At 59.4% G+C, this 55184-nt stretch carries 59 protein-coding genes and 1 pseudogene (1 of these 60 running past the window's edge); 45 read left to right on the top strand and 15 right to left on the bottom strand.

All coding sequences use genetic code 11. From position 1 onward, the window contains the following. From MKS85_RS18210 to MKS85_RS18115, 20 genes and pseudogenes are all read left to right on the top strand, one after another. Window positions 1–704: the 3' portion of an N-acetylmuramidase family protein gene (locus MKS85_RS18210; protein WP_310663078.1), read on the top strand. Its footprint begins 139 nt before the window's first position; the window shows 704 of its 843 coding nt (coding positions 140–843); its start codon lies off the left edge, out of view; it ends in the stop codon at window positions 702–704. Further along, a complete protein-coding gene (locus MKS85_RS18205; RefSeq protein WP_310663077.1) occupies window positions 701–907 on the top strand; it encodes a hypothetical protein in 207 nt (68 codons plus the stop codon). The genes MKS85_RS18210 and MKS85_RS18205 overlap by 4 nt, the downstream gene beginning before the upstream one ends. Next, window positions 904–1347: an Rz-like lysis system protein LysB gene (gene lysB, locus MKS85_RS18200; RefSeq protein WP_027912638.1), complete on the top strand. Its 444-nt coding sequence runs from the start codon at window positions 904–906 to the stop codon at window positions 1345–1347. Before MKS85_RS18205 ends, lysB begins: the two co-directional genes overlap by 4 nt. After that, window positions 1259–1447 (top strand): annotated as a pseudogene (lysC, locus tag MKS85_RS18195) (Rz1-like lysis system protein LysC); the annotation flags it as partial. The gene lysB and the pseudogene lysC, both read left to right, overlap by 89 nt. Continuing rightward, entirely contained in the window at window positions 1444–1920 is a 477-nt protein-coding gene (locus MKS85_RS18190) for a phage tail protein (RefSeq protein ID WP_310663076.1), read from the top strand. The pseudogene lysC and the gene MKS85_RS18190, both read left to right, overlap by 4 nt. Continuing rightward, a complete protein-coding gene (locus MKS85_RS18185) occupies window positions 1917–2381 on the top strand; it encodes a phage virion morphogenesis protein (RefSeq protein WP_310663111.1) in 465 nt (154 codons plus the stop codon). Before MKS85_RS18190 ends, MKS85_RS18185 begins: the two co-directional genes overlap by 4 nt. A 94-nt stretch (window positions 2382–2475) precedes the next feature. Then, window positions 2476–3192 (top strand): DUF4145 domain-containing protein, encoded by a 717-nt coding sequence (locus MKS85_RS18180; protein ID WP_310663075.1) that lies wholly within the window; start codon window positions 2476–2478, stop codon window positions 3190–3192. Between the two features lie 69 nt (window positions 3193–3261). Continuing rightward, complete coding sequence (locus MKS85_RS18175; RefSeq protein WP_310663074.1) at window positions 3262–3834, top strand: phage baseplate assembly protein V; 573 nt, start codon at window positions 3262–3264, stop codon at window positions 3832–3834. Beyond that, window positions 3831–4175, top strand: a complete 345-nt coding sequence (locus MKS85_RS18170) for a GPW/gp25 family protein (protein ID WP_310663073.1) — start codon at window positions 3831–3833, stop codon at window positions 4173–4175. The genes MKS85_RS18175 and MKS85_RS18170 overlap by 4 nt, the downstream gene beginning before the upstream one ends. Further along, window positions 4172–5083, top strand: coding sequence for a baseplate J/gp47 family protein (locus MKS85_RS18165; RefSeq protein ID WP_310663072.1), 912 nt, complete (start codon window positions 4172–4174; stop codon window positions 5081–5083). The genes MKS85_RS18170 and MKS85_RS18165 overlap by 4 nt, the downstream gene beginning before the upstream one ends. Next, complete coding sequence (locus tag MKS85_RS18160; protein WP_198864138.1) at window positions 5083–5700, top strand: phage tail protein I; 618 nt, start codon at window positions 5083–5085, stop codon at window positions 5698–5700. Before MKS85_RS18165 ends, MKS85_RS18160 begins: the two co-directional genes overlap by 1 nt. Then, entirely contained in the window at window positions 5697–7253 is a 1557-nt protein-coding gene (locus MKS85_RS18155) for a phage tail protein (RefSeq protein ID WP_310663071.1), read from the top strand. The genes MKS85_RS18160 and MKS85_RS18155 overlap by 4 nt, the downstream gene beginning before the upstream one ends. A gap of 2 nt (window positions 7254–7255) precedes the next feature. Next, window positions 7256–7708 carry a phage tail assembly chaperone gene (locus MKS85_RS18150; protein ID WP_310663070.1) on the top strand — a complete coding sequence of 151 codons (453 nt, stop codon included), beginning with the start codon at window positions 7256–7258 and terminating at the stop codon, window positions 7706–7708. Between the two features lie 126 nt (window positions 7709–7834). Further along, the gene (locus MKS85_RS18145; RefSeq protein ID WP_310663069.1) at window positions 7835–9004 is read left to right on the top strand and encodes a phage tail sheath protein; all 1170 of its coding nucleotides are present in this window, start codon (window positions 7835–7837) and stop codon (window positions 9002–9004) included. Between the two features lie 57 nt (window positions 9005–9061). Beyond that, the gene (locus tag MKS85_RS18140) at window positions 9062–9577 is read left to right on the top strand and encodes a phage major tail tube protein (RefSeq protein ID WP_310663068.1); all 516 of its coding nucleotides are present in this window, start codon (window positions 9062–9064) and stop codon (window positions 9575–9577) included. Between the two features lie 50 nt (window positions 9578–9627). Beyond that, on the top strand, window positions 9628–9957 hold the full coding sequence (locus MKS85_RS18135) for a phage tail assembly protein (protein ID WP_145132726.1): 330 nt from the start codon (window positions 9628–9630) through the stop codon (window positions 9955–9957). 8 nt (window positions 9958–9965) lie between these two features. After that, window positions 9966–10085 (top strand): GpE family phage tail protein, encoded by a 120-nt coding sequence (locus tag MKS85_RS18130; RefSeq protein WP_003183333.1) that lies wholly within the window; start codon window positions 9966–9968, stop codon window positions 10083–10085. Continuing rightward, the gene (locus MKS85_RS18125) at window positions 10075–13020 is read left to right on the top strand and encodes a phage tail tape measure protein (protein ID WP_310663067.1); all 2946 of its coding nucleotides are present in this window, start codon (window positions 10075–10077) and stop codon (window positions 13018–13020) included. Before MKS85_RS18130 ends, MKS85_RS18125 begins: the two co-directional genes overlap by 11 nt. A gap of 6 nt (window positions 13021–13026) precedes the next feature. After that, a complete protein-coding gene (locus MKS85_RS18120) occupies window positions 13027–13467 on the top strand; it encodes a phage tail protein (protein ID WP_310663066.1) in 441 nt (146 codons plus the stop codon). Beyond that, entirely contained in the window at window positions 13464–14723 is a 1260-nt protein-coding gene (locus tag MKS85_RS18115) for a phage late control D family protein (protein WP_310663065.1), read from the top strand. Before MKS85_RS18120 ends, MKS85_RS18115 begins: the two co-directional genes overlap by 4 nt. Window positions 14724–14771: 48 nt before the next feature. Here MKS85_RS18115 and MKS85_RS18110 read toward each other — a convergent pair whose 3' ends face one another. Both MKS85_RS18110 and MKS85_RS18105 read right to left on the bottom strand, forming a co-directional pair. After that, window positions 14772–17228, bottom strand: a complete 2457-nt coding sequence (locus tag MKS85_RS18110) for a hypothetical protein (RefSeq protein WP_310663064.1) — start codon at window positions 17226–17228, stop codon at window positions 14772–14774. Window positions 17229–17343: 115 nt separating this feature from the next. After that, on the bottom strand, window positions 17344–17760 hold the full coding sequence (locus tag MKS85_RS18105; protein WP_310663063.1) for a helix-turn-helix domain-containing protein: 417 nt from the start codon (window positions 17758–17760) through the stop codon (window positions 17344–17346). 101 nt (window positions 17761–17861) lie between these two features. On the opposite strand from MKS85_RS18105, the gene MKS85_RS18100 reads away from it, so the two are divergent. After that, a complete protein-coding gene (locus MKS85_RS18100; RefSeq protein ID WP_144924355.1) occupies window positions 17862–18110 on the top strand; it encodes a hypothetical protein in 249 nt (82 codons plus the stop codon). Between the two features lie 40 nt (window positions 18111–18150). Beyond that, window positions 18151–18627 carry a YmfL family putative regulatory protein gene (locus MKS85_RS18095; RefSeq protein ID WP_310663062.1) on the top strand — a complete coding sequence of 159 codons (477 nt, stop codon included), beginning with the start codon at window positions 18151–18153 and terminating at the stop codon, window positions 18625–18627. Window positions 18628–18643: 16 nt separating this feature from the next. Here the strand turns inward: MKS85_RS18095 and MKS85_RS18090 are convergent, their stop codons facing one another. Beyond that, a complete protein-coding gene (locus tag MKS85_RS18090; protein ID WP_310663061.1) occupies window positions 18644–18862 on the bottom strand; it encodes a hypothetical protein in 219 nt (72 codons plus the stop codon). Between MKS85_RS18090 and MKS85_RS18085 the strand changes: the two genes are divergently transcribed. From MKS85_RS18085 to MKS85_RS18035, 11 genes are all read left to right on the top strand, one after another. Then, on the top strand, window positions 18861–19052 hold the full coding sequence (locus MKS85_RS18085) for a hypothetical protein (RefSeq protein ID WP_310663060.1): 192 nt from the start codon (window positions 18861–18863) through the stop codon (window positions 19050–19052). The genes MKS85_RS18090 and MKS85_RS18085 overlap by 2 nt on opposite strands. A gap of 11 nt (window positions 19053–19063) precedes the next feature. Next, window positions 19064–19354: an ogr/Delta-like zinc finger family protein gene (locus tag MKS85_RS18080; RefSeq protein ID WP_003183346.1), complete on the top strand. Its 291-nt coding sequence runs from the start codon at window positions 19064–19066 to the stop codon at window positions 19352–19354. Beyond that, a complete protein-coding gene (locus MKS85_RS18075; protein WP_003199719.1) occupies window positions 19351–19722 on the top strand; it encodes a hypothetical protein in 372 nt (123 codons plus the stop codon). Before MKS85_RS18080 ends, MKS85_RS18075 begins: the two co-directional genes overlap by 4 nt. A 75-nt stretch (window positions 19723–19797) precedes the next feature. Further along, complete coding sequence (locus MKS85_RS18070; RefSeq protein WP_310663059.1) at window positions 19798–20031, top strand: hypothetical protein; 234 nt, start codon at window positions 19798–19800, stop codon at window positions 20029–20031. A gap of 12 nt (window positions 20032–20043) precedes the next feature. Continuing rightward, window positions 20044–22767: a toprim domain-containing protein gene (locus MKS85_RS18065; protein ID WP_310663110.1), complete on the top strand. Its 2724-nt coding sequence runs from the start codon at window positions 20044–20046 to the stop codon at window positions 22765–22767. A gap of 25 nt (window positions 22768–22792) precedes the next feature. Further along, the gene (locus tag MKS85_RS18060) at window positions 22793–23140 is read left to right on the top strand and encodes a hypothetical protein (RefSeq protein WP_310663058.1); all 348 of its coding nucleotides are present in this window, start codon (window positions 22793–22795) and stop codon (window positions 23138–23140) included. Continuing rightward, the gene (locus tag MKS85_RS18055; RefSeq protein ID WP_310663057.1) at window positions 23137–23343 is read left to right on the top strand and encodes a hypothetical protein; all 207 of its coding nucleotides are present in this window, start codon (window positions 23137–23139) and stop codon (window positions 23341–23343) included. Before MKS85_RS18060 ends, MKS85_RS18055 begins: the two co-directional genes overlap by 4 nt. A 57-nt stretch (window positions 23344–23400) precedes the next feature. Beyond that, window positions 23401–23766 carry a hypothetical protein gene (locus MKS85_RS18050; protein WP_310663056.1) on the top strand — a complete coding sequence of 122 codons (366 nt, stop codon included), beginning with the start codon at window positions 23401–23403 and terminating at the stop codon, window positions 23764–23766. Continuing rightward, the gene (locus MKS85_RS18045; protein ID WP_310663055.1) at window positions 23759–25750 is read left to right on the top strand and encodes a DNA cytosine methyltransferase; all 1992 of its coding nucleotides are present in this window, start codon (window positions 23759–23761) and stop codon (window positions 25748–25750) included. Before MKS85_RS18050 ends, MKS85_RS18045 begins: the two co-directional genes overlap by 8 nt. Further along, window positions 25747–25998 (top strand): hypothetical protein, encoded by a 252-nt coding sequence (locus tag MKS85_RS18040; RefSeq protein WP_033028075.1) that lies wholly within the window; start codon window positions 25747–25749, stop codon window positions 25996–25998. The genes MKS85_RS18045 and MKS85_RS18040 overlap by 4 nt, the downstream gene beginning before the upstream one ends. A gap of 8 nt (window positions 25999–26006) precedes the next feature. Further along, on the top strand, window positions 26007–26282 hold the full coding sequence (locus tag MKS85_RS18035; RefSeq protein ID WP_310663054.1) for a pyocin activator PrtN family protein: 276 nt from the start codon (window positions 26007–26009) through the stop codon (window positions 26280–26282). On the opposite strand, the gene MKS85_RS18030 is transcribed toward MKS85_RS18035, so the two are convergent. Next, entirely contained in the window at window positions 26257–27408 is a 1152-nt protein-coding gene (locus tag MKS85_RS18030) for a site-specific integrase (protein WP_310663053.1), read from the bottom strand. The genes MKS85_RS18035 and MKS85_RS18030 overlap by 26 nt on opposite strands. A gap of 103 nt (window positions 27409–27511) precedes the next feature. Between MKS85_RS18030 and dusA the strand changes: the two genes are divergently transcribed. Both dusA and tal read left to right on the top strand, forming a co-directional pair. After that, a complete protein-coding gene (gene dusA, locus MKS85_RS18025) occupies window positions 27512–28522 on the top strand; it encodes a tRNA dihydrouridine(20/20a) synthase DusA (protein ID WP_310663109.1) in 1011 nt (336 codons plus the stop codon). A gap of 178 nt (window positions 28523–28700) precedes the next feature. Continuing rightward, window positions 28701–29627, top strand: a complete 927-nt coding sequence (tal, locus tag MKS85_RS18020) for a transaldolase (RefSeq protein WP_047227233.1) — start codon at window positions 28701–28703, stop codon at window positions 29625–29627. Window positions 29628–29817: 190 nt separating this feature from the next. Here the strand turns inward: tal and rssC are convergent, their stop codons facing one another. The 3 genes from rssC to MKS85_RS18005 form a co-directional block, all read right to left on the bottom strand. Next, window positions 29818–30300, bottom strand: a complete 483-nt coding sequence (gene rssC / locus MKS85_RS18015; RefSeq protein ID WP_047227232.1) for an anti-sigma factor antagonist RssC — start codon at window positions 30298–30300, stop codon at window positions 29818–29820. Continuing rightward, entirely contained in the window at window positions 30300–31481 is a 1182-nt protein-coding gene (rssB, locus tag MKS85_RS18010) for a two-component system response regulator RssB (protein ID WP_047227231.1), read from the bottom strand. Before rssB ends, rssC begins: the two co-directional genes overlap by 1 nt. A 345-nt stretch (window positions 31482–31826) precedes the next feature. Next, a complete protein-coding gene (locus MKS85_RS18005; protein WP_310663052.1) occupies window positions 31827–32516 on the bottom strand; it encodes a VacJ family lipoprotein in 690 nt (229 codons plus the stop codon). A 199-nt stretch (window positions 32517–32715) separates the two neighbouring features. Between MKS85_RS18005 and MKS85_RS18000 the strand changes: the two genes are divergently transcribed. Together MKS85_RS18000 and MKS85_RS17995 are read left to right on the top strand one after the other, a co-directional pair. After that, window positions 32716–33336, top strand: a complete 621-nt coding sequence (locus MKS85_RS18000; protein WP_047227229.1) for a hypothetical protein — start codon at window positions 32716–32718, stop codon at window positions 33334–33336. A 109-nt stretch (window positions 33337–33445) separates the two neighbouring features. Next, on the top strand, window positions 33446–33709 hold the full coding sequence (locus MKS85_RS17995) for a DUF4404 family protein (protein ID WP_047227228.1): 264 nt from the start codon (window positions 33446–33448) through the stop codon (window positions 33707–33709). 169 nt (window positions 33710–33878) lie between these two features. On the opposite strand, the gene queF is transcribed toward MKS85_RS17995, so the two are convergent. Together queF and MKS85_RS17985 are read right to left on the bottom strand one after the other, a co-directional pair. Next, window positions 33879–34709, bottom strand: a complete 831-nt coding sequence (gene queF / locus MKS85_RS17990) for an NADPH-dependent 7-cyano-7-deazaguanine reductase QueF (protein WP_139050702.1) — start codon at window positions 34707–34709, stop codon at window positions 33879–33881. Window positions 34710–34770: 61 nt separating this feature from the next. Continuing rightward, window positions 34771–35292: a cupredoxin family protein gene (locus MKS85_RS17985; RefSeq protein WP_310663051.1), complete on the bottom strand. Its 522-nt coding sequence runs from the start codon at window positions 35290–35292 to the stop codon at window positions 34771–34773. A gap of 151 nt (window positions 35293–35443) precedes the next feature. Here MKS85_RS17985 and MKS85_RS17980 point away from each other — a divergent pair, with 151 nt between their 5' ends. Next, window positions 35444–36124 carry a heavy metal response regulator transcription factor gene (locus tag MKS85_RS17980; RefSeq protein WP_047227225.1) on the top strand — a complete coding sequence of 227 codons (681 nt, stop codon included), beginning with the start codon at window positions 35444–35446 and terminating at the stop codon, window positions 36122–36124. After that, entirely contained in the window at window positions 36121–37473 is a 1353-nt protein-coding gene (locus tag MKS85_RS17975) for a heavy metal sensor histidine kinase (RefSeq protein WP_288916202.1), read from the top strand. Before MKS85_RS17980 ends, MKS85_RS17975 begins: the two co-directional genes overlap by 4 nt. A gap of 184 nt (window positions 37474–37657) precedes the next feature. On the opposite strand, the gene MKS85_RS17970 is transcribed toward MKS85_RS17975, so the two are convergent. The 3 genes from MKS85_RS17970 to MKS85_RS17960 form a co-directional block, all read right to left on the bottom strand. Continuing rightward, entirely contained in the window at window positions 37658–38902 is a 1245-nt protein-coding gene (locus tag MKS85_RS17970; RefSeq protein ID WP_047227223.1) for a lipoprotein-releasing ABC transporter permease subunit, read from the bottom strand. Window positions 38903–38965: 63 nt separating this feature from the next. Beyond that, complete coding sequence (gene lolD, locus MKS85_RS17965; protein WP_162843734.1) at window positions 38966–39649, bottom strand: lipoprotein-releasing ABC transporter ATP-binding protein LolD; 684 nt, start codon at window positions 39647–39649, stop codon at window positions 38966–38968. A gap of 7 nt (window positions 39650–39656) precedes the next feature. After that, window positions 39657–40907 (bottom strand): lipoprotein-releasing ABC transporter permease subunit, encoded by a 1251-nt coding sequence (locus MKS85_RS17960; protein ID WP_047227222.1) that lies wholly within the window; start codon window positions 40905–40907, stop codon window positions 39657–39659. Window positions 40908–41001: 94 nt separating this feature from the next. Between MKS85_RS17960 and MKS85_RS17955 the strand changes: the two genes are divergently transcribed. Both MKS85_RS17955 and MKS85_RS17950 read left to right on the top strand, forming a co-directional pair. Then, window positions 41002–41598: a PilZ domain-containing protein gene (locus MKS85_RS17955; RefSeq protein ID WP_076385586.1), complete on the top strand. Its 597-nt coding sequence runs from the start codon at window positions 41002–41004 to the stop codon at window positions 41596–41598. Continuing rightward, complete coding sequence (locus MKS85_RS17950) at window positions 41595–42317, top strand: glycerophosphodiester phosphodiesterase family protein (RefSeq protein ID WP_047227220.1); 723 nt, start codon at window positions 41595–41597, stop codon at window positions 42315–42317. The genes MKS85_RS17955 and MKS85_RS17950 overlap by 4 nt, the downstream gene beginning before the upstream one ends. A 42-nt stretch (window positions 42318–42359) precedes the next feature. Here MKS85_RS17950 and sthA read toward each other — a convergent pair whose 3' ends face one another. After that, window positions 42360–43754, bottom strand: a complete 1395-nt coding sequence (sthA, locus tag MKS85_RS17945; RefSeq protein ID WP_310663050.1) for a Si-specific NAD(P)(+) transhydrogenase — start codon at window positions 43752–43754, stop codon at window positions 42360–42362. Between the two features lie 210 nt (window positions 43755–43964). Continuing rightward, a complete protein-coding gene (locus tag MKS85_RS17940) occupies window positions 43965–44963 on the bottom strand; it encodes an FAD:protein FMN transferase (RefSeq protein ID WP_310663049.1) in 999 nt (332 codons plus the stop codon). A gap of 225 nt (window positions 44964–45188) precedes the next feature. On the opposite strand from MKS85_RS17940, the gene MKS85_RS17935 reads away from it, so the two are divergent. Next, window positions 45189–46487: an MFS transporter gene (locus tag MKS85_RS17935; protein ID WP_310663048.1), complete on the top strand. Its 1299-nt coding sequence runs from the start codon at window positions 45189–45191 to the stop codon at window positions 46485–46487. A 154-nt stretch (window positions 46488–46641) separates the two neighbouring features. Here the strand turns inward: MKS85_RS17935 and MKS85_RS17930 are convergent, their stop codons facing one another. Further along, on the bottom strand, window positions 46642–48105 hold the full coding sequence (locus MKS85_RS17930) for a glyceraldehyde-3-phosphate dehydrogenase (protein ID WP_047227217.1): 1464 nt from the start codon (window positions 48103–48105) through the stop codon (window positions 46642–46644). A 168-nt stretch (window positions 48106–48273) separates the two neighbouring features. Between MKS85_RS17930 and mfd the strand changes: the two genes are divergently transcribed. From mfd to MKS85_RS17915, 3 genes are read left to right on the top strand one after another with little or no spacing between them, the layout of a single operon-like run. After that, a complete protein-coding gene (gene mfd / locus MKS85_RS17925) occupies window positions 48274–51723 on the top strand; it encodes a transcription-repair coupling factor (protein ID WP_188251484.1) in 3450 nt (1149 codons plus the stop codon). Window positions 51724–51733: 10 nt separating this feature from the next. Continuing rightward, entirely contained in the window at window positions 51734–52300 is a 567-nt protein-coding gene (locus MKS85_RS17920; RefSeq protein ID WP_047227215.1) for a CsiV family protein, read from the top strand. Between the two features lie 11 nt (window positions 52301–52311). After that, a complete protein-coding gene (locus MKS85_RS17915) occupies window positions 52312–55005 on the top strand; it encodes a DEAD/DEAH box helicase (RefSeq protein WP_310663047.1) in 2694 nt (897 codons plus the stop codon). The last annotated feature ends 179 nt before the right edge of the window (window positions 55006–55184 follow it).

The raw sequence follows: 55184 nt of genomic DNA, 5'->3' as shown, positions 1-55184 counted from the left end.
AAGTCGGTTTGGTCGCCGATGGCGTTGCCGGCGAAAAGACCCAGGCCAGTCTGGCCGGCGGTGACTGTCAGTTCCTGCTGAAAAACGAGGACCTGGTGCAGGCCGCGCAGATCCTCGACGTGCCACTGGCAAGCGTCTATGCCGTCAACGAGGTTGAATCCAAGGGCAAGGGCTTCTTGGCGAACGGCAAGCCGGTGATTCTGTTCGAACGGCACATCATGTACCGCCAGCTCGCGACGCCGCGCCACGAAGGCGACAACCCCGACGAACTCAAGCGCCACGCCGACCAACTGGCCGCCGCCAATCCGGCCATCGTCAACCCGAAGTCCGGCGGCTATGCGGGCGGCACTGCTGAGCATCAGCGCCTGAGCCATGCGCGCCTGATCGACGACACCGCCGCGCTGGAATCCGCTTCCTGGGGCGCGCTCCAGATCATGGGCTTTCACTGGCACCGCCTGGGCTATGCCAGCGTGCAGGCGCTGGTCGAGGACATGGGTGCAGGCGAGTCTCAACAGTTCGCCGCCTTCGTGCGTTTCATCCAGACCGACCCGGTGCTGCACAAGGCCTTGAAAGGCCGTAAATGGGCCGAATTCGCCAAGCTCTACAACGGCCCGGATTACCAGCGGAACCTGTACGACATCAAGCTCCAGCGCGCCTATGAGCGGCACGCTGAGTGCGGCTGCGGCCAGGCGGTGGCGGCATGATCGATCTGGAGGCGGTGCGCAAACTGGACGTCCAAGACGGCAACCTGTTGGTGGTGCCGGAAAATACCGAGCAAGCCGATATGGAGCTGCTGTGCGAAGCCCTGGCCTACATGACACCCGGTTGCCGAGTAGTCATCGTGCGAGGTCCGGTGGAGCTGGTGGACGTCGGCGACATGAACAAACTGGGCTGGTACCGCGCATGAGCACCCTGCGCCAGGCGCTGTACGGCATCGCCCTGCTGGGCGCCCTGGCTCTGCTGATCTGGGGCCAGGAACAGCGCCTCACCGTAGCCGAGAAGAACACAGAGCTGGCGGAGAAGGACACCAAAACCGCACGCGCTGAAGCTGACAGGCTGCGCACCACGGTCGGCACGCTGCAAACCACCCTGAACGCCGAACGCGTTGCCCAAGCCGCCCTGCGGACCCAGCAAGATCAGCTACGCCAGGGCCTGGCAAAGCGCGAGCAAACCATCGAGGCGCTGAAACGTGAAAACGAAGACCTTCGCAACTGGGCTGACCAGCCTTTGCCTGAGCTTGCTCGCCGGCTGCGCGAGCGCCCCGCCCTCACCGGCGCCGACGCTTATCGTCAGTGGTTGTCCGGCCGTGGTGCCCTGCACCCTGCCGGCGACAAGCCCACTCAATAACGGCGATCAGCTCACCGACCAGGACCGCGTCGAAGCCGCATGGGCTGAATGCGCCGGCCAGGTAGACATGGTGTTCAACCATCAACAGGCGGCCCCATGAACAAACCCGAAAGCCTGCGCGCCCATCTGCTGAGCACAGTGGCCGAACTCAAGCACAACCCCGACCGGCTGCTGATCTTCATCGACAACGGCAAAATCCGCTGCACCGCGGCTGCCTCGTTGTCCTTCGAATACAGCTTCGATCTACAGGTCATCCTCACCGACTATGCCGGTCACCCCGACAGCGTCATGTTGCCGTTGCTGGGCTGGCTGAGCGTGAATCAGTCCGAGCTGCTGGAGAACCTGAACAAGTCCGCAGAGGGCATCCAGTTCGAGGCCGATATCCTGGACAACAGCAAGGTGGACCTGAGCCTGACACTGCCGCTAACCGAGCGTGTGGTTGTGGGGAAAGGCGCCGATGGCAATACCACCATCCACCATCCTGGCGAGCCTAAGCAGGTGGCCGCATTCCTCGACCCGGCGTGGATACCTGGCGCCCAAGGCACCGGCAGTGAATGGGTCGTACCGAAATGACCAACCGATTGGAAACGCTGGAGGATTGGGCCGCCGGCCTGCTGGGACAACTGGAACCGGCATCGCGCAACAAACTGGCCCGCAGCATCGGCCAGGCCCTGCGGCGCAGCCAGCAACAGCGGATCATCGCCCAGCGTAACCCGGACGGGAGCAAATACGCGCCCCGAAAGCAACGCAACCTGCGGGGGAAGCAAGGTCGAGTGAAGCGAAAGGTGCAGATGTTTCAGAAGCTGCGCACGGCGAGCTTTTTGAAGGTTCAAGGTGATGGAAATGCCATAACCGTCGGGTTCACAGGACGAATTGCACGCATTGCCCGGGTGCACCAGTACGGATTGAAAGATCGCGCCGAACGTGGGGCGCCTGATGTGAGATATGAGCAGAGGAAGGTCCTTGGGCTAACGGATACCGACTTGGATCTGATTCGGGATTCGATGCTTACTTACTTCACCACCCGAACGTAGCTTTACCGAAGGGTTTCCATTTCAACAAATAACAGGTAAAAGCTTACCCAGATGCAATCTAAACAAGTATGGATCTGATAGGAGCAAGTGGGTCATGTCTAAAACTTTTAAGGCGCACTGTCCTCGCTGCGACGGCGAAAGAACTTGCTTTATACATGGTGAACATGAGGAACCATGGAGTTGGCACGATGGGTATAATTCACAGCACGGACAGAATGATTACAAAATAGCGGAATGCTGTGGATGCGAGGTGGTGTTTTTCCACAAAAGTGGCTGGGACTCAGAAGATTGGGACATTAGTTACGACCCGGTCACAAGAGAGGAAATCATCACGAACCCGGTAACTGCTATCACTTTTCCAGCGCCTGAAAAGAAAAGTGAAAAACCGGATTGGGTTTGGGCTATAGCGAAAATCGACCCTCAGCTATTTCATATTCTAGAGGAAATGTACCAAGCATATGAGCATGGCGCGTTAATTCTTGCGGCGGTCGGTTTGAGAACCGCTTTTGATCGTACCACCACAGTACTTAAGATCGACCCAGAGCTTACATTAAAACAAAAGGTCGCCCTACTCCTAAATGAAGGCTATATAGGCGAAACAGAGTCAAAAACACTTGAAGTAGTAACAGATGCTGGTAGTGCCGCCGCACACCGTGCATGGAGTCCAACTCTTGATGGATTTCAAATATTGTTAACTACACTCGAACAGTTTATCCGTCGCACAGTTGTGAGTGGCAAATCGGCCTTGGAAATAGCAAACACCATTCCCAAGCGACCAAAACCCAACCCGAAACAAAACGAGCAGCCTTAGGCTTGTAGCGCGTCAACACACAACTCTGCGAAGCTGCACTCCCGCACGCGTGGCGCCACCATCGGCGCCATGAACAACTTAGCCACCCTCGCCCGCCTGATCGAAAACCTCATCCGCTTCGGCACCATCGCTGCCGTCCAGATGCAGCCTCCGCGTGTGCAGGTCAAAACCGGAACACTGACCACTGCCTGGCTGCCGTGGATCGCTCTGCGGGCCGGCTCCGACCGAGAGTGGAACCCACCGACAGTCAACGAACAGGTTCTGCTCTTCAGCCCCTCGGGCCAACTCGGCAACGGCGTTGCCTTGACCGGCCTTTTCAGCGACCAGATCCCCGCCAACGGCGACCGCGAGGGCCTACACCGCGTCACCTACCGTGACGGCACAGTGATCGAGTACGACAGCGTCGCCAACCACCTCAACGCCACGCTCACCGATGGTGGCACCACCAACCTGGTCAGCACCGGCGGCATCAACATCGTCGGCAACATCACCCACCAGGGCGATTACACCCAGACCGGCAACCAGAACGTAACCGGTAAGGTCACCGTCTCGGTAGACGTAGTAGCCGCCGGCATCAGTCTGGTGAAACACCCGCACGGCGGCGTGATGCCTGGCAGCGACAAGACGGGGAAACCGGAATGAACCGACACACCGGCGCCGCCATCACCACCGTGGAAAGCATCGCCCAATCCATGAGCGACATCCTCAGCACACGCATTGGTACCCGGGTCATGCGCCGCGAATACGGCAGCCTGTTGCCCGAGCTGGTGGACCACCCTTTCAACGACATCACCCGCTTGCAGGTGTACGCGGCCACCGTCATGGCGCTGATGCGCTGGGAGCCGCGTATCAGCCTGAGCCGCGTGCAGTTCCAGGGCGCCACGCTGCAAGGTCAATCCTCGTTGGATATCGAGGGCAGCATCGTCGATAGCAACGAGCCGCTGAGCCTGAGCGTGCCGCTAAACCTGGGGGGCAGCGCATGAACTCATTCGTCGCGATTGACCTGGGCCAGCTCCCCGCGCCCGAAGTTGTTGAACTGATCGATTACGAGCAGATCCTCGTCGAGCGCAAGGCCTACGCCATCAGCCTCTGGCCGGTCGAGGAACAAGCCGAGATCGCTGCACGGCTTGAGCTGGAATCTGAGCCCCTGACCAAACTGCTCCAGGAGAACGCCTACCGCGAGACGGTATGGCGTCAGCGCGTCAATGAGGCATCTGTCGCCAACATGCTGGCCCTCGCCAAGGGCAGCGACCTGGAGAACCTGGCCGGCAACTTCAATGTCAAGCGCCTAGTCATCCAGGCCGCCAAAGCCTCGGCCGTGCCCCCGGTCCAGTTGCTGATGGAAAGCGACGACAGCCTGCGGGAGCGGGCTCAAATGGCATGGGAAGGCCTCAGCACCGCCGGCCCGCGTAACAGCTACATTTTTCATGCGCGCTCTGCCGACGGCCAGGTTGCCGACGCCACCGCCGAGAGCCCGGCCCCGGCCGAGGCGGTGGTAACCGTGCAATCGATTCTGGGTGACGGAACCGCCTCGCCCGCGCTACTGGCAAAGGTCAATGCCTACCTCAGCGACGACGACCGCCGCCCTGTCGCGGATCGGCTCACTGTGCAAAGCGCCCAGGTCATCAACTACCAGGTCAAGGCTAAGCTGTTTCTCTCGACGTCCGGTCCTGAGAGCGAGTTGATTCTCTCGGCGGCCAATGCGCAGTTGCTGGCTTTCGTGCACCAAAGGCGCCGCCTGGGCTTGGAGGTTTCAGAGTCGATTATCCACGCCTCGCTGCACGTTGAGGGTGTGCGCAAGGTCGTGCTGGAGAACTGGGCGGACATCGTTGCCACGAAGTACCAGGCCCCGTATTGCACGGCCGTCGATTTGGCGCTGGGGGTCGAATGATGGCAGACGCGCCCCTTCTTCCAAGCAATTCGACGCCGTTGGAGCGTCAAGCGGCGCAGGCGCTGGCCCAAATTCAGCGTGTGCCGATTCCATTGCGCACGCTGTACAACCCCGACCTTTGCCCACTGCCCCTTTTGCCCTACCTGGCCTGGGCTTTCTCCGTGGACCGCTGGGACAGCAAGTGGACCGAAGCGGCCAAGCGCGCCGCCATCCGCAGCGCGTACTACATCCATTCGCGCAAGGGCACTATCGGGTCACTGCGCCGTGTCGTTGAACCGCTCGGCTACCTGATCGAAATCATCGAATGGTGGCAGACCGTTCCGGTCGGCCCTCGCGCCACCTTCAGGCTCAAGGTGGGCGTGCTCGACACCGGTATCACCGAGGAGATGTACCAGGAACTGACCTGGCTGATCGACGATGCCAAACCCCTGACACGCCATCTCACCGGGCTCGCCATCAGCCTGGAAACCACCGGCTCAGTTCATATCGGCGCCTGCATCACCGATGGCGACGAGATTGATATCTACCCACCTACACAGCGAGACATCGAGGTCACGGGCTACATCCATCAGGGCGGCCGTGAACACCAGATCGACACCATGGACATCTACCCATGACAGACCAAAACACCCAGTTTTTCGCCATTCTCACCGCCATAGGTAAGGCCAAGCAGGCCAACGCAGATGCCCTGGGCATTCCCTGGACATTCGCGCAGATGGGTGTCGGCGATGCCAATGACACCGATCCGATCCCCAGCGAACAGCAAACGCAGTTGATCAATGAGCGTCGGCGTGCCCCGTTGAACCAGCTCAGCGTGGACCCAACCAACCCCAACATCATCGTCGCCGAGCAAATCATTCCAGAAAACGTCGGGGGCTGGTGGATTCGGGAGGTCGGCCTGTATGACGCCGACGGGGACCTGGTCGCCGTGGCGAACTGCGCGCCGAGCTTCAAGCCTTTGCTGACTCAGGGTTCGGGCCGCACCCAGGTAGTGCGGATGAACCTCATCGTCAGCAATACAGCCAACGTCGAACTGAAAATTGACCCGAGCGTTGTCCTGGCGACCCGCACCTACGTGGATTCAAAAGTCCGCGACGAACTCTACAAGCTCGACAGCAAGCAGTCGGTACGTGCAGCCACCGCTGGCAATATCGCTTTAACGGGCCTTCAAACCATCGACGGCGTTAGCTTGGTCGCGGGTGATCGAGTCCTGGTAAAGAACCAGGCGGCCGCCAAGGACAACGGTATCTATCTGGTCGGCGCGGCTGCATGGTTACGTGCCCCAGATGCTGACAGCAATGCCAAAGTGACCTCGGCCATGCTTGTGCCAGTGGAGCAAGGCACCACGCTGGCAGACACGCGGTGGCAGTTGGTGACCGACGGGGCAATTACGCTGGGCACCACGGCGCTGACGTTCCAGAACATCACGCAAGGCTTTGCGACAATCGACGCCCCCGCACTGATCAACCCCACGGGGAATACGCCGACGCGCTTTGACAGCAGCAAGAGGCTCACCACGACGGAATGGGTTAGAAACCGAGGCGTGGAGTATTCGGGGTTCTTCAGTTTTACTGCGCCTTTAGTCGGGACGCTTGCACACGTCGGAGCAATGATTCACGCCTGGGGAGCGGGCCCAGTCTCGTACAGCATCCCCGACTCAGTAGCGAATAACATTCCACTAGGCGCAACCATCCGCTTGCAGAACTGGAGCAATGTAAATTTGCTTCTGACTGTTCAAGGAGCGGATAAAATGCAGGAGGCGCCGAGCATTCCGTCATCTGCGGCAAATAGAAGTATTCCGCCTGAGACTTACGTGGATATAACATATGTCGGAGGCGGCGCCTGGCTTTTATTGGGAACTGGTGTATTCGGCAAAATCGCCCCTTTCGCCTCTTTGAATAGTCCGAATGGATGCACGAAGTTGCCGAGCGGTACCATTCTGCAATGGGGCTCGTTTCCTTGCGGAGTTAATTCAACGAATACCATAACTCTGCCGGTGACTTTTCCTAATGCGTTTTTTCACGGGTACACAACGCTCACGGATAACGTGGCCGCTGTGGGCTCCTACCCCATTGCCACGCTGCTACCGCTGAGTACGTCCACGTTTTCCCTGCGCTCGTATTACACATCATCGGCCATGCTCGTAAGTTGGTGGGCGGTCGGGAATTAACGTTGAAATTAATAGGTGAATTAATGGGGCTTTATTCGAGTAAAGCGTTTAATGGATTCTTTGACGACTCCATAAACGAGACCATTCCCGATGATGCAAAGGTCATCACGTTAGAACGGCGCGATGAGCTTTTAGCTGGGCAATCCCAGGGCAAGTTTATCGACTTCAGCCATGAGGACGGCCCGGTACTGATCGATCCACCACCGACCTCCCCAGAGGTCTTGGCTGCTATTGAGCGGCGCTGGCGCGATGAGCGACTGCTGGAGACGGATGGGATTGTTTCACGCCACCGCGACGAGCTTGAAGGCGGAGTTACGACCACGCTGACGGCGGAGCAATATACCGAGCTGCAAGCGTACCGCCAGAGCTTGCGCAACTGGCCGGAGTCTGGCCAATTCCCTCTGGCGGAACATCGGCCGGAAACGCCGTCCTGGTTGGCAATACAGCCGCAATAGCCACTATCAGGACGTTACCTGTCTGCCTCTCTGTATCTCTACCTCCTACAAGCCCCTGCGCTCGCCCAACCGGCGCGCGCGGGGCAGCCTGTGCACTGTCATCCCAATCACTGCGCAGGCAAACCCATGGCCGATTATCTCCACGGCGTGCGGGTCATCGAACTCAACGACGGCACCCGCCCCATTCGCACCATCCCCACCGCTGTTATCGGCATGGTCTGCACGGCCGACGACGCTGATGCCACCGCTTTCCCATTCGACACACCGGTACTGCTGACCAATGTCCAAACCGCCATCGGCAAAGCCGGCACCACGGGCACACTGGCGAAGAGTCTTCAGGCAATCGCCGACCAAACCAAGCCCTACACCATCGTCGTGAGGGTAAAGGAAGGCGAGACCGAGGCAGAAACCACCAGCGCCCTGATCGGCACCACCACGGCCGAAGGTAAATACACCGGCATGAAAGCCCTGCTCGCCGCCAAGGCTCGCGTTGGCATGGTGCCGCGCATTCTCGGTGTGCCAGGCCTCGACAGCCTGCCGGTTGCCACCGCCCTGGTCACCATCGCGCAGCAGTTGCGCGGCTTCGCTTACGTCAGCGCCTGGGGCTGTAAAACCAAGGAAGAGGTGGTCGCCTACCGTGACAACTTCGGCGCTCGCGAAGCCATGGTCATCTGGCCGGAGTTCCAGAACTGGAGCACCGTTACCAACGCGACTGTCACCGCCTCGGCCGTGGCCCGGGCTTTGGGTCTGCGCGCCAAGATCGATCAGGACGTGGGCTGGCACAAGACGCTGTCCAACGTCGCGGTCAACGGCGTCACCGGCATCAGCGCCGACGTGTTCTGGGATCTGCAAAACCCGGCCACGGACGCCAACTACCTCAACAGCAACGAAGTCACCACGCTCATCAATGAGGGCGGCTTCCGCTTCTGGGGCAGCCGCACCACCAGTGAAGACCCGTTGTTCGCCTTCGAGAACTACACCCGCACCGCGCAGATCCTCGCCGACACCATGGCCGAGGCGCACATGTGGGCAGTGGACAAGCCCCTGCATGCGTCCCTGGTGCGGGACATTATCGAAGGGGTGAACGCCAAGTTCCGCGAGATGATCGCGGCGGGCTACCTGATCGGCGGCAAGTGCTGGTACCCGGAGGATGCCAACGACAAGGACACGCTCAAGGCCGGCAAGCTGTTCCTGGATTACGACTACACGCCGGTGCCACCGCTGGAAGACCTCACGTTGCGGCAGCGCATCACTGACCGCTACCTGATCGACTTCGCCAGCAAGATCAACAGCTAAACCGGGCCTCCCCGCAAGGGGAGCTGACCCTGTGCCTGAGCAACGGAGAACCCCGCCATGGCCATGCCCCGCAAACTCAAAAACCTCAACCTGTTCAACGACGCCAACAGCTACCTCGGTGTGGTCAAGTCGGTCACCCTGCCCCCGCTCGGCCGCAAGATGGAAGCCTATCGCGGCGGTGGCATGAATGGCCCGGTCAAGGCTGATCTCGGCTTCTCGGATGATGGCATCCAGTTCGAATGGAAGACCGGCGGCCTGGATCTGATCGCCCTCAAACAGTTCGGCGCCGTCAACGCCTCGGGCGTCGCGTTGCGCTTCACCGGCTCGTTCCAGCAGGACGACACCGAGGAAGTCAGCGCCGTGGAGGTCGTGATGCGCGGCCGGCACGAGACCATCGAAATGGGTGACGCTCAGCCGGGCGAAGACACCGAGCACAGCATCACCACCACCTGCACCTACTACAAACTGATCGTCGATAACGAAGAAATCATCGAAATCGACCTGCTCAATTTCATCGAAATCGTCAATGGCGTGGACATGCTGGCAGAGCAGCGCAAAGCCCTCGGCATCTGACCCTTCTCGCCCTAACCCAGGGCGGTTAACCCTGCAATCTGGAGCCACACATGAAACCTGAAGACACCCTCGAAGCCCTGCCGCCGGTTGACGACAACACCGTCACCCTGGACACCCCGATCACCCGTGGCAAGACCGTCATCGACAGCATCACCCTGCGCAAACCGCAATCCGGCGAGCTGCGCGGTGTGCAACTGGTGGACCTGCTGAATATGGACGTGGCCACCCTCATCAAGATCCTGCCGCGCATCAGCGCACCAGGTATCACCGCGCCGGAAGTTGCCAGCATGGACCCGGCCGACCTGCTCGCCTGTGGCAGCAAGATCTCCGGTTTTTTGTTGCAGAAGTCGGTGAAGACGGACGCGTCCCTCGTTGCGTAGAAGACGCCATGGCCGATCTGGCCGTGGTTTTCCATTGGGCACCGGCTGACATGGACCAGCTGGGCCTGCAAGAACTGATGGAATGGCGCGAGCGCGCCCGAGTGCGGAGTTCCACTGATGGCGAATGACTTAAAACTTCAGGTGTTGCTCAACGCCATCGACAAGGCGAGCGGCCCCCTGAAGGCCATCAACAACGGCAGCATCGGTGCCGCCCGCGCCCTCAAGGAAGCCCGCGACCGCCTCAAGGAACTCAACACCCAACAAAAGGACGTTAGCGCCTGGCGCACCCAGCGCGCTGCCGCCGAGCAGACCGAACAAGCCCTCGTCGCTGCCCGCGATAAAGTACGGGCGCTGTCCCATCAGTTCGCCGCCACCGGTGCGCCGACCAAGGCGATGACCAAGGACTTTCGGGCAGCCGTTCGCGAAGCGCAGAAGCTCAAGGAACAACATCAACAACAGGGCGTACAGCTCCAGGCCCTGCGCAGCAAACTGCAAGGCGCCGGCATCAGCACCAAGAACCTCAGCAGTCACGAACGCCAGCTGCGCGAACAAATCAGCGCTACCAACGCCAGCATCAGCGAACAGGGCAAACGCCTGGTCGCGTTGAATGCTCAGCAAAGGCGCCTTGCCATCGAGCGCGCCAAGCTGGAGAAAACCCAGAACCTCGCCGGCAACATGGCGATGAACGGCGCCGCCGGCCTGGGTGTGGGGTATGCCGCGAGTCGGCCGGTGGCTAAGACCATCGGTGCCTTTGCGCCGAACGAAGACTCGGCCACACAACTCAAGGTTTCGATGATGGACGGCACCGGCAAGGTGTCTGAAGACTTCCAGAAAATCACCGACCTGGCGACCAAGCTGGGCGACCGCCTACCTGGTACCACGGCCGACTTTCAAGAAATGATGACCATGCTGCGACGCCAAGGCCTCAGCGCCAAGAGCATTCTCGGCGGAACCGGCGAAGCGGCTGCGTATTTGGGCGTTCAGTTGCAGATGCCCGTAACCGCCGCGGCTGAATTTGCCGCGAAGATGCAGGACGCCACCCGAACATCCGAAAAGGACATGATGGGGCTGATGGACATCATCCAGCGTGGGTTCTACTCAGGTGTACAGCCCACCAACATGCTCCAGGGCTTCAGCAAGATCGCGCCGGTCATGGACACCATCAAAAAATCGGGCATCGACGCCGCTGCCGAGCTGGCACCGCTGCTGATCATGATGGACCAGGCCGGTATGGACGGCGGCGCGGCCGGTAACGCCTTTCGGAAGATCTTCCAGGCCGGCCTGGACAAGGATGGGGTCAAGGACGTCAACAAGATCATGGAGCTGGAAGGCAAGCCCATCCGCTTCAAATTTACCAACGACAAGGGCAACTTCGCAGGCCTGGAAAATCTGTTCGCTCAGGTCGAAAAACTCAAGACCCTGAACGACGAAGACCGCACCGCCACCATCAAGGATCTGTTCGGCGACGACTCCGAAACCATGACCACCTTGAACACCATGATGAGCAAGGGGCTCGACGGTTACCGGGAAATTCAGCAGAAGCTGCAAAACCAGGCCGACCTGCGCAAGCGCGTCAACGAACAACTCGGTACCCTCACCAATGTCATGGAGGCCGCTCAAGGCAGCTGGACCAATGCCATGGCCGAGTTTGGCGCCGCCGTGGCGCCTGAGCTGAAAGAGATGATCCAAACTTTGGGAAAGGTCGCCAACAACGTCGGCGCCTGGGCTCGCGAGAACCCCAAGCTGGCGGGCGGCCTGGTCAAGGTCGTAGCGGCCGTGGCCGGTCTGGCCTTCGTGTTTGGTGGCCTGGCATTGACGATGGCGAGCCTCCTCGGCCCATTCGCCATGGTGCGGTACGGCATGGGTATGTTTGGCATTCGCCTGGGCATTGTTAAGGCCCAGTTGATCGGCACGCGCACCGCAGCAGCAGGCGCCGGTGCCAACATCGGCAGGCTCGGGAAAGTCTGGCGGTCGTTGGTAGCCACTCACTCGGCGGGTGGCTTGCTCAGTGCGTTACCTGCTTTCGTCAGCAACGCCCGCCTAGCTGCCGCCAGCGTGCTACCGATGCTCGGCGGCGCGATCAGTGCCGTCGGTACCGCCATTATGGCGACGCCCATCGGCTGGCTGCTGGCGGCCATCGCGGCCCTGGTTGCCGCTGGTGTCCTGGTCTACAAGTATTGGACCCCCATCAAGGGTTTCTTTCTCGGTTTCTGGCAAGGCCTGGTCGGTGCACTACAACCAGTCCTGGATAGTTTCGCGGGGCTCGGCCAATCGCTGCTGAACCTGGGCCAGGCCGTCATGACGCTGCCAGGTGTCGGCGCGGCCATGGAACTCCTGGGCAGCATCGCACGCCCGCTGTTCAGTCTGATATCAGATGGCGTCAGCAGCCTGATCACCTGGTTCGGCCAGCTACTTGCGCCCGTCGAAGACGTCGGCGGCGCGGCTCAGTCAATGGGAGAGCGTTTTGGCGCTGTCATCGGCAACATGCTCAGCCTTTTGTTGGGTCTACCCGCACAGTTCGCTGAACTGGGTACGCAGATGATTCAAGGTCTGGCAAATGGCATCACCAATAGCCTGACCGTAGCCAAGGAGGCCATCACCGGCGCAGGCGATGCGGTGATTGGTTGGTTCAAGGAAAAGCTCGACATCCACAGCCCCTCGCGTGTGTTCGCGGAGTTGGGCGGCTTCACCATGGCCGGCCTGGCCCAGGGTCTAGAGGGCAGTCAAAACGGGCCACTGAGCGCTATGACCAGCCTGAGCAAACAACTCACGGCAGCCGGCACACTGGCCCTCGGTGCAACCGCCATGCCTCTGGCGGCCATGCCGTTGCCGCAATTCCCGGCCGGGGCTGCCGCTGCCTCTTCGCTGTCGATCGATGATCGTGCGCCCATCAGCCCTGCCCCGGCACCTGTCCATGACAGCCACGACACCTACGAAATCAACATCCACACCACGCCAGGCATGGACGCCCAGGCGATCAGCCGCGCCGTGCGGGCCGAGCTGGCGCGCATCGCCAGCGAAAAGGCTGCCCGCCAGCGCAGCAAACTTTCAGATCTGGAGTAACCCACCATGATGCTTGCCTTGGGCATGTTCGTGTTCAGCCTGTCCACCGCCGCTTACCAGGAGCTGCAACGTCAAACGGATTGGCGCCACGCGAGCAACAGCCGCGTCGGCGCCGCTCCGGCTCGACAGTTTGTCGGGCGCGGCGACGACACCATCACCCTACCCGGCGTCATCCTGCCGGAGCTCGCCGGCACCGCCCTTAGCCTCGATGCCCTGCGCCTGATGGCGAACACCGGCAAGGCCTGGCCGATGGTCGAAGGCAGTGGCCGGATCTACGGCTTATGGATTATCGAAGGCCTGAGCGAAACCAAGACGCTGTTTTTCCGTGACGGCACGCCTCGGCGTATTGAATTCACGATCAACCTCAAGCGCATCGATGACGACCGGATCGATCTGCTCGGCGCCGGTACCAGCGCAGGCGTCAACATCTTGAGGTCGCTGCTGTGATTGATGCTGCCCTGTCCAAGGTGACCGGCTACGTCGAAGACCTGGTCGAACGCTACCGCCGCGATGCGGCCTACCCGGTGCCGGCGTTTCGTATCACAGTCGATGGCAATGACATCGCCCAGTTGATCAGCCCACGGCTGATGAGCCTGGAGCTGACAGACAATCGCGGGATCGAGGCCGACCAGCTCAGCATCACCCTCAGCGACCACGACGGGCTGCTGGCGATCCCGCCCAAAGGCGCGATCATCCGGCTGTGGCTGGGTTGGAGCGACACCGGCCTAGTGGACAAAGGCACCTACACCGTCGATGAAACCGAACACAGCGGCGCGCCGGACGTACTGAGTATCCGCGCCCGCTCGGCGGACCTTCGCAAAGGCCTGAAGACTAAACGCGAGCGCAGCTGGAGCAATACCACCCTCGGCGACGTCCTGGGCGACATCGCCCTGGGCAACGGCCTCACCGCCACCATTGCCGGCGCCCTGGACGGATTGCCCATTCTTCAGCTGGACCAGGCCAACGAATCCGACGCCAACCTGATCAGCCGCGTCGGGGAGGAGTTTGACGCTGTGGTCACCGTCAAAGCCGGCTGCCTGCTGTGCCTGCCGGCTGGCGGCGGCAAGACGGCCACCGGCGCCGAGCTGCCGCATATCACCCTCACCCGCGCCGATGGCGACCAACACCGTTATCTGCAAGCTGACCGCGACAGCTACGACGGTGTACGCGCCTATTTTTACGACGTGAACAGTGCGAAGAAACAGGAGGCCATCGCCGGTGGTGGTGAAAACCTCAAAGACCTGCGCCACACCTTCAGCGACCGCCAGTCCGCCCTGCGCGCTGCCCGGGCGGAATTCAACCGCCTGCAACGTGGCAGCGCGACGCTCAGCTATACCCTCGCGCGTGGGCGACCTGACCTCATTCCCGAACTGACCTACACGCTCCAGGGCGTGAAACCGGAGATTGACGAGATCATCTGGTATGGAGGAAACGTGCAGCACACCCTGAGCCCGGATAATGGGTACACCGTGCGCCTGGAGTTGGAAAGCAAGCTGCCCGAGGATACGGTTGAGGGGCTGGCCGAGGAAAACAAAGGCGATTACACCGGGATCATCGCGTACTACCGCGACAAGAAAACCGGGAAGGAAAAGACTGTGACGGCGGGGGATCAGAGCAAGCCGAAGCGGTTGCGGTGGTTATATGCTAGTCGAAGCTCAGCTAAAAGAGCGGTAGAAAGAGAGTACAAGAAACTTAACGATTAGCCCACGACTTACAACGGACTCAGAGTTTAGAGTCCGCTTGACTCAATTTTATTTCCCTGTTTGGCCGTAGTTCCGCTCAGCGGAATCGAGTGCTGCCTTCATATTCGCTTCGAGCGCGGGATACACTTCGCGCATGACGTTGAAGTGCCACTCTTTTGGAAGAGCACGCTTTACAGCCTCGTCCGAAAGATTCGTATACAGCGCGCACATATATTTGTGAAACGCTCGCACCCGCTCTACCCTATATCCTACTCGTTGGAGCCTGCTATAACTATTATTAGAGACTTCACGCCCCATAATATTTAGCATTTCCCAAACCTCCTGATCCGCTACGAACGTGTCCATCATCATGTTTTCCACAAACATGAAGTTTGACAATAAATCTCGTACTATATACCCACCCAAACGACTAGGATAATAGCTGGACTTAAAATCCGCCTCGCCATGCCCACCAGTGTAAATAAATCTAAACCTACACAAATCATTGAGTACTTTCAACGCAACTTCATCACCGATACCTACCGATCTTAAGCAGCGATTGATTTCAAGTCCGTCCAAATATTGAAAGGAGGCGTCAGAACTATACTGTACCAACGCAGAAAGTACGAAAAGCCTAGTCAACTGTAATCCTGTCCTACCGAGCCTTGAATCATAAGGATTCCCAATAGAGGAAAACGATTCATCATAAACGGACTGGTTACCGAGCAATATCGCCCTTAAAGCCTCATGTTTTGGTAAGGTATATTTGCCACCGGACCGGTAAGTGTTATAAGCTTTGCCAGGATTTGAATATCCGTGCTCAATGAATTCGCGGGTCATCCGAAGAGCATTTCGTACATCACCTGCTGCAAGTACTTCGAGTAGCGTCCCGACATCTGTCCCCAGCACTGAACTTTGCATCAGTTCAATAATATTCGCCAGATCTGCAACGTGAACTTTCATGCCATTTTCCGACATGAAATCGCCAGATTCTCCGCTGATCAAATTTCTAGCTAAAAAGAACCGCTTCGACAACACCGCCTCAATTTTAGGAGGCTCAATCAAGATAGGGTCAAAATCAAAAGCATTGAAAGCAGGTGAATTTCGATGTTCAACATAAGTAGAACTTCGCAAAGCAATTACTAAATTCAGACGCAAGCGTTGGGAAAATGCAACTGCCTCAGTGAAAATATTAGACTGAAGCGTCTCATCTAACTGATCGATATTATCGATTACCAAGTAAACGGGAGCATTAGATGCACCATAAACCAATAGCTTATCAACGTATGGTTTAACAGCAGCATAATCCGCCATCATTTTTTCAGTTACTAACTTATCAAAGTCTTCAGGACGGTTGGCAACTAGAAACGCAGGGCCTTTTCTCATACCCTCAATTTCAACTTTGTAAGCATTCTCTACGCAAAGTTTGTAATCGGAGAAATAATCATCATCGATGAGATAGTTTTTAATGCCGTCGTAGATAAAGTCAACTGGCAACTGATCATTAGTATAACTTAAAAAGTCTATTCTTATCCAATGTGGATATGCCACTCCTTTTTTCTTCTCAAAGATCGAGGCAGCTGTTACGTTTCTTGTATAGTGAAGAAAAGTAGTTTTTCCCGCGCCAACCGTACCTAGAATTACTATAGCTAGTGGCTTTGCCTTTTTCTGCAAGTTTTGAAGTTTATCGCGAAAAAAATTAGCATCTTTTTTCAGCATCGGACGCGCTGGCTGCGCACTGAATAAATGCTGGCTTTTTGAAATATGCATATTAATACGCCGATCAAACTTCGTCTTATCGGGCGAATTAACATAACATTTCTCAAAAAGGGCGGAATCCATTTCGATGATCGTATCAGAGAAAGCCGTTGTAATCGAATTTTCAATCAAAGGGTAAATTGTGTTCTGATTGACCGACCGCGAACTCCTGAAAAAATTTCGAAGCCTTCGCCCCTCAACTTGATCCTCAGTATAACCAAGAAGAGTATTCTCCAAACTTGAATTTACGACAGCATCCCGAGAAAGAATCCCTACAAATTCCGCATAATCTGTTTTAAGCGCAGATTCAAGCGAGTTAAAAACCAACCCGTAAGACTGATGAAAGGTGACTTGATCTGTACGATTCGCAGGAAATATTACCCATTGATTTCCGTTTGTAACAACGGCAAATTGTATGCTTAATTTTCTACAATAATCTCGCGCCTGTATAATCGCCTCACCGAGCGCACCATGCATATTCGCATTAGTAAGTTTTATGCGTCTGTCGCGAGGAAGGCTTTGAAAAACCACTCCACTTTTCTTAGCTTCAACAACGAATGCAGTACTTGCCGTTCGAATAACATAATCGGCATAAGTCGTACCGCCGTCTTCGGAAACGCGCTCTTCAACCTGGACATCATTTAACGTCCAACCCAACACTTCAAATAGTACTTTGTCGATCAGCTTTATTCTGGTTTCGGCTTCATTTGCACTCTCAAAGTCAATTTTCTTTGCGGCACTTAATAGCTCATTGACAACAGCGCTCATAAATATCCCTATACAAATCGAGGATCCGAAAACTACGGAGCAATCGCGCTTCACTTCCACTCACTGCGAGATGCTTGATAAAAATTGTGAGCGCCGCGTTCTTAATGGGTACAGATTATGCTGGCCTTTTGGAATCGGCAAGGGCTTCAGTCAAATCCTTGAGGCGCTGCTCGATGTCCATTAAGCGTTTCTTCTCCTCAGCAGCGCTTTGTATCTCCCGTTTACCCGCCTCTCCCAACGACCGGAAAAGCTCAAGCATGGCCTCTTCCCGGGGATCATTCAGAGCTGGTGAGGGTTTCGTCTCAGGCGCATCGCGAAGCATGGGGCCCTCACCCGCAAGCAGCCAATCAAGTGAGATTCCTACGGCGTCGCTCACGCTTACGCACAACGCATAAGGAATTGACTGACGGCTTCGCCAGCTGCCGAGCGTCTGGCGGTTCACATGGAGCTTTCTAGCCAGCTCGCTATCGTTATCAACCGAAAAAACCGTCATCAAACGATCAAGCACAGCGTCGAGCGACGTTTTATTCATTTAGAGTCAATACCGCTTGATTTATGCAAAAAGAGTAAATAGGCTTATGCGTAACGAGTACATCTTAACCAAACAGGAACACATCAACCATGAGCCAAGCCATGGAAAAGCGCCAGATTCAGGCGCGACTGATCGAGCACGGCAGCAATTTCCGCCAGTTCGCAATCAGTCACGGCTACGAGCCACGCACGGTGACTCAGGTAGTTCAGCGCTGGGCAGGTCACGACACGCTGCCTCGCGGTCGTTTGTCGTTCCGCATTCTGCGTGACCTTTCCAAGGTGATCGGCAAGGAAGTCCTACCCGGAATCCTGGCGGACTCCAACGAGCAAACAGAATGCAAGGCTGTATGAAATGACTGTAGGGCCGATGGCACCAGGGAGAAACCAGAAGATGAAACGCCCACTACTAGCGACCAAGCGCCAAGTGATGAGCGCAGTCATTTGCGCTTACCCCGGCGGGCGCGAGTGCGCCGCTGCCCGGCTCGGTTATGAACTCAAGAAGTTCGACAACCATGTTTACGAGAACGCCGGCAGCCGCCCCCTGAGTGATGAACAGATTCATTTGCTTGAGCAGGACGCCGACACTACCCACTTACCTGAATACATCGCGGCCATGTATGGCGGCATGTTCGTGCCGCTCGCTAAACCCGAGACGCTGGACAACATCGACCTGTACAGCCGGTCGGTACACGCCGCAGCGAAGCGTGGCTACGTAGATCAGATCATCGCGAAGGCGTTGGAGGACGGGGTAGTTGAGCCAGGCGAGGCCGAGGCGATTCTCGGCGCTCACAATCGCTATATGGCCGCACGTCATTCCGAGGTGCTGGCCACCATCCAACTGCACAGCAAGCCAGTGCGGGGGCGATAGGCATGAAAATGTGCCATCAGCCCTTACCGAGGCGCGCCTTGATCTCTTTCAACGCCGTCGCGACGTCGTCAACTGCGAAGCGGATGTCTTCGGCTCTCACTGCCACACCTGGCTCCGTATGCAAGTTAGTCGTTTTGGTGGTTTCACGGCCATTCATGATTTTGACCAGCGCTTCGTGCCTCTCCAGCAAGCGCTGCAACAAGCTTTCAACATCCTTTTTTGAGTGAATCGCCATGGCCTTTATCCCCGAAGTAGAAAGACATCAATTGTTGGACCTGCTGGTTATCGCCCAGCAGCGGCTGAACACCTTAAAAGAAATCGTCACAACCACCAATGACTCACTTTCAGGTAGTGACATCAGGATCGCAATCGGCGACGCGATTACTCCATTGAATATCGCGCTCGAAGCGGCAGACACGCTTTAGGGGAATCGGTAATGAGTACCTACAAACTCGTCTGCCCGCACTGCCTCGGCCGCATGCGTATCCGCACCAGCGAAGGCACACACATTTTCCTGCGCGTGGCCTACCTGCAATGCACCAACGAGGCCTGCGGCTGGTCGGTGCGGGCTGAGTTCGAAATGACTCATGAAATGAGCCCCAGCGGCATGGCGAACCCATCCGTCAAGCTGCCCATCGCCGACATTGCCCTGCGCCGTGCCGCGATGAAGTCCGCCAACGATCAACCCGACCTGCTCGACCAAATGGAAATGGAGTGTGCGCAATGAACCATGAAGAGCTTGACCACGACTACCGCAGCAGCATGCAACGAGTGGCGTTCGCCTACCTGCAACGGCACGAAGCGCAGCACCTGGTGGATTCTGATCTGTTGTACGAAAACTGCGTTCGGCACATGACCACCGCGTTGGAAGTGCCGGTGTTCATGGCGCAGAAGCTGGTGCACAACGCCTGGACTGAATTGCAGGTCATCAACCAGCGCAAGTGGATCGGCGTGGACTGGGGTAACAGCCCAGGCAGCACTGTCGTCCACCTGATCGATACCCGGGCCGACCTTCGGTACCCGGTTCCGGCAAGGCTGCTGCCGCAGACCCTGCTCGCCCAGCGCGATGACGCGCTGAAGCAACACCCTCAGTAATCCCCGTTTAAACAACCCGCCCTGCCCCGCTTCCCGTGGGTTTGGGTGAGCTTTGCCCGAAATACGAGGTGGACCATGCAAATCGACGTCGCCATCACCGCAAAACTGCCCCGCGAAGAGGCCGAAGCGCTGCTCCAAGCGCTACGGAGCCAGTACGCCCAGCAGTTCAACGAGCATTGGTACGACGACCGCTTTCGCAGGATTCCCGAGGGTTTGCGGCATGGCTCGTTGCTCGCGGCCTTCCCGGTGATGTCCGCGCAAAAACGCCTGATTGGCGCCCTTAAACACAGTCTCGACGAAGCGAAGTAAGCCACGATGGAAATGGAACAAAGGCTGCGAGCCGACGTCATCCAACGCATTGAGCGGGACTACCAGCTCAAGCACATGCCCGGCACCAACTACATGCGCAAGGGTGTATGCCCTGCGCCAAGCTGCGGCCAGAAGACCCTGTACACCTTCTACGATTCGCCCTGGACGTTGATCTGTGGACGGCCGGAAAAATGCGGCCACCGGGTCCACGTCAAGGACGTCTACGACGACTTGTTCAACGACTGGAGCAAGAACGTACCGTCCACCCCAGATAACCCTGTTGCCACAGCACGCGCCTACCTTGAGTTTGCGCGGGGCTTCAAATTTGAGCTGATCGCCGGTTGGTTCACCCAGGAAAACTACTGGGATAGCCGGCTGAACATTGGCAGTGCCACGGTGCGTTTCCCCCTGGAAAAAGGTGGCTACTGGGAGCGCCTGATAGACCGGCCTGACCGATTCGGCAAGATGAAAGCTCGCTTCCGTCCAACTGGCGAAGGCCTGCCAGGTTACAAGGGCGTCTGGTGGTGTCCGCCAAGCGTGGACCTGTTGAACGTCGATGAACTCTGGATCACCGAGGGTATCTTCGACGCCATCGCACTGCTGCATAACGACACCTCGGCCGTGTCGATGATGTCCAGCGCACCCTGCCCGACCGACTCGCTCAAGGCCTTGGTCAAACTTCGCCATGACGCTGACAAGCGCCTGCCACGCCTTGTCTGGGCGCTTGATAACGAGCCAGTCGCAAAGGCCAACATGCGCCGCTGGGCAAAGGAGGCCCGCGACCTGGGATTTACCTGCAAAGCGGCAGTGATTCCGCAGCCCAACGGCAAAAAAGTGGACTGGAACGACCTTCACCTACGGTGGAAGTCGATTGAGGGCGACGACAAACGCGCCGAGCAGATTGAGCGAGACTTCGACGAAGCCCTGCACCACGGGGACTTGCTGCTGGCTGATTCCGCCGAGGAAAAGGGTTTTCTCATCTACCTGCGTGACGAGCGCAAGGAATTCCATTTTTCGTTCCGCAAGCGCCTGTACTGGTTTCGGCTAGACCTTGAACGGTACGACCGTGCCATGGGTGACCTTGAAAGTTCGGACCGGCATGAGGATCAGTTGCTCACGGATGAACAGCGGCGCTACAAGGCGTTGCGTCAGTCGGGCTCGGTCACCAGCATCGCCAACTGCAATTTCCAGGCGCTGTATTACATGCGCAACGACCTGACCGACGAGGCCTGGTACTACTTCCGCATCGAGCGCCCGCAAGGGGCTGTCATCAAAAGTACGTTCACGGCCAAGCAACTCACCTCTGCGCCTGAGTTCGCGAATCGCCTGCTCAACGTTTCCAATGGCGCGATGTTCGAGGGTAGCGCCCAACAACTGAAACGGATCCTGGCGCCCCAGCTCGATTGCCTGAAAACCGTGAACACCATCGAATGGATCGGCTACAGCCGCGAGCACGGTGCCTATGTCTTCAACGATCTGGCCTTCTTTGGCGGGACGATACAAAAGCGCAACAAGGAAGACTTCTTCGACCTGGGCAAGCTGAGCATCAAGTCGCAGAGCCAGTCGCCGGTGCTGCACATCAATACTGACCTCAATGCCTATCACGAAGGTTGGTTCGACATTTTCTGGAGCTGCTTTGGCGTACAGGGCCTGGTGGTGCTGGCCTGGTGGCTGGGCGCTTTGCACGCTGAGCAGATCCGGCAGATCCACAAGTCGCTGATGTTTCTTGAGCTGGTGGGTGAAGCTGGCTCAGGCAAAACCACATTGATCGAGCTGCTGTGGAAACTGGTCGGCCGCACTGACTACGAGGGTTTCGACCCATCCAAAGCGACAGCCGCGAGCCGTGCGCGCAATTTCTCGCAGGTCAGCAACTTGCCGGTGGTACTGATCGAGTCAGAGCGTGAACAGAAGGATGGACAGCCGGTTAAGCACTTCGATTGGGACGAACTGAAAACCGCCTACAACGGCCGTAGCGTTCGCTCCACCGGCGTGAAGAACAATGGCAACGACACTCACGAACCGCCGTTCCGCGCCGCCCTGCTGATCGCTCAGAACAACCCGGTGAACGCCTCGGAACCCATCCTGCAGCGACTTTGCCATGTCCACCTGACGCGGGAGCACCACACGCCGGAAACCAAGCAGTTCGCCGAGCAACTGGAACGCATGCCGATGGAAAACATCAGCGGCTTCTTGGTCAAGGCCCTGCAACGCGAAGCCAACACCATGCGCCTTATGGAGGAAAACACCTCCCGCTACGAGCAGGAGCTGCTGGCCCAGCCCGGCGTGCGCACCGTGCGTATCGCCAAGAACCACGCCCAACTGCGCAGCCTGGTGGATGCACTGGCAGAAGTCGTGCCCCTGGGCGAACGCCGTAAGGCTCTCGCGCACGCTGAGGTCAGCCGCATGGCCTTGGAGCGACAGCAGGCAATCAACGCCGACCATCCGACCGTGCGCGAGTTTTGGGACCTGTACGAATTCCTCAATGGCCTGGACGAAAAAGGCGCGCTCAACCATGCGCGCCGGGATGGCCTGATCGCCGTGAACCTCAACGAATTCGTCGAGATGGCCGCCAACAAGCGGCAGCAGGTGCCAGCGCTCAGCGACCTGAAACGCCTACTCAAGACCAGTAAGTCACCCAAGTTTCTGGAATCGAACAAGCCCGTTAACTCAGCGCGCTTGCTGGACGCTTTCGACAAACCGAGAACCATTCGCTGCTGGGTTTTCCAGGGCGTTTAACAACCGCAACAACAGGAGAGTTCGCATGAACACGGCGCCCCAAAAACAACAGACCAATTGGTTCCAGCAGTTGCAAGAGTTCGAAGCAAAGCGCCCCGCCATCCGCAAGGCCGGTATCGAGGCACTGAACCGCCTGGTCCCTGTCGCCCTGCGCAGTACAGGCCAGAGCGCCATTGTCGGCCGTTTCCTGCTCGGGCTCTACAACGGCCACGACTACCCGTTTGTGCTGACAAGCCTACGCGGCCTCGACACAGCGTTGTTCGACGACTGCCTGGCCGTGCTGCAACTGGATTTCTCACCAGAACAGGAAGTGCACACCTACTTCCCCGACGGCGATGCCATCTGGGCAGAACTGATCAGGGTTTGGGCATGAAGTGGGCACCGAAACGCAACCGAAACGGGCAAGTGCAGCAGAACTGCTGGGTTACCGACAGCGGCTACACCGTGGCCGAGTGCCGGTTGCCAGAAGCGCGTTACCCCATCACTCGCCCAGGCGGCGAACTGCCTTTCGCTTATGCGAAGGACCGGGATGAAGTCATCGCAATCATCAAGCAAGACCAGGCCACAACGGCCTGAAAGATGGTGTCGAGGAGCGCCAACTCCCCGACACCTGCCACCAAAAGGAGAGCCACCATGCAAGTGAATCAACCCCAAAGCGGCACGCCAGAGGCTACCACACCTCGCTACGACACCATTGTTGTCCTTGGAGCCCAAGGCAATGTTGTACCGAAAGAAATAGACGGCGGTGCAGTTGTCTCGTGGAGTCGCGGCCATGAACTAGCGGCCATGGAGGCCTTGGAAGAATTCGTTCATGACCTGGCCATCGATGACAGTACGTATCCGGCTTTTATCACTGAACGGGCGGAAGAAGCCCTAAAACTTATGAGACAGCGGCGCGCAAATGGATGGGCTACAGAGGCCGCGCTAATAGCATGCCCCAAATGCCCTTTTGGCACTTGCGATGACTGCGACACCGCGCGGGGTGCCTCCGATGCTTAAACGCACCCTTACTCACTTCCATCTATGCTGCGGCCTTGGCAGCGGCGCTGCTGGCTTCAGCGACTCCAAACCAGTCCTGGGGCCCGTGCAAGCTGAATGGCGCTGCCTTGGCGGCGTCGACGTCGACCCCGCCGGCTTGCGCGACTTCCAGATGATGACCGGCGTACCTGGCACGCTCATGGATTTGTTCACCCGGCAGCAGTACATCGCCTTCCATGGGCAGCAGCCGCCCGCCGGTTGGAAAGAGGCTACCGCCGAGGTTCTTCGCCGCGCCGCCGGCAATGAAGACCCTGACGCCGTGTTCATCAGCAGCCCTTGCAAAGGCGCATCGGGCTTGCTGTCGGAAACCATGAGCCAGACGCCGAAATATCAGGCGCTCAACGAACTGACCCTGCGTTGTGTCTGGCTGATGTGTGAGGCCTGGAAGCACAACCCCGTGTCGCTGATCGTGTTCGAAAACGTACCGCGCCTGGCAACCCGTGGGCGGCATTTGCTGGACCAGATCAACAAGCTGCTGCGCCACTACGGCTACGCCGTGGCCGAGACCACCCATGACTGTGGCGAAATCGGCGGATTGGCCCAAAGCCGTAAGCGTTTTCTGTTGGTCGCCAGGCACGTCGAAAAAGTACCGGCGTTCCTGTATGAACCGGAAAAACGCAGCCTGCGGGCCGTGGGCGACGTGCTGAGCCGTATGCCACTGGCAGGTGACGTGGAGCAGGCTGGGCCTATGCATCGGGTGCCGGCGTTGCAGTGGAAGACATGGGTACGCCTGGCCCTGGTTGAGGCCGGTAAGGATTGGCGCAGCCTGAGTCGGTTCGCGATCGAGGATGGCCATCTGCGCGATTTTGTAATCGTGCCTGAGTACCGCGCCGGTTATCTCGGTGTAAATGAATGGCAGGACACCGCCGGAACCGTGGCCGGCCGGTCGAGCCCTACCAATGGAAAATTCTCAGTAGCGGATCCACGGCCGGCGAGCAAATTCGAATACACCCAATACGGCGTGCTGCCCTACGACCGCCACTGTGGCGTTGTCACAGGCCAACGAAGCCCTGGGCAAGGGACGTTCAGCGTTGCAGACCCGCGTATGAGCGGCGAGCGGCACAACAACGTGTTCCGCGTGGTTCACAACGACCAAGCCGCCGGCACCGTCACCGCAGGGCACGGGCCAAGCTCTGGAGGCCAGGCCGTGGCTGACCCTCGGCAACCCTCCAAGGGCTTCGGCAAGTACCTGGTAACCGACTACAGCAAGCCGGCCGGTACCGTCATCGCCGGCAGCACCACCGGACAAGGCGCTTTTGCCGTGGCGAACCCTGCGTATAAGAACTGGCACCCAGGGGCCAGCTCGCAAAAGTTGCGCATCACCCCCTGGGACGACAACGCCAGGACCGTTACCGGCTCACAACAAGTTGCCAGCGGTGCTCTATCCATCGCAGATCCACGCCCGGGCATGTTCCGCACCAAGGGCGATGCCTATTTGACCGGTGGTCATTACGGGGTAGTCAAATGGAAGGATCCGGCAGGCGCTGTTTCCGCCAGTGCCTGCCACGACAACGGCCGGTGGTCGGTTGCGGACCAGCGCATGCCGGCGCCCAACGACAGGCTGACCTGCATGATCACCAGCCTCGACGGCACCTGGCACCGCCCCTTCACCACGCTGGAGCTGGCCGCGCTGCAATCGCTGTTCGATCCGGAGGAGCACTGGTCAGCAGATCCGCAGACCGCGCATGAAATCCGTGTGATGCAGCGTGTTCGCAAGATCGAGCAAGCGCGTTTCTTCCAGCTGGACGGCGTCAACGATGGCCTTCACCGGGAGCGCATCGGCAATGCGGTGCCACGGGCGGCGGCGAAGGCGATGGCCGATGTGTTCGGTATGACGCTGCTGCTCGCCGAGGCTGGGGAGACGTTCATGCTCAGCAATGTTTCGATTTGGGTGCGGCCGGTGGCGGTTGCGTTGAGTGTGTCTCAGCTGGAGGCCGGTGTATGACCGTTTTTCTTCTGCTTTACCTATGCGCAGACGCAACACGTACGGATTGCCAGGTGATACCCACCCAACGCTGGGCCGGGCCAGACGCCTATGAGCAATGCCTCGGCGTGGTGCCAGGGCTTACTGAGGCATTGAGCACACCGAACCGGGAACGGCATCGGTTTGTTTGCGAGATCCAGACCGACAGCGCACAGCCGGCAGGAAGTGCCGCCCGGGCGACGCTCATTCACCAATCGTTTCGGATGTGAGGGACATCATGAACACAGCCTTTATCCTGATGGCCCAGTACAACGGCCAGGCGATTATCTCGCTGGAGCAGGTTTGCCAAGACTACTTCACGCACCTGACGCCCGACATGTTTCAACGCAAGGTGATGAGCGGGCAGATCAAGATCCCTATCACACGCCTGGAACGCAGTCAGAAGTCGGCCAAGGGGATCCATATCACCGACTTGGCCGCGTATCTCGATCAACAGCGCGCAGCCGCGGTTAAGGAGAACAACCAGCTCAACGGGTTAAAACACGCCGTTTGAGCCACTTCATTGATGCGGCGCCCAGTTGGACGGGCGCCCTCAATATCTCTTCGTACCATTCCCACTTCACATAGCGATCACCCTTGCCACGTAGGTGGGTGTAGCGCCTCAGCGAATTCCAATCCCTGTGTCCTGAAACGCTCGACACCCGGGGGATATCCCAGTCCATTTCGAACAGACGGCTTACACCTTCGTGCCGAAGGTCATGGAAGTGCAGATTCTGGATATTCAAGATCTTGCAGGCCTTCGCCCAGGACGTGGAAATTGATTCAGGGCTATAGGGGAAGATATCTTCGCCGGCACGGGGCATGGTCTGGAGGATTTTCCAGGCCTCGTCTGGCACGTAGCACCACACATCGTTGCCGATCTTCTGGCCTGGGTTCTTCATATCGCGTACCAACACTCGCTGACCGGGCTTGTCGAGGTCATCCCAGCGAATCCGGGTGATTTCGTCGAGACGGCGCGTCGAGAACAGGGCGAAGCCCACCACTTTCATCATATTGATGATGCTTCTACGCCGGGCTTGCATGTCCTGGTAATGCTGCATGAGCTTCCCCAACTCATCCAGCGTGGGGCGCCGGTCACGCTCGCGGCTCTTCAGGTTGTATCCCAGCTTGCGCAGTACACGCCGTGCACCACCCATTGCCATAGGATCGAGCTGATAACCCCAGGCATCCTTTCCGATGGAAAGCACGGCGCCGAGGTGCGCCAGGTCGTTGCCGGCGGTCTGCGCCTGGACGCCTCCCCCCTCGGGGCTCATTCGCCACAGCGCATAATCGACCAGGCATTGGGTGTTGATATCGGTATCGGCCAACTTGCCCATGTATGTTTCGCCGATGGCCGTAAGGGTTGCGCGTTTGGTCTTGCCCAGCGGCCGGGCTTTCTCGACCTCGACCAGATACTGATCGATCATATCTTTGAGCGTGACGCCTTTGCGGCTCGCTCGCTCAATCGCACCTGGTTCATCCAATTCGGATTCGCGCTTGCGCGCCCAGGCCTGCGCCGCCTGTTTTCGGGCGAAGGTCTGGCTCTCTTGATAGACTTGCACTCCGTCGCGCTTGATGCGGATCTGAGCCGTATAGCTAACAGACCCATCCGCCAGTTTTCTTGCCCTGATAGTCGCCATGTCAAAAGTGGTACGCGTCAGTTTTGAAGTGGTACATCGTACCACCGAGTCCTCAAAAACGCCTGAAAACGCCCGAAATCACGCCCAGAACACGTTGAAGAAAATGCTAGATAAACAGAGCTTTAGCCCAGTAAATACAAGGCCTACGCTGTCTCGGCGCTTTAGTGTTGCACCCATGATGGATTGGACTGACCCCCACTGCAGGTTCTTCCTACGCATCCTCTCCAAACACGCCCTGCTCTACACCGAGATGGTCACCACGGGCGCGTTGCTCAACGGCGATCACGAGCGCTTCCTGCGTCACCATGAAGCCGAGCATCCCCTGGCGCTTCAACTCGGCGGCAGTGTCCCGGCCGATTTGGCCGCGTGCGCGCGGATGGCTCAGGAGCATGGCTATGACGAGGTCAATCTCAACGTCGGCTGCCCAAGCGATCGCGTGCAGAACAACATGATTGGTGCATGCCTGATGGGGCATCCTGAGCTGGTGGCCGATTGTGTGAAGGCGATGCGTGATGCTGTGTCGATTCCGGTGACGGTCAAGCATCGGATCGGGATCAACGGGCGGGACAGTTACGAGCAGTTGTGTGAGTTCGTCGGGACGGTGCGTGACGCCGGTTGTACGAGTTTTACCGTGCATGCGCGGATTGCGATTCTGGAGGGGCTGTCGCCCAAGGAGAACCGTGAGATCCCGCCGCTGCGGTATGACGTGGCGGCACAGTTGAAGAAGGATTTCCCGGAGCTGGAGATTGTGCTCAACGGCGGGATCAAGACGCTGGAAGCCTGCCACGAGCATTTGCAGACATTCGACGGTGTGATGCTGGGGCGCGAGGCGTATCACAATCCGTATCTGCTGGCCGAGGTGGATCAACAACTGTTTGGCAGCAGCGCACCTGTCATCAGTCGGGCCGAGGCGTTGGCGCAGTTGCGGCCTTATATCGCCAAGCACCTGGACGCCGGCGGAGCGATGCATCACATCACTCGCCATGTACTGGGGTTGGGTACCGGGTTTCCTGGGGCGCGCCGTTTTCGGCAGTTGTTGTCGGTGGACATCCACAAAACCAAAGACCCGTTGGCGCTGCTGGATCAGGCGGCGGGCATGCTGGAAGGACGCTGACCGTCACTTGTTTTGAACCTGAGTCCTGTTTTGGCATCGTATCTACCGATACCCGCCCCGGCCTTTCAAACATCCGTTTTCAGGTTGTTGCCGCTGGGGCCATCGATCCCCTTTCACGCCCTTGAGTGGCTGCCGGCCCTCGGGTAATGTCAACAGACCCATAGGACAGAGCACGCTCATGACTTCCAAGCTGGAACAACTCAAACAATTCACTACCGTAGTGGCCGATACCGGCGACTTCGAAGCCATCGCCCGCGTTAAACCCGTGGATGCCACCACCAACCCTTCCCTGCTGCTCAAGGCCTCGGCCATTCAAGGCTACGCCGAGCTGCTGAACGCCTGTGTGGCCGATTGCAAGGGCGATGTGGGCCTGGCCAGCGACCGTTTTGGCGTGGCGGTCGGGCAAGAGATTCTCAAGGTGATTCCGGGGCGTATTTCCACTGAAGTGGATGCGCGTCTGTCGTTCGACACCGAGGCCATGTTGAAACGTGCGCATCGCCTGATCGACCTGTACGAAAAGGCCGGCGTTGGCCGCGATCGCGTGCTGATCAAGATCGCGTCCACCTGGGAAGGTATTCGCGCCGCCGAGCAGCTGGAGCGTGAAGGCATCCAGTGCAACCTGACGCTGCTGTTCTCCTTCGCCCAGGCTGCGGCTTGCGCCGATGCCGGCGTGTTCCTGATTTCGCCTTTTGTCGGCCGCATCTATGACTGGTACAAGAAGGCCAATGGCAACGACTACACCGGTGCCGATGATCCGGGCGTGCAGTCGGTGACGCGCATCTACAACTACTACAAGGCCAATGACTACAAGACCGTGGTCATGGGCGCAAGCTTCCGCAACCTCAACCAGATCGAGCAACTGGCCGGCTGCGACCGCTTGACGGTCAGCCCGGATCTGCTGGAGAAACTGGCCGCCGACGAGGGCAAGCTGGAACGCAAGCTGGCACCTGGACAAGCCGGCGAAGCGCGCTTGAGCCTCAATGAAGCGCAGTTCCGCTGGTTGTCCAACGAGGACGCCATGGCGACCGAGAAACTGGCTGAAGGCATTCGTCAGTTCGCTCGGGACCAGGAGAAGCTTGAGGCGTTGCTGCAAGCCAAGCTTTGAGGTGATTTCGAAGGCATAAAGAAGGGCGAACCTGGGTGGGTTCGCCCTTTTTTATAGGCTTGGGAAGGTGGCGGCTGGCCGGCCGCCATCGCGAGCAAGCTCGCTCCCACAGGGGGCGCTGGGCAGATAAACATTGTGGGAGCGAGCTTGCTCGCGATGAGGCCCGCTCAGTCTACGCAAAACCTGTGAATCAAGGCCGCTCCAGCGCACTCACCAAGTCATGGAACGCTTCACGATTGGAGTCGTTCAGCCCCATGAGGATCTTATGGGCTTCAAGCACCTTGATCCGCACTTCCTCTTCCGATTGATCCTGATCGGGCAGATCGTCCAGGCACTCAGGGCATGGCACGGGATCGCCGACGATATTGAATACCTGGTCAAAGCCCATGGATTGCAGCAACCGGGTGATGTCGTTGTGGGTGGTGACCACGGTCGGCAGCAGGCCGACCTTTTGCCGCGACAGGATCGACAGCTTGGCCAGCAGGCCCAGAGTGGTACTGTCGATGCTGCGGGTTTCGGTCAGGTCGATCACGATGGCGTTGAAGTTCAACGCGGTGAAGATCCGCTCAATAGTCGCATCCAGCGCCGAACAGAGGGTCAGGCGCACTTCACCGACAAACTTCAGGACAAAGGTGCCGTCCTGCTCGGCGAACTGGATTCTACCGGTACTCATCAAAGATTCCTGCTCAACACTAACAGGGCGATATCATCCGGCATCTCCCCTAGCGTGGCTAATCCAAACACTTGACGCAAGCCTTCCAGGCTGCCGCCCGCTGCGCTTACCCGTTCAGGCAAGGCCGCTTCTTTCTCTTTGAGTGTAGGTTCTGACAAAAGGTCCAGAATGCCATCAGACATCAGCGTCAAACTGAAGGTCGGTGGCAGTTCCAGTACGTGGTCTTCGTAGGTGGCCTCATTGAACAGGCCCACCGGCAAACCACGCCCTTCCAGGTAACGAACACTGTCAGGCGTATACAACACAGGCAACGGCAGATGACCGCCGATGCTATAGGTCAACAAACCCGTCTCCTCGTCGATGACCCCACCGACCATTGTCACGTGTTTGCCCAGCTTACAACTGATCAGGCCCCGGTTGATATGACCAAGGACTTCTGATGGCTTGAACTCAGGCAACGTGCCGTTGCGCTTGGATTCGAACAACAGACGCGTGGTCATGAACTTCAACAGTACCGTCACGAACGCTGACGAAGCGCCATGGCCGGAAACGTCCGCCAGATAGAACGCCACTCGACGTTCATCGACCCGGAAATAGTCGACGAAATCCCCCGACAGATACAAAGACGGGATGATCTGGTGGGCAAAACGGAAATCGTCAACGGTCCAGGGACTGACCGGCAACATGTTCATCTGCACCTGGCGGCCGGCGTTCTGGTCTTCCTGCAACAGGTTCAGGCTGGCTTCCAGCTCGCGGTTGGCAGTTTCCAGCTTTTCGCGATAACGCTGGTTCTCCACCAACAGGCGCGAACGGTCCAGGGCCCGGCGCACCGAGTGCTCGAGCACGGCCAGGTCTTCAAGGGGCTTGATCAGGTAATCGGCCGCGCCCAGGCGCAACGCCTCAACCGCGTCGTTCATCACGCCCGCACCCGAAACCACGATGACCGGGGTCTGCGAGGAAAGCTCGGTGACCTGGCGAATGAGTTCGAGTCCGCCCATCTGCGGCATGCGCAGGTCGCAGATGACCAGGTCGGGCTTGTCTTGCTCGAATACCTGAAGACCCTGTTGACCGTTGCTGGCCTGCAGGACGCTGAAACCACTGTCTTCCAAGTAGGCTGCGAGGCTGGCTCGCACCACTTCGTCATCATCGATTATCAGCAGCGTGGCACTGGTTTTTGGCATGTGGGCAAACGGCGCCAGAATTAGGTTGGCGTAGCGGGCTGGGCAACTGGGCCTGGCGCTCACTACTGGATTCGCTTTCTAGCCTCTCTGTCGTACCGGATGTAGGCCCTTGTCCTACACACAGTTACATCAGAGGTGCCCTTCTAAGGCGCAGACGGTACTCCCATCCGCGGGGCGTTTCAAGCTCATGCAGATAGCCGCTTGCCGTCTTGGTTTGTCAAAGTACAGAGAGTTATAAGAACCGAGCGAAGCGTAACTCAATGGAAGGTTCGATCCCTGCTTAAACAGTGCCTCAAAACAAAGAAGGCGGCCCTGAGGCCGCCTTCCTGGGGTTACCGGGCGAAATTAAAAATCATCTTCGACCTGGCCATCCTTGACCTTGAATTCACGGTTCTGCAGGAAGGCGTTGCGGATAAACACATACTTGTCGCCACTCACCAGTTTTTCGGCGGACAACAAGCTGGCGCGGGTATCGACGATGTTCAGACCGAAGATCGAGTTACGCACCGAGACGTTGTCGATGTAACGATAAGGGGCCGTGTAGTCATCGACAAGCTTGGCCGGCGCGTCACGCAAGGTGCTTGGTCCCAACAACGGCAGCATCACGTACGGGCCACTGCCGACTCCCCAATAACCCAGGGTCTGGCCGAAATCTTCATCGCTGCGTTGCAGGCCCATATGGGTGCCCACGTCGAAGAACCCCAACAGGCCGAAGGTGGTGTTGAAGATCAACCGGGCCGTGTCGACCCCGGCTGCGGCCGGTTTGGCCTGCAGGACATTGTTGGCCAGATTGCCCACGTCGCCGATGTTGCGGAACATGTTGTGGATTCCGTCTTCGAGAAACTGCGGCGTCACGTACTGATAACCCTGGGCCAGCGGCTTGAGTGCGTAGGTATCAACGGTGTCGTTGAAGGTAAAGATCGGGCGGTTGATGCTTTCCCAAGGATCGTCTTCCGTTGCGGCCTGGGCGGCGAAGGGAGCCAGCAGGACGCAGGCAGACAAACACAGCTGAGCTAGACAATGGCTCCAGCGCATAGGGAAAACTCCTTGGATTATTCAGGCAAGGGCGCCGAGCCCAGGCGGTAAGGGGGCTAGTATAAAGCGGAACGCTTGGATAGACAGCACTGAAAGAGAAGCTGCTCGTAGGATTTTTCCGCACCCGGCGCCTTCATTTCACTGTCATTGGACTGTCATTGAGGCACGTTAGGCTGCGGGATATTTCAAGGACGTTCCCATGCCCCGCGCCGAAACCCTGCCCCTGCCCGCCCCCAGCCTGACCGCCGTACTGTTTGGCTTGAGCGGTTGTCTGGTGGATTTCGGGGCAAGGGCGCGACAGGCAGGCGCAGTGCCCACCGAGCATTCGCAGCCAACCCCCGGCGCCCTCGAAAGCCTGCGCCTTTTGCAGCTTCAGGAGATTCCCTGCGCCTGGCTCGACGAACTGCCACCTGCCATCAGTCATAGCCTGGCTGCTTCGTTACCGGCGTGGATCAAATCGCCGCAACTTCCCGCAACAAATTATCCGTGGCCGGCCCCGCATGCCTGTTGGCAGGCCTTGATGGCGTTGAACGTCCAGCAATTGGACGGTTGCGTGCTGGTCAGCGGCGAGCCGCGCTTGTTGCAGTCGGGGCTCAATGCCGGCTTGTGGACCATCGGGTTAGCGTCCTGCGGCTCGCTGTGTGGCCTGGCGCCGAACGAATGGCAGCTCCTGAGCCAACAGGAACGGGAGACCAAGCGCGCCAAAGCCACCGTACAGTTGTTCGGCCTGGGGGTGCATTCGGTGATCGATCACCTGGGTGAACTCGACACCTGCCTGGCGGATATCAGCCTGCGTCGGCTCAAAGGTGAAAAGCCCTGACCGAGATCATGCAGGGTGCACAAGGGTGGATTACTCTTAAGGCAAGCCACGGACTTTTGACGCACCGTCGCGGTCCATGGCTGTGCCTATCAATAAAGGGAGTACGCCAATGCCTGCCCGCGAATTGCAGAAACAACTTGATGAACTGCGCGAGCAATTGGAACAGAACCCGCCGCTTTCCGAGCCGGAGCGCGAGAATCTGCATCAACTGATGATTCAGCTCGAAGCCGAGATCGAACTGGATAATTCGCTTCAGAATGCCGACCTGGTCGATGGTGTGAACCTGGCTGTCGAGCGCTTCGAACTGGATCACCCCACTATTGCCGGGACGTTGCGCAACATCGTACAAGCCTTGGGCAACATGGGAATCTAAACCCGCCAGATGCAAAAAAGCCCCGCTATTGATAGCGGGGCTTTTCATTTTTCACGATATGAAATGCAACCCCCTGTGGGAGCGAGCCCGCTCGCGATAGGTGGCTCAGCCAACATCAATGCTGAATGTGCCTGACTCATCGCGAGCAGGCTCGCTCCCACAGGATTATTTATTGCCGGACCAGGCGATGGTTCGGCAGCTGTACCTCTTCGGTACTGCGATACGGGTTGATGTCCAGCCCACCCCGCCGCACATAGCGCGCATACACCGTCAATTTTTCCGGTTTGAGCAAGCGTTGCAGGTCGAGAAAGATCCGCTCCACGCACTGTTCGTGGAAATCCGAATGCTGGCGGAAGCTGACGATGTAGGCCAACAGGCTGGCAGGGTCCAGCGCCGCACCGCGATATTGCACTGCAACGCTGCCCCAGTCCGGCTGGCTCGTCACCGGGCAATTGGATTTGAGCAGATGGCTGTGCAGGCTTTGCTCCACGATGCGCGAATCATCGCAGCGCAGCAGCTCCGGGCGCGGATGCTCGTAGGAGTCGACGGTGATGTCCAAGTCATCGATGCACACGCCGGGTAATGCCACGACCCCTTCACTTTCCACGTCCTTGAGGCTGCGGATGCGCACGCCCACCGGTTTACCGGCGGCCGCCGACAGGTCCTGACGCAGGGTTGCTTCCAGGCTCGCGGTATCAGCGAATGGCGTCTGGTTCAGCGAGTTGAGGTACAGCTTGAAGGATTTGGATTCGATGATGTTTGGTGAATCCGCCGCGATTGCGAATTCACCGATGGCCACCACCGGTTTGCCAGACGGCAGCAACCACGACAGCTCGAAACAGTTCCAGAAATCCACGCCCTTGTACGGCAGGGTCTCGGCCGTCAGGCCCAGTTCCGCCCATTTCGCGGTGCGCGGGATCGGAAACAGCAGTGACGGCGTGTACGTGGCGATGTATTCGCTGGATTTGCCCAGCGGCGAATGTTCGGCTGCGGGATGCATGACGGAAACCTGACTGAAGAATCAGCCAATTCTATCAGCCTTTGCCCCAGCCTTTGAGTGCTTACTGACTGACTGTCAGCTTGCCTTTCATCCCGGCCTGGTAATGGCCGGGCACATTACAGGCGAACTCCAGCCGCATGGCCTTGTTGAAGGTCCAGGTCAGCTCGGCGGTTTTGCCCGGCTCCACCAGCACACTGTTGGGGTCTTCATGGCGCATGCCGGCGTCCCCGTGCCCCATGGAGTCATGGGCCATCCCTTGCTTCATTGCGGTCGGGGTCAGTTGTCCGCTCTGTTGCATCTTGAGCATTTCCTGCTGATGCTGGGCGTGCATCGCGGCATTGCCCAGGTTGAACTCATGCAGCAACTGACCTTTATTGATCAGCACGAACCGAACGGTCTCGCCAGCCTTGATATCAAGTGCACCGGGGTCGAAGGTCATGTCCCCCATCACCACATCGATGCTGCGACTGGCCTTGGCCGCCGAGGCAGGCTGGCCGAAATCAAAATGGCCCGGTGACGCCCACGTGGGCGTACTGAGCACCAGTGCAAAGGCGGTCAGGATCAAGCGGTTTGCCATTAACATGTCCATACTCCTGTCAGATTCAGCGTGTGAGAACTCTATCTCTGCACACCTGCCAATCGGCTTACGGCTCGATTACAACTTTGTCAGGTAGAGCCACGGCCACGTCCGACGCGGTATAACGCCCTCGTTCCAACAACGCCTTGAGCTGCCCATGAAACTGCTGATCGTCGAAGACCAAACCAAAACCGGCCAATACCTGCGCCAGGGCCTGACCGAAGCCGGGTTCAACGCCGACCTGGTGGCCGATGGCATTACCGGCCAGCAATTGGCCTTGAGCGGTGAATATGCCTTGCTGATCCTCGATGTGATGCTGCCCGGCCGCGATGGCTGGCAGATTTTGCAGGCCGTGCGCGGGGCCGGCCTGGATACGCCGGTGCTGTTTCTCACCGCGCGGGATGCGGTCCAGGATCGCGTGCATGGCCTGGAGTTGGGCGCCGACGATTACCTGGTCAAACCCTTTGCCTTTTCCGAACTGCTGGCGCGAGTCCGCAGCCTGTTGCGCCGTGGTAGTTCGACGCCCCAGGAAACCAGCTTGCGACTGGCGGACCTGCGCCTGGACCTGATCCGCCGCCGCGTCGAACGCAGCGGCCAGCGCATCGACCTCACGGCCAAGGAGTTCGCGTTGCTGGAAATGCTCCTGCGTCGCCAGGGCGAGGTCCTGCCCAAATCCCTGATTGCTTCCCAGGTCTGGGATATGAATTTCGACAGCGACACCAACGTCATCGAGGTCGCGATACGGCGCCTGCGAATCAAGATCGACGACGATTTCCCCAGCAAGCTGATCCACACCGTGCGGGGCATGGGGTATGTCCTTGAAGAGCGCAACCTGTGAGGGGGCGTTGGTCGCTGAGCAGCCGGCTGGCGCTGCTGTTCGCCGCCTGCACCGCCGTGGTCTCCCTGTTTGCCGGCGTGCTGTTCAGCCGTGGCAGCGAGGCGCACTTCATCGAGCTGGATCAGCAACTGCTCGAAGGCAAACTGATCGGCCTGCGTCGCGCCCTGCAGGGGCTTGATGCCGAGCAAACCCAAAACCGTCTGGCAGATGAACTCAGTCGCCAGGCCGACCTGGCCTTGCGCATCAAGGATAGCGATGGCGTGCGCTGGTACGACAGTTCGCTGCGGATTCCGGCTCAGTTGCCGGAGCGTCCCGGCCTGTCCACCCTCAGCGATGCCGACACTGACTACCGGGTATTGAATGCACCGCTGTACCCCGACCGCCCGGACTCGCCGCAACTGACGCTGCTGCTGGACATCACCCACCACCAGCATTTCCTGCAACGCATGCAGCGCCTGATCTGGCTGACGGTCGGCCTCTCGGCCCTGGCTACCGCCCTGCTCGGGGCCTGGGCCGCCCGGCGCGGCTTGCGACCGTTGCGGCGTATGGGGGCCATCGCCGGCAGCGTCTCGGCCCGCTCTCTCAATGCCCGACTGCCGGAAGAACACATGCCCGCCGAACTGGCGGAACTGGCCCACAGCATCAATGACATGCTCCGACGTCTCGATGATGCGTTTCAACGGCTCTCGGCGTTCTCTGCCGACATCGCCCATGAACTGCGCACCCCTTTATCGAACCTGCTGACCCACACCCAGGTCACCCTCACCCGCGAACGCTCGCTGGAGGATTATCGCGAAGCACTGCACAGCAATCTTGAAGAGCTGCAATGGATGGCGCAGTTGGTCAACGACATGCTCTATCTGGCCAAGGCTGACCACGGCTTGCTGGCACCCAGCCGCGAACCGCTGGAACTGGCTCAGGAAGTGGATCTGCTGCTGGAGTTTTTCGCCCCGCTGGCCGAAGACGCCCACGTCCGCTTGAGCCGTGAAGGCAACGGCCGCATCGACGGAGACCGCAGCATGTTGCGCCGGGCCCTGTCCAATTTGCTGGACAATGCTTTGCGCTTCACGCCTGACGGTGGCGAAGTACGGGTACATATTGTCGAGGGCGCTGGGCAGATGCATGTGAACGTGGAGAACAGCGGTGACGGGATTTCAGCGCATTTGCTGCCGCGTTTGTTCGACCGTTTCTATCGCGCCGACCCGGCCCGCCAGGAAGGCAGCAGTGAACACGCCGGGCTGGGGCTGGCCATCACCCGCTCCATCGTCCGCGCCCATGGCGGGCAGATCCGCTGCGAATCGGCCGATGGCTGGACGCGGTTTTTGATCGAGTTGCCGAAGGAAGATTAAGCCCAACGCAAACCCTGGTGGCGAGGGGATTTATCCCCGCTGGGCTGCGAAGCGGCCCTAAACCCTGGCACCTGGGTGTAGCAGGCAGGTTGAGTTGACTGTATTGGGGCTGCTTCGCAGCCCAGCGGGGATAAATCCCCTCGCCACAGAGAGTGTCGCCCTTGGCACAAGGTTTTGCGCTGATTCAGGAATAGCGCAACGCCTGCGCCGGCTCGACCTTCGCCGCACGCCAGGCCGGGTAAACCGTGGCGAGGAAGCTCAGGATGAACCCGGCCGAGCAGATCAGCACCACATCACCGCGTTGAAGCTCCGAGGGCAGGTTGCTGACGAAATACACATCGGAACTGAAAATATGCTGGCCAGTGACCCTTTCCACCCAACCCACTAAATCACTGACGTTCAGTGCCGCAATCACCCCCAGCACGCCGCCAATCAGCGTGCCGACCACGCCAATCACCGTGCCCTGGACCATGAAAATCGCCATGATCTGCCGTGGCGTGGCGCCGATGGTGCGCAGGATCGCGATATCCGCGCCCTTATCGTTCACCACCATGATCAGGGTCGCGATGATGTTGAAGGCCGCCACCGCGACGATCATCAACAACAGCAGGCCGATCATGGTTTTTTCCATCTTCATGGCACTGAACAGGCTGCCCTGAGTGTGGGTCCAGTCGTCGGCCTTGTAGTCCGCGCCGAGGCCCGTGGCGATGTCGCCGGAAACTCGCGGTGCTGCGTACAGGTCCTTGACCGCCAGGCGCACGCTTTGCACCTGGTTTGGCTGCCAATGCTGCATTTGCGCGGCGTCGGCCACGTGGATCAGCGCCATGGAGCCATCCAGTTCGGCGCCTACCTTGAACACGCCGACCACATTCAAGCGCTGCATCCGCGGGGTGATGCCGCCCGGCGCGGTGCTGATTTCCGGCACGATCAGGGTCAGTTTGTCCCCGACGTTCAAACGGAAGCGCCGAGCAGTGATTTCGCCGATCACCACGCCAAACTCGCCCGGTTTCAAGGCATCGAGACGCCCCTGGACAATATGCTGGGCGACAATGGACACCTTGCCCTCCTGGGCCGGGTCGATGCCGCTGATCTGGATCGGTTGCATCGCGCCTTTATGGCTGAGCATGCCTTCCATTTCAGTGAACGGCACGGCAGCGATCACCTCAGGATTTTTCAGCGCCGCGGCAGCCACCGGCTGCCAGTCGTCGATCGGCTTGACGCCGACGATGGTGGCGTGGGGCACCATGCCCAGGATGCGCGAGCTCATTTCGCGCTGGAAGCCATTCATCACCGACAGCACCACGATCATCGCCAGCACCCCCAGGGCGAGGCCGATCATCGAGGTCATGGAAATGAACGAAACAAAGCGATTGCGGCGCTTGGCGCGGGTATAGCGCGTGCCGATGAAGATCGATAACGGTCTGAACATTCGCGGGGCACCGTATGAAAATAAAAGACCCGGCGCTTGCAGCAAGCGCCGGGTTTCGGTCGGTCAAATGGGCGTCAGGCAACCTTCCTGCAAGTGCAGGACGCGGTCCATCTGCCGGGCCAGGTTCATGTCGTGGGTCACCACCAGGAACGCGGTACGCATTGAGGTACTGAGTTCCAGCATCAGGTCCTGAATGCCTTGGGCGGTGTGGGAGTCGAGGTTGCCGGTCGGCTCGTCGAGCATCACCAGCCCCGGCTTGTTGACCAGGGCCCGGGCAATCGCCACGCGCTGGCGCTCGCCACCGGACAACTCCGCCGGCTTGTGCTCCAGACGATGGCCCAACCCGACCCGCTCCAACAACGCCGTGGCCCGCTGGCGGGCTTCAGGGATCGCGGTGCGACCGATCAGCAGCGGCATGCAGACGTTCTCCAGCGCGGTGAACTCGGGCAGCAAATGGTGGAACTGGTAAACGAAGCCCAGGGAACGGTTACGCAGCAGGCCACGGGCCTTCTCGTTCAGCGCCGAGAGTTCTTCGCCGGCCAGCCAGACACTGCCGGCAGTCGGTGTATCGAGGCCGCCCAACAGATTGAGCAAGGTACTTTTGCCCGACCCGGACGTACCGACAATCGCCACACGCTCGCCCGGATGCAGCTCCAGCTGCAAGCCCGACAACACCACCACCGACTCCGGCCCCTCCTCGTAGGATTTGCCCAGGTTACGGCAGCTCAAGATTGCTTTTTCACTCATACCCGACTCACTCATAACGTAACGCCTCCGCAGGCTGGGTGCGCGCGGCACGCCAGGCTGGATACAGGGTGGCGAGGAAACTCAGGACCAACGCGGCGCCGCAGACCATCAACACATCATCTGTCTGCAACTGCGACGGCAGGTAGTCGATGAAGTACACGTCGGCGTTGAGAAACTTGTGCCCGATCAGGCCTTCGAGAGCAGCAATCGCGGCGCTGACGTTCAGCGCGGCAAACATCCCGACCAAGGCGCCGACCACCGTACCGATCACGCCAATGACCGTGCCCTGGACCATGAAGATCCGCATGATCTGCCCCGGTGTGGCGCCAAGGGTGCGCAGGATGGCGATGTCGCCTTTCTTGTCGTTCACCACCATCACCAGAGTGGAGATGATGTTGAACGCGGCAACGGCGACGATCAGCAGCAATAGCAGGCCGATCATGGCTTTTTCCATGCGGATCGCCTGGTACAGGTTGCCGTGGGTGCGGGTCCAGTCTCGGGCGTAGTAGCGGTCTTCGCCAAGCTGCTGGGCGATGGTCCACGCGACGCGCGGCGCCTGGAACAGATCATCGAACTTCAGCCGCAGGCCCTGGACCTGATCCGGCTTCCAGCGATGCAGGCGCGCCAGGTCCTGAAGGTTGGTGACGCCCAGGTAACCGTCCAGCTCGCCGGCGCCGACATGGAAAATGCCGACCACGGTAAAGCGCTTCATGCGCGGGAACATGCCGCCCGGGGTCACGGTGACTTCCGGTGCCACGAAGGTCAGCTTGTCGCCGATGGCGGCGCCGAGCTTGGCAGCGGCCTTGTCACCGATGACGATGCCAAAGCTGCCTGGCGCCAGGTCGTCGAGTTTGCCCTGCTTCATGAAGTTGTCGATGATCGAAACCTGCCGCTCAAGCCCAGGGTCAATGCCATTGAGCAAGACCTTGGAAACCTTGCCATTGTGGGTCAGCAGCCCCTGCATCTGGGTGAACGGCGCAACCGCCAGCACCTGCGGGTTCTGCTTGACCTTGGCGGCCAGGCTCGGCCAGTCGCTGATGGCTTCGCCGGTTTCGAGGGTGGCGTGGGGCACCATGCCCAGCACGCGAGTGCGCATCTCATGGTCGAACCCGTTCATCACCGACAGCACGACGATCATCACGACCACGCCAAGGGCCAGCCCGATGATTGAAGTCAGGGAAATGAACGATACGAAATGATTGCGACGTTTTGCACGGGTATAACGCGTGCCGATAAATACGAAGAGAGGTCTGAACATGTCGGGGCTTGTTCGGAGGGAAAAGGAACGTCCTTGTGGCGGGGGTCACAAACCAGCTTTACACTCAGACCACCGCCGCTACCATGGGTTCGCCATGTCGACATTAGATGAAGAAGATCGCCGCGAATACTACCGTATCGAGGACACGATCGCACTGGAAATTCGGCCCCTCTCCATTCCTGAAGCTGCTGGCCAGGAAGTGTTGCAGGATGCTTCTCCACTGTTCAATCTGCTCAGCGAATTGCACCTGAGCGAATTCGAATCGCAACACCTGCTGCGCCAGATCAGCGAGCGCGAGCGTAGCATCGCGGCTTACCTCAAGGCGATGAACAAACGCATCGACCTGCTCAGTCAGGTCATTGCCCTGACGGCGCTCGGCGAAATCGGCGAACCGCAGCCGGTGATCATCTCCGAGGGCGGCATCGACTTTCAGCACGCCACGCCTGTCGGCGTTGGCACGCACCTGTCGATCAAGATGGTGCTGATGCCCCAGGCCCTGGGGCTGTTGCTCCGGGCCCGGGTCACTCATTGCGACCCCAAGGGCGACGGCTATGACGTGGGCACCGAGTTCGAACGCCCCACCGACGCCCAGCGCCAGTTGCTGGCCCGCTACATCCTGCAGAAACAGGCGCAAGAACGACGCCTGGCGCGGGAACTGAACGAATCCGGCATCAATAAGGAAGAACCGTGACCCTCATTTATGGCCACCGTGGCGCCAAGGGCGAAGCGCCAGAAAATACCCTGACCGGTTTTCAGGAGTGCCTCAAGCACGGCGTGCGCCGATGCGAGCTGGACCTGCACCTTTCAATGGACGGCGAGTTGATGGTGATCCACGACCCGACCCTCAAGCGCACCACTGATCGCCGGGGCAAGGTGGTGGAGCATTCGGCCGCCGAGCTGGTGACCTACGATGCGCGCAAGGGTGGCCCGGGCTGGATCAAGCCGTGCCCGATCCCACGCCTGGAGGAGCTGTTCGAAAAATGTGATTTCGAGCATTGGCAACTGGAGGTCAAGAGTGCCTCACGCACCCGTGCCGCCGCCACCGTGCTGGGGATCCGCGAAATGGCCCAGCGTTTCGGGTTGCTGGACAAAATCACCATCACCTCCAGCTCCCGGGAAGTGCTCAAGGCTGCCCTGGACCTGACCCCGGACATCTCCCGCGGGCTGGTGGCCGAATACGCCTGGCTCGACCCGCTGAAGGTCGCCCAGAGTTACGGCTGCGAGATTCTGGCGCTCAACTGGACGCTGTGTACGCCGGAACGCCTGATCAAGGCCCAGCGGCAGGGGTTGCATGTATCAGTGTGGACCGTCAACGAACCCGCGCTGATGCGCAGGCTCGCCGACTTCGGCGTTGACAGCCTGATTACAGACTTTCCCGGTTTGGCCACTGCCACCCTCGAGAATTGCTGAAATCGGTCTCCCCGGCCGGCTCAGGCCACCGGCCGGAGCCGCTCAAAAAAGCCGGTTGAGCCCGTCATAGGCCGCTACCCGATAGGCTTCGGCCATGGTCGGGTAGTTGAAGGTCGTGTTGACGAAGTATTTCAGCGTGTTCAGCTCGCCCGGCTGGTTCATGATCGCCTGGCCGATGTGAACGATCTCCGACGCCTGGTAACCGAAACAGTGCACGCCCAGCACTTCCAGCGTCTCGCGGTGGAACAGGATCTTCAGCATGCCCTGCGGCTCTCCGGCGATCTGCGCCCGCGCCATGCTCTTGAAGAAGGCCTTGCCCACTTCATAGGGCACCTTGGCCTGGGTCAGCTCCTGCTCGTTCTTGCCGATCGAGCTGATCTCCGGAATGGTGTAGATGCCGGTCGGTACGTCGTTGACGAAGCGCCAGCTCCCGTTGTCGACAATGCTGCCGGCCGCTGAACGGCCCTGGTCATGGGCGGCGCTGGCCAGGCTCGGCCAACCGATCACGTCACCGGCGCCGTAGATGTTCGTCACACAAGTGCGGTAGTTCTCGTCAACTTCAATCTGGCCACGGCTGTTGACCTTCACGCCGATGTTTTCCAGGCCCAGGGTGTCGGTGTTGCCGGTACGGCCGTTGCACCAGAGCAAGGCGTCGGCCTTGATCTTCTTGCCGGACTTGAGGTGCAGGATCACGCCGTTGTCCACGCCTTCGACGCGGTCGTAGTCCTCGTTGTGACGCACGGTGATGTTGTTGTTGCTGAAGTGATAGCTCAGGGCCTGGGAGATTTCCGAGTCCAGGAAGCTCAGCAACTGGCCACGGTTATCCACCAGCTCCACCAGCACACCGAGGCCGCTGAAGATCGATGCGTATTCGCAACCGATCACCCCCGCGCCGTAGACAATCAGCTTACGCGGGGTGTGGCCCAGGCTCAGGATCGTGTCGCTATCGTAGATACGTGAGTGGTTGAAATCGATATCGGCCGGACGATACGGGCGCGAGCCGGTGGCGATGATGATGTGCTTGGCCACCAGCTTTTCGACCACGCCATTGCCGCAAACCACTTCAACGGTCTGCTCGTCGGCAAAGCTGCCGGTGCCAAAGAACACGTCGACCCGGTTGCGGGCGTAGTAACCGGTGCGCGAGGCGACTTGCTTGGAGATCACCTTCTCGGCGCTCTTGAGCACGTCCGGGAAGGAGAACCAGCGCGGCTCGCCGATGGCGCGGAACATCGGGTTGGTGTTGAACTGCATGATCTGCCGGACCGAGTGACGCAAGGCCTTGGACGGGATGGTGCCCAAGTGGGTGCAGTTGCCACCGACCTGCCGACGGCTGTCGACCATCGCGACCTTGCGCCCTGCCTTGGCGGCGTTCATTGCCGCGCCCTCTCCCGCCGGGCCGGAACCCAATACCACCACGTCGTAGTTGTAGACAGCCATGCGTACTCCTCAGAACAGGCCGCGGCACCACATTTGGCACCACGGCTAAATCATGCCGGCCAGCGACATGAAGGAACAATTTGGGGCCGGTTCATGAGCCCGGCCACAGTCTATAGAAGCGTCAACGCCGCGCACATTACCCCTTGGTCGCGTCGTAGGCTAGTTTTGCCTGCGCTATTTCGCCACAGGTATGCTTTCACAACGCTGTCATCATTGGGTTTTTCCGCGACTGATCCGTTCAAACTCATCATTGGTGCGAACAATAAAACGGTCATTGTCCCGCAATACGAAAAATACCCCGACACCGTATTTTTCGGCATAGTCCCAACCCCGTTCAGGACCGAGAATCAGCAACAGCGTCGATAGTCCATCGGCCATCAACGCCGAAGGATGAATCACCGTGACTGACGCCAGGTTGTGTAGGACCGGCGTACCGGTACGCGCATCAAAGGTGTGGGAATAACGTCTGCCGCCCTGTTCGAAATATTTACGGTAGTCGCCCGAGGTGGAAACCCCGTAGCCGTTGACCTCGATAACGCGCTCAGCCACCCGCCGGTCGTCCCGGGGTTCTTCCAGGGCGATACGCCAGGCGGCACCATCGGGTTTGCGTCCGGCGGCCTTGAGTTCGCCGGTGACCTCGGCCAGATAGCTGTCGATGCCCAAGGCCTTGAACCGGCTGGCGATGCGGTCGACGGCATAACCGGCTGCGATACTGTTGAAGTCGACTTCCACCGCGGCGTCTTTGCACAAGCGGTCGCCGTCGATGCGCAGATGAGCATGCCCGACGCGTTGGCGCACCTGGGCCAGGGCTTCTGCGGTCGGTACTTTCTCTGCTCGGGACTGGGGACCGAAGCCCCACAGGTTGAGCAGCGGCTCCACCGTCAGATCGAAAGAGCCGTCGCTTTGGGAGGACAACTGCTCACCCACGCGGATCAACTCCAGGACAGGGCCAGGCATGATCTGGCAGCTATTGGCCGGCAACGCATTGAAACGTTCGATGTCCGAATCGCTGCGATAGGTCGAGAACAGTCGATCCACTTCGGCGAGGATGCTTTCCACCTCGGCCCGCACCGCTTTCGGTCCAGGTGCGGCGGAATGCCTGACGTACTGAATCGAATAGTGGCTGCCCATGGTCGGGCCGTCGAAGCGCTCCAAGGTGTCGCCGTTGCCGCAACCGGACAACACGCCGAGCAGCACCACAAGCCCCATCCATCGTCCAGTTAACAAATCTTCATCCCCCCTCGAAACCGCGCCGGCCATTATGGGCTTCAGCGCCCTTCAGTCCAGATGCAAAAAACTGTGGGAGCGAGCCTGCTCGCGATAGCGTCGGATCAAACGACATTGATGTGACTGACACACCGCTATCGCGAGCGGGCTCGCTCCCACAGTGGGTGCAGCGCTTTCATACAAGATTGTCAGAGTGAGTACCTACCCATGCCATCCAACACCAGCAACGGCAAGGCGATCTTTCGCGTTGTCAGCGGCAACTTCCTGGAGATGTTCGACTTCATGGTCTATGGCTTCTACGCCACGGCCATTGCCAAGACGTTCTTCCCGACCGACAGTGCTTTCGCCTCGCTGATGCTGTCCCTGGCCACATTTGGCGCCGGGTTCTTGATGCGCCCGTTGGGGGCGATTTTTCTCGGGGCCTACATCGACCGGCACGGCCGCCGCAAAGGCTTGATCATCACCTTGGCGATGATGGCCGCCGGCACCGTGCTTATCGCCTGTGTGCCGGGTTACACCACCCTCGGCGTGGCGGCACCGCTGCTGGTGCTGCTGGGGCGATTGCTGCAGGGCTTTTCCGCCGGTGTTGAGCTGGGCGGCGTGTCGGTGTATCTGGCGGAAATTTCCACACCGGGACGCAAGGGTTTCTTTGTCAGTTGGCAATCCGCCAGTCAACAGGCCGCCGTCGTGTTCGCCGGCCTGCTGGGCGTTGGCCTCAATCACTGGCTGAGTCCCCAGGAGATGGGCGAATGGGGCTGGCGCGTGCCGTTCCTGGTGGGTTGCATGATTGTGCCGGTGATATTCGTGATCCGTCGTTCACTGGAAGAAACACCTGAGTTCCAGGCGAGAAAACATCGCCCTGCCTTGTCGGAAATCATCCGCTCCATCGGTCAGAACTTCGGCATCGTCCTGGCGGGCATGGCGCTGGTGGTGATGACCACGGTGTCGTTTTACCTGATCACGGCGTACACGCCGACCTTCGGTAAAGCCGAATTGAACCTGTCGGACCTGGATGCGTTGCTGGTGACGGTATGCATCGGGCTGTCGAACTTCTTCTGGCTGCCGGTGATGGGCGCTTTTTCCGACAAGATCGGACGCAAGCCCTTGCTGCTGGGAGCGACTATTCTGGCGATCCTCACGGCATATCCGGCGCTGTCCTGGCTGGTGGCGAACCCCAGCTTCAGCCATTTGCTGATCGTGGAGTTGTGGTTGTCGTTCCTGTATGGATCGTACAACGGTGCCATGGTAGTCGCCTTGACGGAAATCATGCCGCTGGAAGTGCGCACCACCGGCTTCTCCCTGGCCTACAGCCTGGCAACAGCGACCTTCGGCGGGTTTACGCCAGCGGCCTGTACTTATCTGATTCATGTGCTGGGCAACAAGGCCGCGCCGGGGATCTGGCTCAGTGGCGCGGCGGTGTTGGGGCTGATTGCTACCTTGGTGTTGTTCAGGGGTAATCGTCATGAACTGCGGACTGCACAGGCTTCAGTCGTCGGCGGCGCCTGACACATCGCTATCGCGAGCAAGCTCGCTCCCACAGTTGACCGCGTATACCCTGTGGGAGCGAGCTTGCTCGCGATGAGGCCGGCCCAGCCAACACAAAATCTCCAGACAAAAAAACGCCCCGACAAGTCGGGGCGTTTTCACAAGCGGCTAAAGCTTAGCGCGGGAATGCTGGCGGGTTGACACCGGCCATGTCTTCCATCACGCGAACGACCTGGCAGCTATAACCGAACTCGTTGTCGTACCAGACGTACAGCACAACGCGGTTATCCTGAACGATGGTCGCTTCAGCGTCGACCACACCAGCATGGCGCGAGCCAACGAAGTCGGTGGACACCACTTCCTGGGAATTGACGAAATCGATCTGCTTGTGCAGGTCGGAGTGCAGCGCCATATAGCGCAGGTACTCGTTCATCTCTTCACGGGTGGCGGCTTTCTCAAGGTTCAGGTTGAGGATGGCCATCGACACGTTCGGCGTCGGCACACGGATCGCGTTGCCGGTCAGCTTGCCGGCCAGCTCAGGCAAAGCCTTGGCAGCAGCGGTGGCGGCACCGGTCTCGGTGATCACCATGTTCAGCGCGGCGCTGCGGCCACGACGGTCGCCTTTGTGGAAGTTGTCGATCAGGTTCTGGTCGTTGGTGTACGAGTGAACGGTTTCAACGTGACCGTTGATGATGCCGAACTTGTCGTTCACAGCCTTGAGCACCGGCACGATGGCGTTGGTGGTGCACGAAGCGGCGGAGACGATCTTGTCGTCAGCGGTGATTTCGTTGTGGTTGATGCCGTGAACGATGTTCTTGAGCTTGCCCTTGCCAGGTGCGGTCAGAACAACGCGGTCGACACCCGGGCACGCCAGGTGCTGGCCCAGACCATCGGCGTCACGCCATACACCGGTGTTGTCCACCAGCAGTGCGTCCTTGATGCCGTACTGGGTGTAATCCACCTCGGTCGGGTTCTTCGCGTAGATCACCTGGATCAGGTTACCGTTGGCCGTGATGGTGTTGTTTTCTTCGTCGATGGTAATGGTGCCGTTGAACGAACCATGGACCGAATCGCGACGCAGCAGGCTGGCGCGCTTGGTCAGATCGTTCTCCGCGCCTTTGCGCACCACGATGGCACGCAGGCGCAAACCATCGCCACCACCGGTTTTCTCGATCAGGATGCGCGCCAGCAGACGACCGATACGCCCGAAGCCGTAGAGCACGACGTCAGTGCCTTTGCGTGCCGAAACGTTTTGCTGGCCAACCACATCAGCCATCTCTTCGCGAACGAACTGCTCGGCGCTACGGCCATTGCCTTCGTTACGGAATTTGAACGCCAGCTTGCCCAGGTCCACCGAAGCCGCGCCGAGCTTGAGCTCGCTCATGGCCTTGAGCAGAGGGAATGTTTCGTGGACGGAGAGTTCGCTGTCGTCGGAAGAACGGTGGCGAGCAAAGCGGTGAGCCTTGAGAATCGCGATGACAGACTGGTTGATCAGGCTGCGGCCATAGATCGAGCTCACCACGTTGTTATTGCGGTAGAGCTGACCGATGAGAGGGATCATCGCTTCTGCGAGTGCTTCACGATCGATCCATTCACCAAGACACTGGTCGGGCTTCTGAGTCACGGGAACCTTCCACATGTAGGGGCTGAAAAAAGGGGCTACATTATGCCGCCGACTCTTCGGCGGAGCAATGCGCGCCTGTCGCACCGTGGTTTTCCTGTTCGCCAGGGTAGTCTGCGACTGACAGCCGCCCCCTTCCCCCGCTACAATTGCCGACTTTGTCGCAACGCTGGAGCTCAACCTTCCGTGCCCGTTCTGCGTCTCCCGCTTCTCCCTGCCGCGGCAGGTAAACAGCACTGGGGCAACCTGCCCGGTGCCGCCCTGAGCCTGGCCATTGCCGAGGCTGCCAGCGCTGCAAAGCGCTTTACCCTGCTGCTGACCGCCGACAGCCAAAGCGCCGAGCGGCTCGAACAGGAACTGAGTTTCTTCGCCCCGGATTTGCCCGTGCTGCATTTCCCGGACTGGGAAACCCTGCCCTATGATCTGTTTTCGCCCCACCAGGACATCATTTCCCAGCGAATCGCCAGCCTTTATCGGTTGCCGGAGCTCAGTCATGGCGTTTTGGTAGTGCCGATCACCACGGCCCTACATCGCCTGGCACCGACCCAGTTTTTGCTCGGCAGCAGCCTGGTGCTGGACATCGGCCAGAAGCTCGACGTCGAGCAAATGCGCAGCCGTCTTGAAGCCAGTGGCTATCGTTGCGTCGACACGGTGTACGAGCACGGCGAGTTCGCGGTACGCGGCGCGCTGATCGATCTGTTCCCGATGGGCAGCAAGTTGCCTTACCGCATCGACCTGTTCGATGACGAAATCGAAACCCTGCGCACCTTCGACCCGGAAAACCAACGCTCCATCGACAAAGTACAGTCGGTGCGCCTGCTGCCGGCCAAGGAATTCCCGCTGCAAAAAGACGCCGTGACCCGCTTCAAGGCGCGCTTTCGCGAACGTTTCGATGTGGATTTCCGTCGCTGCCCGATCTTCCAGGACCTGAGCAGCGGGATCACTCCCGCCGGTATCGAGTACTACCTGCCGCTGTTTTTCGAAGAAACCTCCACCCTGTTCGATTACCTGCCCCAGGACACCCAGGTGTTTTCCCTGCCCGGCATCGAGCAGGCGGCGGAAAACTTCTGGAACGATGTGCGCAATCGCTACGAAGAGCGCCGCGTCGATCCTTCCCGTCCTTTATTGCCACCGGCCGAGCTGTTCCTGCCGGTGGAAGACTGCTTCGCCCGGCTCAAGAACTGGCCACGCGTGGTGGCAAGCCAGCAGGACGTGGAAACTGGCGTCGGCCGCGAACGCTTCCCGGCCAAGGCCTTGCCGGACCTGGCGATCGAAGCCAAGGCCACGCAGCCACTGGCGGCCCTGGCCGGTTTTCTCGACGGTTTCCCCGGCCGCGTGCTGTTCACCGCCGAATCCGCCGGTCGTCGTGAAGTGCTGCTGGAACTGCTTGAACGCCTGAAACTGAGGCCGAAAACCGTCGATAGCTGGCCAGACTTCGTCGCCGGCAAAGATCGCCTGGCGATTACCATCGCGCCGCTGAACGATGGCCTTGTCCTGGAAGACCCGGCCCTGGCGCTGGTGGCCGAAAGCCCGTTGTTCGGCCAGCGCGTCATGCAGCGTCGGCGTCGCGAGAAACGCGCCGACGCCGCCAACGACGCGGTCATCAAGAACCTCACCGAGCTGCGCGAGGGCGCGCCAGTGGTGCACATCGACCACGGCGTAGGCCGCTACCTGGGTCTGGCGACCCTGGAAATCGACAACCAGGCCGCCGAGTTCCTCACCCTTGAATACGCCGAGGGTGCCAAGCTCTACGTGCCGGTGGCTAACCTGCACCTGATCGCCCGCTACACCGGTAGCGACGACGCCCTGGCGCCGCTGCATCGGCTGGGTTCGGAAACCTGGCAGAAAGCCAAGCGCAAGGCCGCCGAACAGGTGCGCGACGTGGCTGCCGAACTGCTGGACATCTATGCCCGGCGCGCGGCCCGCGAGGGGTATGCCTTCGCTGACCCGAAAGCCGACTACGAAACCTTCAGCGCCGGGTTCCCCTTCGAGGAAACCGTCGACCAGCAAACCACCATCGAGGCCGTGCGCGCTGACATGCTCGCGCCCAAACCGATGGATCGGCTGGTGTGCGGCGATGTCGGTTTCGGCAAGACCGAAGTGGCGATGCGCGCCGCATTCATTGCCGTGCACGGCGGCAAGCAGGTGGCAATCCTGGTGCCCACCACCCTGCTTGCCCAGCAGCACTACAACAGTTTCCGCGACCGCTTCGCCGACTGGCCGGTGACCGTGGAGGTGATGAGCCGCTTCAAGTCCACCAAGGAAGTGAACGCGGCGGTGGCCGATCTGGCCGAGGGCAAGATCGACATCGTCATCGGCACGCACAAACTGCTGCAGGACGATGTGAAGATCAAAAACCTGGGGCTGGTGATCATCGACGAAGAGCACCGCTTTGGCGTGCGCCAGAAAGAACAGCTCAAGGCCCTGCGCAGCGAGGTCGACATCCTGACCCTGACGGCCACGCCGATCCCGCGCACGCTGAACATGGCGGTGTCGGGCATGCGTGACCTGTCGATCATCGCCACGCCGCCGGCCCGTCGCCTGTCGGTGCGCACCTTCGTCATGGAGCAGAATAAAAGCACGATCAAGGAAGCCCTGCTGCGCGAGCTGCTGCGGGGCGGCCAGGTCTATTACCTGCACAACGACGTCAAGACCATCGAGAAATGCGCCGCCGATCTGGCCGAGCTGGTGCCGGAAGCGCGCATCGGCATCGGCCACGGGCAGATGCGCGAACGTGAACTCGAACAGGTGATGAGCGATTTCTACCACAAGCGCTTCAACGTGCTGATCGCCTCGACCATCATCGAGACCGGCATCGATGTGCCGAGCGCCAACACCATCATCATCGAGCGCGCCGACAAATTCGGCCTGGCCCAGTTGCACCAGTTGCGCGGTCGGGTCGGGCGCAGTCACCACCAGGCCTACGCCTACCTGTTGACGCCACCGCGCCAGCAGATCACCCCGGACGCGGAAAAGCGCCTGGAAGCCATCGCCAACACCCAGGACCTGGGCGCCGGTTTCGTGCTGGCCACCAACGACCTGGAAATCCGCGGTGCAGGCGAGTTGCTGGGCGACGGCCAGAGCGGCCAGATCCAGGCCGTGGGTTTCACCCTGTACATGGAAATGCTCGAACGGGCGGTCAAGTCGATCCGCAAGGGTGAGCAACCGAACCTCGACCAACCGTTGGGCGGCGGGCCGGAAATCAATCTGCGGGTGCCGGCGCTGATCCCGGAAGACTACCTGCCGGATGTCCACGCACGGCTGATCCTCTACAAACGCATCGCCTCGGCCACTGACGAAGAAGGCCTCAAGGACCTGCAAGTGGAGATGATCGACCGCTTCGGTCTGCTGCCGGAGCCAACCAAGAATCTGGTGCGTACCACCTGGCTCAAGCTCAAGGCCGAGCAACTGGGCATCAAGAAAGTCGACGGCGGCCCCAATGGTGGTCGTATCGAGTTCGAAGCCCAGACGCCGGTCGATCCGCTGGTACTGATCAAGCTGATCCAGGGCCAGCCCAAACGCTACAAGTTTGAAGGTGCCACGATGTTCAAGTTCATGGTGCCCATGGAACGCCCGGAAGAGCGTTTCAATACCGTAGAAGCGCTGTTCGAGCGCCTCACTCCGCCCCCTGCTTGAAGGACGCCCCATGCGCCTGTTTCGCTCACTGACCTTGTTGATGACCCTGGTCGCTCCCCTGGCGTTTGCCGATGACCTGTATCAGGTTGAAATGATCCTGATGCGCCAGAACGCCGAACCGGCGATTGTCAGCCGCGCCGCACCGGAGGACTGGGACGCGGGCGCGCAACGCCTGGACGCGAAGAGCCAGCGCACGCCTGCATTGGGTCACATCGTGGAAAAACTCAACGCCAGTGGTCAGTACACGGTGCTGATGCACAAAGCCTGGCAGCAGAACCTGGGCGAACAGGGCAGCCGAATCGCCGTCAGTGATGGCGCAGAACAGTTCGGTCAGTTCCCCATCGAAGGGACCCTGGAACTTAAGCTGGGGCGGTTTACCGACGTGGATGCCGACTTCTGGATCAACCAGATCGACACCAATGGCCTGGTCACTTCCAGCGAACGCCTCAAACAGCAGAGCCATACCAAAAATGGCCAGTTGAATTTCCTCGACAACGGCCACCTCGGCCTGCTGATCAAAATCACCTCGCTGACTGCGCCTGCGCCACGGCAGGCGCCTGACGTCATTCCGGACTGATCGGCGCGCCTATGCCCTCGCCCCTGAGCAAACCCCTGGCACCCTCCTGGGTCAATCGATTCAAGGAACAGAGCCTGGAGCGCGGGCGCCGTTACGCGCTGGAAAACCGCGTCAGGATCGTCGAGGCTGGCGACAGCACCATCACCGCCAGTTGTGAAGGCTCTGGGGGTAACGTTTACCGCCAGACGATTCGTCTGAAAGAATCAGCCAAAGGCACGTTGATTCTGCTTGAAGCCGCCTGTACCTGCCCGGTGCGCATCAACTGCAAGCACTGCGCGGCGGTACTGCTGCAAGTCCAGGAAACCCTGGCCTACCCGGCCGCCGAGAAAGACGCGCAGTTGCTGGAGAAACTCCAGGCCGTGCTGGAAAACCGCAGCCCCAAGGCCCCGCCGCAAGTGCTGGTGGACAACGTCCAACCAATGCCGCGGCTGTGGCTGGCGAGCATCGAGTTCAGCGCTTTCGAGCCGCGCAATGGCAAGATGCAGCGCTACATCCAGCACCGCGCCGCCCTGTCTTTCAGCTACCTGGACGAATACGTCAGCGGCCAGCGCAACACTGACGTACTGATTCGCCAGGACACACAGACGCTGCGGATAAAACGCCAGACAGAAGTGGAGCAGTCCTACCGCGAACAGCTTCGAATCCTCGGCTTCAAAATCGCAACCCGACAAAGCAAGGCCCTGCCCGAAAGCGCCGGTGAACTGTACGAGATGGTCAACGACAGTGCGTGGCTGACGTTCACCCTCAACGATCTGCCGAAACTGCGCAGCCAGGGCTGGGAGTTGCAGATCGACGAGGATTTCGGTTTCGACCTGACGGCGGTGGACGAATGGTACGCCACGGTCGAAGAAACGCCGGAACGGGACTGGTTCGATCTGGAACTGGGGATCATCGTCAACGGTGAACGATTGAGCCTACTGCCGATTCTGCTGAACCTGATGCGTTCGCACATCGAGCTGTTCAACCCGGAACGCCTGGCCAGGCGCCGCGATGACGAACTCATTCTGGTCAATTTGCCTAACCGTCCGAACTCCGAGTTCGGCCCGCAGCAAGTGGCCCTGCCCTATGGCCGGCTGAAACCGGTGCTGGCCACCCTGGGCGAGTTTTACCTGCAAGAACCGGGCACCACCAAACTGCGCTTGAACAGCGCGGATGCCCTGCGCCTGAACCCGCTACAAGACATGCCCTTGCGCTGGGAAGGCGGCGAACACATTCGTGGCCTGGCCCAGCGCCTGCGGGACATCAAGGACTACACCAGCACGGCGCCAGAAGGTCTGAACGCCACGCTGCGGCCTTATCAGCTCGAAGGTTTAAGCTGGATGCAATCGCTCAGGCAACTGGAAGTCGGCGGCATCCTCGCGGACGACATGGGCCTGGGCAAAACCCTGCAAACCCTGGCGCACATCCTCAGCGAAAAAAACGCCGGGCGCCTCGACCGCCCTTGCATGGTGGTCATGCCCACCAGCCTGATCCCCAACTGGCTCGACGAGGCCGCCCACTTCACCCCGCAACTCAAGGTGCTGGCCTTGTACGGCGCCGGGCGCAAGAAGCACTTTGACCGGCTGAACGATTACGACCTGGTCCTCACCACCTATGCGCTATTGCCCAAAGATGTCGAGCGCCTGGCGGCGCAGCCGTTGCATGTGCTGATCCTCGATGAAGCCCAGTACATCAAGAACCCGAACAGCAAAGCCGCCGAGGCCGCCCGCGAACTCAACGCCCGCCAGCGGCTGTGCCTGTCCGGCACGCCGCTGGAAAACCACCTGGGTGAATTGTGGTCGTTGTTCCACTTCCTGCTGCCGGGATGGCTCGGGGACGTCAAGAGCTTCAACCGCGACTACCGCGTGCCGATTGAAAAGCGCGGCAGCGATGTGCGACTGCAGCACCTCAACGGTCGGATAAAACCTTTTCTGCTGCGCCGGACCAAGGAGCAAGTGGCGACAGAACTGCCACCCAAGACCGAGATCATTCATTGGGTCGAGCTCAGCGATGCCCAGCGGGACGTCTACGAAACCATGCGCCTGGCCATGGACAAGAAGGTACGCGACGAGATCACCCGCAAAGGCGTGGCTCGCAGCCAGATCATCATTCTCGAGGCGCTGCTCAAGCTGCGCCAGGTCTGTTGTGACCTGCGCCTGCTCAACGATGCCGCCTTGCCTGCCCGCGGCAGCACCTCGGGCAAGCTCGACAGCCTGATGGAGATGCTCGAAGAGCTGTTTGAAGAAGGTCGCCGGGTGCTGCTGTTTTCTCAGTTCACATCGATGCTGTCGCTGATCGAAGACGAACTGAAGAAACGCGGCGTCGATTACGCCATCCTGACCGGCCAGACCCGGGACCGACGTACGCCGGTCAAGGAATTCCAGAGCGGCAAGCGTCAGATCTTTCTGATCAGCCTGAAGGCCGGCGGCGTAGGCCTGAACCTCACCGAGGCCGACACGGTGATCCACTACGATCCATGGTGGAACCCCGCCACCGAAAACCAGGCGACCGACCGCGCCTATCGCATCGGCCAGGAGAAGCCGGTGTTCGTCTACAAAATGATTGCCCGAGGCACGGTGGAAGAAAAGATTCAGCTGCTGCAAAAGGAAAAATCCGACCTCGCAGCCGGCGTATTGGACGGGCGCGTGGCCGGAGACTGGAAACTGCAAAGCGACGATATCGAGGCACTGTTCGCGCCATTGCCGGACAAGCTGGAAAAACGCTGATTCACAGCAATCCCTGTGGGAGCCGAGCCTGCTCGCGATAGCGGTGATTCAGTTGTTGGAGATCTTGGCTGTGCCGCCGTCATCGCGAGCAAGCTCGCTCCCACATGGCCCTGAGGTGAGCGCCGGATAGGTCTGCACCTGAACTGGCCTAATGATTTTGGACACTTCAATCGGGCGCT

Origin of the sequence: Pseudomonas sp. JL2 (assembly GCF_031570495.1) — a bacterium.
GTDB classification, from domain to species: Bacteria; Pseudomonadota; Gammaproteobacteria; order Pseudomonadales; family Pseudomonadaceae; genus Aquipseudomonas; species Aquipseudomonas rhizophila.
The sequence above is the reverse complement of the archived record's forward strand: the minus strand, read 5'-3'. Positions and strand labels throughout refer to the sequence as shown.

Bases quoted from the DNA above. Each gene is read 5' to 3' on its own strand.
- MKS85_RS18205 (WP_310663077.1), top strand. From the start codon at position 701: ATGATCGATCTGGAGGCGGTGCGCAAACTGGACGTCCAAGACGGCAAC.
- lysB (WP_027912638.1), top strand. From the start codon at position 904: ATGAGCACCCTGCGCCAGGCGCTGTACGGCATCGCCCTGCTGGGCGCC.
- MKS85_RS18190 (WP_310663076.1), top strand. From the start codon at position 1,444: ATGAACAAACCCGAAAGCCTGCGCGCCCATCTGCTGAGCACAGTGGCC.
- MKS85_RS18185 (WP_310663111.1), top strand. From the start codon at position 1,917: ATGACCAACCGATTGGAAACGCTGGAGGATTGGGCCGCCGGCCTGCTG.
- MKS85_RS18180 (WP_310663075.1), top strand. From the start codon at position 2,476: ATGTCTAAAACTTTTAAGGCGCACTGTCCTCGCTGCGACGGCGAAAGA.
- MKS85_RS18175 (WP_310663074.1), top strand. From the start codon at position 3,262: ATGAACAACTTAGCCACCCTCGCCCGCCTGATCGAAAACCTCATCCGC.
- MKS85_RS18170 (WP_310663073.1), top strand. From the start codon at position 3,831: ATGAACCGACACACCGGCGCCGCCATCACCACCGTGGAAAGCATCGCC.
- MKS85_RS18165 (WP_310663072.1), top strand. From the start codon at position 4,172: ATGAACTCATTCGTCGCGATTGACCTGGGCCAGCTCCCCGCGCCCGAA.
- MKS85_RS18160 (WP_198864138.1), top strand. From the start codon at position 5,083: ATGGCAGACGCGCCCCTTCTTCCAAGCAATTCGACGCCGTTGGAGCGT.
- MKS85_RS18155 (WP_310663071.1), top strand. From the start codon at position 5,697: ATGACAGACCAAAACACCCAGTTTTTCGCCATTCTCACCGCCATAGGT.
- MKS85_RS18145 (WP_310663069.1), top strand. From the start codon at position 7,835: ATGGCCGATTATCTCCACGGCGTGCGGGTCATCGAACTCAACGACGGC.
- MKS85_RS18140 (WP_310663068.1), top strand. From the start codon at position 9,062: ATGGCCATGCCCCGCAAACTCAAAAACCTCAACCTGTTCAACGACGCC.
- MKS85_RS18135 (WP_145132726.1), top strand. From the start codon at position 9,628: ATGAAACCTGAAGACACCCTCGAAGCCCTGCCGCCGGTTGACGACAAC.
- MKS85_RS18130 (WP_003183333.1), top strand. From the start codon at position 9,966: ATGGCCGATCTGGCCGTGGTTTTCCATTGGGCACCGGCTGACATGGAC.
- MKS85_RS18125 (WP_310663067.1), top strand. From the start codon at position 10,075: ATGGCGAATGACTTAAAACTTCAGGTGTTGCTCAACGCCATCGACAAG.
- MKS85_RS18120 (WP_310663066.1), top strand. From the start codon at position 13,027: ATGATGCTTGCCTTGGGCATGTTCGTGTTCAGCCTGTCCACCGCCGCT.
- MKS85_RS18110 (WP_310663064.1), bottom strand. From the start codon at position 17,228: ATGAGCGCTGTTGTCAATGAGCTATTAAGTGCCGCAAAGAAAATTGAC.
- MKS85_RS18105 (WP_310663063.1), bottom strand. From the start codon at position 17,760: ATGAATAAAACGTCGCTCGACGCTGTGCTTGATCGTTTGATGACGGTT.
- MKS85_RS18100 (WP_144924355.1), top strand. From the start codon at position 17,862: ATGGAAAAGCGCCAGATTCAGGCGCGACTGATCGAGCACGGCAGCAAT.
- MKS85_RS18095 (WP_310663062.1), top strand. From the start codon at position 18,151: ATGAAACGCCCACTACTAGCGACCAAGCGCCAAGTGATGAGCGCAGTC.
- MKS85_RS18085 (WP_310663060.1), top strand. From the start codon at position 18,861: ATGGCCTTTATCCCCGAAGTAGAAAGACATCAATTGTTGGACCTGCTG.
- MKS85_RS18090 (WP_310663061.1), bottom strand. From the start codon at position 18,862: ATGGCGATTCACTCAAAAAAGGATGTTGAAAGCTTGTTGCAGCGCTTG.
- MKS85_RS18080 (WP_003183346.1), top strand. From the start codon at position 19,064: ATGAGTACCTACAAACTCGTCTGCCCGCACTGCCTCGGCCGCATGCGT.
- MKS85_RS18075 (WP_003199719.1), top strand. From the start codon at position 19,351: ATGAACCATGAAGAGCTTGACCACGACTACCGCAGCAGCATGCAACGA.
- MKS85_RS18070 (WP_310663059.1), top strand. From the start codon at position 19,798: ATGCAAATCGACGTCGCCATCACCGCAAAACTGCCCCGCGAAGAGGCC.
- MKS85_RS18065 (WP_310663110.1), top strand. From the start codon at position 20,044: ATGGAACAAAGGCTGCGAGCCGACGTCATCCAACGCATTGAGCGGGAC.
- MKS85_RS18060 (WP_310663058.1), top strand. From the start codon at position 22,793: ATGAACACGGCGCCCCAAAAACAACAGACCAATTGGTTCCAGCAGTTG.
- MKS85_RS18055 (WP_310663057.1), top strand. From the start codon at position 23,137: ATGAAGTGGGCACCGAAACGCAACCGAAACGGGCAAGTGCAGCAGAAC.
- MKS85_RS18050 (WP_310663056.1), top strand. From the start codon at position 23,401: ATGCAAGTGAATCAACCCCAAAGCGGCACGCCAGAGGCTACCACACCT.
- MKS85_RS18045 (WP_310663055.1), top strand. From the start codon at position 23,759: ATGCTTAAACGCACCCTTACTCACTTCCATCTATGCTGCGGCCTTGGC.
- MKS85_RS18040 (WP_033028075.1), top strand. From the start codon at position 25,747: ATGACCGTTTTTCTTCTGCTTTACCTATGCGCAGACGCAACACGTACG.
- MKS85_RS18035 (WP_310663054.1), top strand. From the start codon at position 26,007: ATGAACACAGCCTTTATCCTGATGGCCCAGTACAACGGCCAGGCGATT.
- MKS85_RS18030 (WP_310663053.1), bottom strand. From the start codon at position 27,408: ATGGCGACTATCAGGGCAAGAAAACTGGCGGATGGGTCTGTTAGCTAT.
- dusA (WP_310663109.1), top strand. From the start codon at position 27,512: ATGCTAGATAAACAGAGCTTTAGCCCAGTAAATACAAGGCCTACGCTG.
- tal (WP_047227233.1), top strand. From the start codon at position 28,701: ATGACTTCCAAGCTGGAACAACTCAAACAATTCACTACCGTAGTGGCC.
- rssC (WP_047227232.1), bottom strand. From the start codon at position 30,300: ATGAGTACCGGTAGAATCCAGTTCGCCGAGCAGGACGGCACCTTTGTC.
- rssB (WP_047227231.1), bottom strand. From the start codon at position 31,481: ATGCCAAAAACCAGTGCCACGCTGCTGATAATCGATGATGACGAAGTG.
- MKS85_RS18005 (WP_310663052.1), bottom strand. From the start codon at position 32,516: ATGCGCTGGAGCCATTGTCTAGCTCAGCTGTGTTTGTCTGCCTGCGTC.
- MKS85_RS18000 (WP_047227229.1), top strand. From the start codon at position 32,716: ATGCCCCGCGCCGAAACCCTGCCCCTGCCCGCCCCCAGCCTGACCGCC.
- MKS85_RS17995 (WP_047227228.1), top strand. From the start codon at position 33,446: ATGCCTGCCCGCGAATTGCAGAAACAACTTGATGAACTGCGCGAGCAA.
- queF (WP_139050702.1), bottom strand. From the start codon at position 34,709: ATGCATCCCGCAGCCGAACATTCGCCGCTGGGCAAATCCAGCGAATAC.
- MKS85_RS17985 (WP_310663051.1), bottom strand. From the start codon at position 35,292: ATGTTAATGGCAAACCGCTTGATCCTGACCGCCTTTGCACTGGTGCTC.
- MKS85_RS17980 (WP_047227225.1), top strand. From the start codon at position 35,444: ATGAAACTGCTGATCGTCGAAGACCAAACCAAAACCGGCCAATACCTG.
- MKS85_RS17970 (WP_047227223.1), bottom strand. From the start codon at position 38,902: ATGTTCAGACCGTTATCGATCTTCATCGGCACGCGCTATACCCGCGCC.
- lolD (WP_162843734.1), bottom strand. From the start codon at position 39,649: ATGAGTGAAAAAGCAATCTTGAGCTGCCGTAACCTGGGCAAATCCTAC.
- MKS85_RS17960 (WP_047227222.1), bottom strand. From the start codon at position 40,907: ATGTTCAGACCTCTCTTCGTATTTATCGGCACGCGTTATACCCGTGCA.
- MKS85_RS17955 (WP_076385586.1), top strand. From the start codon at position 41,002: ATGTCGACATTAGATGAAGAAGATCGCCGCGAATACTACCGTATCGAG.
- sthA (WP_310663050.1), bottom strand. From the start codon at position 43,754: ATGGCTGTCTACAACTACGACGTGGTGGTATTGGGTTCCGGCCCGGCG.
- MKS85_RS17940 (WP_310663049.1), bottom strand. From the start codon at position 44,963: ATGGGGCTTGTGGTGCTGCTCGGCGTGTTGTCCGGTTGCGGCAACGGC.
- MKS85_RS17935 (WP_310663048.1), top strand. From the start codon at position 45,189: ATGCCATCCAACACCAGCAACGGCAAGGCGATCTTTCGCGTTGTCAGC.
- MKS85_RS17930 (WP_047227217.1), bottom strand. From the start codon at position 48,105: ATGTGGAAGGTTCCCGTGACTCAGAAGCCCGACCAGTGTCTTGGTGAA.
- MKS85_RS17920 (WP_047227215.1), top strand. From the start codon at position 51,734: ATGCGCCTGTTTCGCTCACTGACCTTGTTGATGACCCTGGTCGCTCCC.
- MKS85_RS17915 (WP_310663047.1), top strand. From the start codon at position 52,312: ATGCCCTCGCCCCTGAGCAAACCCCTGGCACCCTCCTGGGTCAATCGA.